A 54,029-nucleotide genomic window follows, 5' to 3' on the forward strand; every position below is an offset into this window, starting at 1 on the left:
TGAAGCTGAGGCAAACTATTACCGGCATCTCGCCAATCAGGTGGCAACCGCTGCCTGACTTAAACCAACAAGCCTCCACGAAACGCGGGGCGGTTCAAAGAGCCCTTCCTCATCTCTTGAACCAAGCGGTCTACGACGCTTTGCACCAGCTTGCGGTTTTTGGGCGAATCTTCGAGCGCAGTCTGCTCGCGACACCGAATCCCTTTGTAGGTGAAGTCAATCACGAGCTTCCCCGTCTCTTTTCGAGTGACGACTTTAGCCATGGACGATTGCTCCATTCGCCATGGGGATGGCCGACATTCCGACAGGCGAGTGGAACGATGGAAGCATCATGTCCCGCTCGATGGCCTCCCAGAGGAAAAGGATCTTGCGTCCGCCGAAGGGCCGGAAGTAGTGAACCCCTTCAATCAGCACGCTGTCCTTAAGTCGCTCCCTGATGGTCCGCACGTCGTACTTGATGCGGCCGGAGAGTTCATCTGTCGTGAGGTAAGTCTGTTGCGTCAAGAGGTACTCCTGTAAAATTAAGGGATCAAGTGATAAAAATATTCATCGCTTGATGCCAATCTTACGCAACTGCGCTCACTTTTCAGGTCTTTTGATAAAAATTATTATCACCTGACGCCAAAAAACATCATGATCAGGTTCAAGCTCGGAGAAATGATCGAGAAGAAGCAGTTCTCTGAAGGGCGACGGATCACGATCAACGAGGTCGCGGCGGCAACTGGGCTGAACCGTATGACGCTTTCGAAGATTCTGAATCTGAAGGGCTACGGAACCGGAACTGAGACCATCGACAAGCTGTGCAGCTATTTCGGATGTCGAGTGGAAGATCTGATGGTGCACATGGACGACGTTGACGAACCTCCGGTATAGGACTGACATCGTTCGCACCGGTCTCACAGATGCCGGCCTTCAAACCAAGTCTTGATAGTGCCTGCAAAGCAAAACGTGAGCTGCACCTGTTGAGTTCCACTGATCTCTGACCCGAGATTTCCATCGAATGCTGACCCACCCGCTTGTGTGAGCAAAGCAGCTCACGTTGTGGATAAGTGCTTCGTTTTCTCCTTTTCAGACCTGGGTGTGTGGAGCTGCAGCAAAGTGCGCCGCTGTTTCCGCGACTTTGTTGCCTCAATCAAAAGCCAGGTTGAAAGCTTGTCAGCGTATGGATCGAGCTTGCTGGTGCTCGCGCGCTTGGCATAGCGGGGCTCTTCGTCGCCCGCCCGCAGGTACTTCTTAACGGTATTGCGAGCCAGGCCAGTGCGCCTGGAGATCTCGCGGATGGACATCTGCTCACGCAATGCCCAGCGTCTTATGACACTTAAAGTCGCCACGTCTATCACTCCTGAAATCTCCTGCTACTAAAAGCAGCAGGATAGGGTTCTTACGTGGGTCAGCTTTAAATGGAAATTGCCGCTCTAAGTGGGTCAGTTTTCAACGGAAGCCAACACTGCACCCGAATATTGGCAACAGTCGAACGTTGCGCTGTGCTCCGATGACAGCTCCGCCGCGAGGCTGTGTGAAAACCATCTCCCAGCCCGCATATGAACTCGGTAGAGTTCACAGACATGTTGGACACGGGGGTCAATATGTCGAGATACATCGAAGGTCAGGACAGGCAGCAAGTCACGTTGCTGCCGGAGTGTCTGGACGACTTCATTGCAGAAGACAACACCGTTCGGATCGTGGACGTCTTCATCGGTGAGTTGGACTTGGTCAGTTTGGGTTTCGATGGCGCGAAGCCGGCTGCAACCGGCCGACCCTCGTATCACCCCTCGGTGCTGTTGAAGCTTTACCTGTACGGTTACCTCAACCGCATCCAGTCAAGCCGCAGGCTGGAGCGCGAATGCCAGCGCAACGTGGAACTGATGTGGCTGACTGGCCGGCTCGCCCCTGACTTCAAGACCATCGCGGACTTCCGCCGCGACAACGGCAAAGGCATCCGCAATGTCTGCCGTCGCTTCGTGATGCTGTGCCGCGAATTGAAGCTGTTCACCGACGCCGTCGTGGCCATCGATGGCAGCAAGCTCAAGGCCGTCAACAACCGCGAGCGCAACTTCACGCCTGGCAAGATCGAGCGCCGCGAACGTGAGTTGGAGAAGAGCATCCAGCGCTACCTTGATGCCTTGGAGACTGCAGATCGAACCCAGCCAGTTGAGATGCAGGCAAAGACCGAGCGCCTGCAGGGCGAGATTCAAAAGATGCGCCAGCGCCTGCAAGACCTTCAAGTCGTCAAGGCGCAACTGGAGGTGGTGCCAGATCGGCAGATCTCCCAGACGGACCCTGACGCACGCGCCATGACCACCCACAGCGCCAAGGGCACGGCCATGGTGAGCTACAACGTGCAGACAGCCGTCGACACGACGAACCATCTGATCGTCGCCCATGAGGTCACCAACAACGGCAGCGACCGTTCACAACTCAGTGCAATCGCTTTGGCCGCGCGCGATGCAATGGGCAAGCGCAGATTGATGGCCATCGCTGACCGCGGCTACTACAACGGCATGCAGCTCAAGGCATGTGACGACAGCGGGATTGCAGCGCTTGTGCCCAAGCCCATGACCTCCAATGCGAGGGCCGAAGGCCGGTTCGACAAGACCGATTTCATCTACATCGCTCTCGAAGATGAGTACCAATGCCTTGCGGGCCAGCGGCCGATCCGCCGCTTCAGTCGCGAAGAGGCTGGACTGCAGATCAGCATTTATTGGTCAAGTGCCTGCCCTGGCTGTGCCATGAGGGCGCAATGCACTACGAGCAATTACCGACGCATCAGGCGATGGGAGCATGAGGAAGTCATGGACAAGGCCCAGCAACGGCTGGACCAGATGCCCAACGCGATGACGGTGCGCAAGAGCACCGTAGAACATGTGTTCGGAACGCTCAAGCACTGGATGGGCTGGACGCACTTCCTGACCCGTGGCATCAAGAACGTGGCAACCGAGATGAGCCTGGCCGTGTTGGCGTACAACTTCAAACGCGTCCTCAGCATCCTGGGCTTTGAGGGGACCAAGAAGGCGATGCGGTTGTTGGGCGCATAGGCGCCCTTTACGGTCGCTGCAGGCCCCAAATACGGCCCCGAGATGGCTCCAGCATCGCCTTGGCGCCACTCAGACGGCGTCAATTCGCGGAAACAGACAAATCAGCAATCGACGCGTGACTCGCTCGGGCTGCCAAGGAGTTATCACACGGCCTCGCTGCACACCGGACAAGCAAGTCGACAAATTGCCCAACGGTCACTACGACCCGCATCGATTTCTGTGACGACACAGACCTCGTCACAAACCTCGACACAAACAAAAAAGCCCTCGTTTCCGAGGGCTTCAGTGACAAGCAAGTGCTTGATTTGGTTGGTTGCGCGGGCAAGATTTGAACTTGCGACCTTTGGGTTATGAGCCCAACGAGCTACCAGGCTGCTCCACCGCGCGTCAAGCCTTAAATTCTATCACGCTTTGTCGGCTTCGGCGTCCGGTGCAGCATCTTCTGCACGATCGACCAGCTCGACGAGCGCCATGGGAGCGTTGTCACCCACGCGGTATCCCATCTTCAGAATACGGGTGTAGCCGCCGGGACGGGCTGCGAAGCGCGGGCCCAGTTCGTTGAACAGCTTCACGACCACATCGCGGTCGCGCAGGCGGTCAAATGCCAGGCGGCGATTGGCCACAGTGGCGACTTTGGCCAGCGTGATCATGGGTTCGACGACGCGACGCAGTTCTTTGGCCTTGGGCACCGTGGTCTTGATGACTTCGTGCGTCAGCAGCGAGTTCATCATGTTGCGAAGCATCGCGAGGCGGTGTTCGCTCGTGCGGTTGAGTTTTCTAAGTCCGTGTCCGTGACGCATTTTTCATCCTTTCAGTTGTTTTGCCCGCAGCCGTATCAGGTACTGCGAGTTCGTCCGTCGCCAGCTTCATGCCGGCTTGCGGAATTTCAGTGCTTGTCCAGGCCGGCTGGTGGCCAGTTTTCAAGCTTCATGCCCAAGGTCAAGCCGCGCGAAGCGAGCACTTCCTTGATCTCGTTGAGCGACTTGCGACCCAAGTTGGGGGTCTTGAGCAGCTCATTCTCGGTGCGCTGAATCAGATCACCGATGTAATAAATGTTCTCCGCCTTGAGGCAGTTGGCCGAACGCACGGTGAGCTCAAGCTCATCCACAGGGCGCAACAAGATCGGATCGAACTGCTGCGAGCTGCGCTGTGCAGGGGCTTCAAAATTGAGTTCGGCACCTTCGAGCTGCGCAAACACAGCCAGTTGCTCCACCAGGATCTTGGCCGAAGCGCGGACCGCTTCTTCAGGACCGATGGAACCATTGGTTTCGATCTCGAGCACCAGTTTGTCCAAGTCGGTACGTTGCTCGACGCGAGCGCTCTCAACGGTGTAGCTCACGCGCTTGACGGGCGAGAACGACGCGTCCAGAACGATGCGGCCGATGGAACGGGCCTGATCGTCATTGCGGCGCAGGCTACCGGGAACGTAACCGCGACCTTTTTCAACCTTGATCTGCATGTCCAGCTTGGCGCCGGCAGACAAGGTGGCGATGACATGACCGGGGTTCACGATTTCAACGTCATGCGGGGTCTGAATGTCAGCGGCCGTGACGAGGCCTTCGCCATCCTTGCGCAGGCTCAGCGTGACTTCGTCGCGGTTGTGGAGCTTGAACACCACGCCCTTGAGGTTCAGAAGCATGTTGACCACGTCCTCCTGGACGCCGTCGATCGACGAATACTCATGCACGACACCGGCAATGGTGACTTCGGTCGGCGCATGGCCGGTCATGGAAGACAGCAAAACCCGGCGCAGGGCATTGCCCAGCGTATGGCCGTAACCACGCTCGAAAGGCTCGAGCGTGACCTTGGCGCGGTTGGTCGAGGTTTGCTCGACATTGATGGTTTTGGGCTTCAGCAGATTGTTCAGCATTCAAACTTCCTTCAGTACCCTCGGCTCGTTACACCGATAAGGCAGATGGAGCATGGCCCGGCCGCACCCGCAAAGGTGCATGCCGGGAACGAAATTAACGGGAATACAGTTCGACGATCAACGATTCGTTGACGTCGGAGGCGAACTCGTCGCGGTCAGGCGATTTCTTGAACACGCCTTCGACCTTTTCAACCGACACGTCCACCCACGCAGGGAAGCCGATCTGCTTTGCCAGTTCCATGGCCTCAAGCACGCGACCCTGCTTCTTCGACTTCTCGCGGACGGCGATCACATCTCCAGCCTTCACGGAATACGACGGGATGTTGACCGACTTGCCATTCACCAGGATCGCCTTGTGAGAGACGATCTGGCGGGCTTCGGCGCGGGTCGAGGCAAAGCCCATGCGAAACACGACGTTGTCCAGGCGTGCTTCCAGCAGGAACAGCAGGTTGGCGCCGGTGTTGCCGCGGCGACGGTCGGCTTCTGCGAAGTAGCGGCGGAACTGGCGCTCGAGCACGCCATACGTGCGCTTCACTTTCTGCTTCTCGCGCAGCTGCACGCCGAAATCGGAGGTGCGCTGACCCGAGGTACGGCCGTGCTGGCCGGGCTTGGAGTCAAATTTGGCCTTGTCGCTGATCGAGCGGCGGGCGCTCTTGAGCAACAGGTCGGAGCCTTCACGGCGGGAGAGTTTGGCCTTGGGGCCGAGGTAACGTGCCACGTTGATGTCCTTGTGTTTCTGCCGCAACCGACATCAACCGATGTCATTGCGGGAGCCACTCCTCGAATGAAGTGGCGGTGGGCTTAGCAAAAAATGCCACCGCAGGCGACTGCGGTGGCGCTCGAAAAAGCCTTCTATTATACCGCGTGCTGCGGTACCGCCTCAAATGCGGCGGCGTTTCTGCGGACGGCAACCGTTGTGCGGCACGGGCGTCACGTCAGAGATGGAATTGATGCGGATGCCCAGGGCGCCCAGGGCGCGCACCGAGGATTCGCGACCAGGGCCCGGGCCCTTGATCTCGACATCCAGGTTCTTGATGCCTTGCTCAATGGCGGCGCGACCAGCCACTTCCGACGCCACCTGGGCAGCGAACGGTGTGGATTTGCGCGAGCCTTTGAAGCCCTGGCCACCGGACGAGGCCCAGGACAACGCATTGCCTTGGCGATCGGTGATCGTGATGATGGTGTTGTTGAACGAGGCGTGCACGTGAGCAATACCGTCGGCAATGTTCTTGCGGACTTTCTTGCGAACGCGAGCGGATGCGCTGGTGGAGGGTGACTTGGCCATGGGAATCCTTCGAACCGATTACTTCTTCAGCGACTGGGCTGCCTTGCGGGGACCTTTGCGCGTGCGCGCATTGGTCTTCGTGCGCTGACCACGCAGCGGCAGGCCACGGCGGTGACGGAAACCGCGGTAGCAACCGATGTCCATCAATCGCTTGATGTTCATGGTCGTTTCACGGCGGAGGTCGCCTTCGATCGTGAACGTGCCGACCTGATCGCGAACTTTTTCGAGTTCCGCGTCGCTCAGGTCCTTGATCTTCTTCGTGTAGTCGATACCACAGGCTTCGCAGATCTTGCGAGCGCGGGTGCGACCAATACCGAAGATTGCCGTCAAGCCGATTTCAGCGTGCTTGTGCGGCGGAATGTTGATGCCTGCAATACGAGCCATGATGGTCCTCTAAACTTCAATCAGCCTTGACGCTGCTTATGACGCGGATCGGTGCAAATGACTCGCACAACACCGTGCCGCTTGATGATCTTGCAGTTGCGGCACATTTTCTTGACCGAAGCCGAAACTCTCATAGTCTTCTCCTAGATATTCCAAAAATATTCAACAACCAACCACTCACTTCGAGCGAAAAACGATTCGCGCCCTGGTGAGGTCGTAGGGCGTGAGCTCTACCTTGACCTTGTCGCCAGGCAGGATGCGGATGTAATGCATCCTCATCTTGCCGCTGATGTGCCCCAGGACCACATGACCATTTTCGAGTTTGACCCTGAAGGTCGCGTTGGGGAGGTTTTCAACTACCTCGCCTTGCATCTCGATCACGTCGTCCTTGGACATACAAAAACTCAACTACCGGGTGACGTCTTGAAGTTGGCCTTCTTGAGCAGTGATTCGTACTGCTGCGACATCATGTAGTTCTGAACCTGCGCCATGAAATCCATGGTGACCACAACAATGATCAACAAAGAGGTGCCGCCAAAATAGAACGGCACGTTGTACTTCAGAATCAGGAACTCAGGCAGCAGACAGACCGCGGTGATGTAGACAGCACCGGCCAACGTGAGACGAAGCAGGATTTTGTCGATGTAGCGCGCAGTCTGGTCGCCAGGGCGAATACCGGGAATGAATGCACCACTCTTCTTCAGGTTGTCCGCGGTCTCGCGGCTGTTGAACACCAACGCCGTGTAAAAGAAGCAGAAGAAGATGATGGCAGCCGCGTACAAGGCCACGTAGATCGGCTGACCTGGCGACAGAGCAGAAGCGATGTCGCGCAGCCAACGTGTGGAGTCACCGGTGCTAACCCAACTCACCACGGTGGTGGGCAGCAGGATGATCGACGACGCAAAGATGGGCGGAATCACGCCGGCCATGTTCAGCTTCAACGGCAGGTGCGACGACTGGCCACCGTAGACCTTGTTGCCCACTTGACGGCGCGCATAGTTCACCAGAATCTTGCGCTGACCGCGCTCCACAAACACCACGAAGTAGGTCACCAGAACCACCAGCGCGATGATGAAGATGGCGATCAGGATGTTCATGGCGCCGGTGCGAACCAGTTCCAGCAAACCACCCACCGCACTGGGCAAGCCCGCGGCGATGCCGGCGAAGATCAGGATGGAGATACCGTTGCCCAGTCCACGCTCGGTGATCTGCTCGCCAAGCCACATGAGGAACATGGTGCCTGCCACCAGACTGACCACGGCCGTCAGACGAAAACCCATACCGGGATCGATCACCAAGCCCGCAGAGCCCTCCAACGCGAGCGCAATGCCCATCGACTGGAAAATCGCCAAGCCCAATGTGCCGTAACGGGTGTACTGCGTGATCTTGCGACGACCGGCCTCGCCCTCTTTTTTCAGCTGCTCGAACGTGGGAACCACGTAAGTCATGAGCTGCATGATGATCGATGCCGAGATGTACGGCATGATGCCCAACGCGAACACGGTGAAGCGCGACAGCGCTCCGCCCGAGAACATGTTGAAGAGGCTGAGAATGCCGCCCGCCTGCCCTTTGAACAGCTGCTCAAGTTGCGCAGGGTCGATGCCAGGCACCGGGATGTGCGCACCAATGCGGTACACCACCAAGGCGAGCAGCAAGAAAACCAGCCGGCGACGCAGGTCGCCGAACTTGCCGGTTTTGGCCAGGGACGTGGATCCAGTTGCCACAGCTCAGTTCCGTCGGGTTCCGGTCAGGCGATCGAGCCGCCAGCGGCTTCGATCACGGCTTTGGCGCCCGCAGTGACCGACACGTCCTTGAAGGACACGGCACGCGTGAGTTCACCGGTCTTGATGACCTTGACGCGCTTGGCCAAGTGAGGCACCAGGCCAGCCTGCTTGAGCACGAGCATGTCCACATCGGCGACGTTGAGCGCGTTGATGTCGGTCAACGTGACTTCGGCGTTGAACTGCAGTTGGGTTGACTTGAAGCCACGCTTGGGCAAGCGGCGCTGCAGAGGCATTTGACCGCCTTCGAAGCCCACCTTGTGGTAGCCGCCCGAACGGGACTTTTGACCTTTGTGGCCACGACCCGCGGTCTTGCCCAGGCCGGAGCCGATGCCGCGACCCACGCGACGCTTGGCGTGCTTGGAGCCTTCAGAGGGCTTGATGGTGTTGAGTTGCATGTCCGTGACCCCGATCAGAGTACTTTGACCAGATAGCTGATCTTGTTGATCATGCCGCGAACGGCAGGCGTGTCCTGCAGCTCGCTGGTACTGTTGAGTTTGCGCAAACCCAGGCCACGCACGGTGTCGCGGTGGGATTGCTTGGTTCCGATGGGGCTGCGCACCAACTGAACCTTGACGGTGTTTTGAGTGGTCATGATCGCTCCAATCAACCCAGGATGTCTTCGACGGACTTGCCACGCTTGGCAGCCACGTCGGACGGGGTGGTTGAATTCTTCAGTGCGTCCAGCGTGGCACGCACCAGGTTGTAGGGATTGCTCGAGCCATGGCTCTTGGCCACGACGTCGGTGATGCCGAGCACTTCAAACACGGCGCGCATCGGGCCGCCGGCGATGATGCCGGTGCCTTTGGAGGCGGGCAGCATCATGACGTTGGAAGCGCCGTGTTCACCGTGCACGCTGTGGTGCAACGAACCGTTCTTGAGCGAAACCTTGATCATGTTGCGACGGGCCGCTTCCATGGCCTTCTGCACGGCCACCGGCACTTCACGCGCCTTGCCCTTGCCCATGCCCACGCGGCCATCGCCGTCGCCGACAACTGTCAGTGCTGCGAAACCGAGGATGCGACCGCCCTTGACCACCTTGGTCACGCGGTTGATCGCGATCATCTTCTCGCGCAAACCGTCTTCGTTCGCTTCGTTCTTGATGTTTGCCGTAAATTTAGCCATTTTGTGGTTTCCGTTTGATCAGAACTGCAGGCCGGCTTCGCGGGCGGCGTCTGCCAGGGCTTTCACCCGACCGTGGTAGGCAAAACCGGAACGGTCGAACGCCACCTTTTCAATGCCGGCGGCCTTGGCCTTCTCGGCGATGCGCTTGCCGATCAGGGCTGCAGCAGAGGCGTTGCCGCCTTTGCCGGCGCCACCGATCTGGGCACGCACTTCGGCTTCGGCCGTAGAGGCTGAGGCCAGCACTTTGGCACCGTCGTCTGAGATGACGCTGGCGTAGATGTGCAGATTGGTGCGGTTCACGGTCAGGCGGACGGCGCCCTGCTGCGCAATGCGGATGCGCGTTTGGCGGGCGCGGCGCAGACGTTGCTCTTTTTTGGTCAACATGATCCTGATCCTTATTTCTTCTTGGTTTCCTTGATCACGACCTTTTCATCCGCATAGCGGATGCCCTTGCCCTTGTAGGGCTCGGGGGGGCGCACGGCCCGCACTTCGGAAGCGATCTGACCAACACGCTGACGATCCGAACCCTTGATCAGGATTTCGGTCGGCGTCGGCGTTTCCACCTTGATACCGGCAGGCATGTCCATCACCACCGGGTGGGAGTAACCCACCGTCAGGTTGAGCTTGGTGCCTTGTGCCTGGGCCTTGTAGCCCACGCCCAGCAGCGTGAGCTTCTTCTCGAAGCCCTTGCTGACGCCGTTGACCATGTTGTTGACCAGCTGACGCATGGTGCCCGACATGGCGTTGGCTTCGCGGGACTCGTTCACAGGAACGAAGGTCAGCGCGCCGTTGTTGCTTTCAACCTTCACCAGCGCGTTTTGCGCAAGCGCCAAGGCACCGAGCGTACCCTTGACGTTGATCAGATCGTCTTTGACGGCGATCTCGACCCCGGCAGGGATGGAGACCGGCAGTTTTCCAATACGTGACATTAATTGCTCCTCAATGCCCGCATCAGGCGACGTAACACAGGACTTCGCCGCCGACACCGGTGGCGCGAGCCTTGCGATCGGTCATCACACCCTGGGGCGTGGTGACGATGGCCACACCCAGACCGTTCTGGACCTGGGGGATGGCGTTGCGACCGCGGTAGACGCGCAGGCCGGGACGGCTCACACGTTCGATGCGTTCGATCACGGGACGGCCAGCGTAGTACTTCAAGGCGATTTCGAGTTCGCTCTTGCCGTCGTTGTTCTTGACCTGGAATCCGTCGATATAACCCTCGTCCTTCAGGACCTGGGCAATCGCGGCTTTGACCTTGGAGGCCGGCATCGACACGGTGGACTTCTCGACCATCTGCGCGTTGCGGATGCGGGTCAACATGTCGGCGATAGGATCACTCATGCTCATTTGTGGTTCTCCTAGGGCTTACCAGCTGGCTTTGGTGATGCCGGGGATTTCTCCGGCAAACGCCATTTCACGGACCTTGGCGCGAGCCAGGCCGAAGTGAGCGAAAGTGCCGCGCGGACGACCGGTGATCTCGCAGCGGTTGCGCTGGCGGGTCGGGTTCGAATTGCGGGGCAACTTCTGCAGACCCAGGCGGGCCGCATCGCGCTCTTCGTCGGACTTCTTGACGTCGTTGGCGACGGCTTTGAATTCGTTGTATTTCTTGGCGAACTTGGCGGCGAGTTTCTCGCGCTTGAGTTCACGTTGCAGTAGTGCTTGTTTAGCCACGCGCCACCTCAGTTCTTGAACGGGAAACGGAAACCAGCCAGAAGAGCCTTGCACTCTTCGTCGTTCTTGGCGGTCGTCGTGATGCTGATGTTGAGACCGCGCAAGGCGTCAACCTTGTCGTACTCGATCTCAGGAAAAATGATCTGTTCCTTGACGCCGACGTTGTAGTTGCCGCGACCGTCAAACGAACGACCGGAGATACCACGGAAGTCGCGCACACGGGGCAGAGCCACGGTGACGAAACGGTCCAGGAATTCATACATCTTGGCGCCGCGAAGCGTCACCATGCAACCGATGGCCTGCTGCTCGCGGATCTTGAAACCGGCGATGGCCTTGCGGGCCTTGGTCACCACAGGCCGCTGGCCGGCGATCTTGGTCAGGTCACCCACAGCGTTGTCCATGACCTTCTTGTCGGCAACGGCTTCGCTCACGCCCATGTTCAGCGTGATCTTGGTGATGCGGGGCACCTCCATGATCGACTTGTAGCCGAACTTCTCCACCAGGCTGGGCGCGATGGTGTCGCGGAAAATGTCTTGCAAACGTGCCATGGTCATGCCGCCTTGATTTCTTCGCCGCTGGACTTGAAGACGCGCACTTTCTTGCCGTCAGCCAGGAGCTTGATGCCCACGCGATCTGCCTTGCCCGTGGCACCATTGAAGATGGCGATGTTGGACTGGTGGATGGGCATGGTTTTTTCGATGATGCCGCCGGTCACACCCTTCATGGGGTTCGGCTTGGCGTGCTTCTTGACGATGTTCACGCCTTCGACGAGCACCTTGCTGTCGTCGGCACGGAGCACGACCTTGCCGCGCTTGCCCTTGTCGCGACCTGCGATCACGATGACTTCGTCACCACTGCGAATCTTGTTCATGATGATTCCTCAGAGAACCTCGGGCGCCAGCGACACGATCTTCATGAACTTTTCGGTGCGCAGCTCGCGCGTCACCGGTCCGAAGATGCGGGTGCCGATGGGCTCCAGCTTGGCGTTGAGCAACACTGCTGCGTTGCCGTCGAATTTGATGAGAGCGCCGTCTTGACGACGGATGCCCTTGGCGGTGCGAACCACCACAGCGTTGTAAACCTCGCCTTTTTTGACGCGGCCACGGGGCGCTGCTTCTTTGATGGTGACCTTGATGACGTCGCCCACGCTGGCGTAACGCCGCTTGGAGCCGCCGAGCACCTTGATGCACATCACGGACTTGGCACCCGTGTTGTCGGCAACATCGAGTCGAGATTGCGTTTGGATCATTTGATTTAAGTCCCAACTTGAATCCCCCCAGCCACCACGGCCGGGAGTGATCAGTCTTGGGCCCGTCGTCGAGAACCGGAAGTGGCCTAAAGCCAAATCCAATCCCTTCCGAGTGGGCAGATTGCCTCGCTTTTTTGGAGCGAAGCCGCGCAGTATCACATGGTTTCAGCAGGCTGTCAACGCACTGGCCAGTGAAATACCTCTAAATCCCGTTGGACGCCGGCAGATATCGGGCGCACAGGCTCAAAAAGGCTTGCAGTTCCGGGTCCGAGCCCAGCTCCTGCTGGAGGATGTCGGCCACGGCGGGCGCCAGTCGGGCGGCCTCGGCAGCGTCCAGGAACAGGATGCGCGAGCGCCGGGCGAGCACGTCCTCCACCGTCTGTGCGTGCTCGAACCGCGCGGCGTAGCGAACCATGGCCTCGGTCAAGCCCACCCCCAGCACATTGTGCGTCCCGGGGCAGTCGTTCACCAGCGCCCCTTCGGATCCATACAGGTGCAGGCCGGGCGCCGCGTGCAGGGGCGTCGCAGGGTCGGCCACGGCGGCGCCTTTCAGCACATGAGAGGCGCTCTGCCCGCCTGCACGTCGGGGCAAGAGCTGGCTGGCGAAGCAGCGCTCCAGCACATCTTCGGCCATCGCGCGGTAGGTGGTCCACTTGCCCCCGGTCACGGTGACCAGGCCGTTGGCATCGACCACGATGGTGTGTTCGCGCGACAGCACCTTGGTGCCGCCCTCGGCCGCCGCGGGCGCGGCCACCAGTGGGCGCAGACCCACCCAGAGACTTTTGATGTCCTCGCGGCGCACGGGGCGACTGAGCGCCTGACTGGCCTCGTTGAGGATGAATTCGAGTTCTTCGGCGAAGGCATCGGGCTCGCGCGGCAGGTCGCGGCGGGGGGTGTCGGTGGTGCCCAGCACCAGCTTGCCGAGCCACGGCACGGCGAACAGCACGCGCCCGTCGCGCGTCTTGGGCACCAGCAACGCATGGCCGCCGGGCATGAAATCGCGGTCCACCACCACGTGCACACCCTGGCTGGGGCTGACCATGCGCGAGGGCGAGCCCTGGGTGGCCGCCGGCTGGGTGTGGTCTCGCAGAGCATCCACCCAGACACCGGTGGCGTTGACCACGCAGCGCGCCTGCAGTTGACATGTGCCGCCGCCGCGCCGGTCGCTCACGTCCAGCGAAGACAGCGGGGCATCGCCCCCGGCGAGCTGGCGCACCGCCGTCACTTCGGCGTAGTTCAAGACATGGGCTCCGGCGGCCTCGGCGCTGCGGGCAAGCGCCAGCGCCAGGCGCGCGTCGTCGAACTGACCGTCCCAGTACTTGACGCCACCGCGCAGCCCGTCGGGATTCACCCCCGGCAAGGCCTGCAGGGTTTGCGCGCGGCTGAGGAATTCGGTGCGTCCGAGTCCCGCGGCGCCTGCCAACAGGTCGTACAACTTGAGGCCGATGCCGTAAAACGGGGTCTGCCACCAGTGGTAGGACGGCATGACGAAGGGCAAGGGCTGCGCGAGATGCGGCGCGATGCGCAGCACCGTGGCGCGCTCGGCCAGCGCCTCGCGCACCAGGGCCAGATTGCCCTGCGCAAGGTAGCGCACGCCGCCATGCAGCAGCTTGGTGGAACGCGATGACGTGCCGCCGGCGAAATCGTGCGACTCCAGCAGAACGACGGAGAAACCGCGCAGAGCAGCATCGAGCGCCACCCCGAGGCCGGTGGCCCCGCCACCGACGACCGCCAGGTCGTATACACCGTGGCGGGGCAGCGATTCAAACAGTTCTGCGCGTTTCATGGAAAGAGGGGTGACCCTCTGCACCGGGGTGGTGCAGAGGGTAGGTTGCTACAAAAATCGATGCATCAGATCAACGGGCCTTGCCATTCTTCCATGCGTTGAGCAACTGGTCGTAGGCGATGGTCTCTCCCTTGGGCTTCTCGTTGGCCAGCTTCTTCCAGGGCGCTGCCGTGTCGCTCAGGTACTTGTTGGGGTCGCCTTTGGGGTTGAGCTTGGGCGCGCAGCGTTCCATGCCGGCGCGCTCCAGGCGGCCCATGACCTGGTCCATCTGCTCGGCCAGGTTGTCCATCGCGGCCTGCGGCGTCTTCTCGCCGGTCACGGCCTGGGCCACGTTCTGCCACCAGAGCTGGGCCAGCTTGGGGTAGTCGGGCACGTTGGTGCCGGTGGGCGTCCAGGCCACGCGCGCCGGGCTGCGGTAGAACTCGACCAGACCGCCGAGCTTGGGCGCCATGTCGGTCATGGCCTTGCTCTGGATGTCGCTCTCGCGGATCGGGGTCAGGCCGACGATGGTCTTCTTGAGCGACGTGGTCTTGGCGGTCACGAACTGCGCGTACAGCCAGGCTGCGGCGGTCTTGTTCTCGTCGTGCTTCTCGAAGAAGGTCCACGAGCCCACGTCCTGGTAGCCGTTCTGCATGCCCTGCTTCCAGTACGGGCCGTTGGGACCGGGCGCCATGCGCCACTTCGGCGTGCCGTCGGCATTGACCACCGGCAGGCCGGGCTTGGTCATGTCGGCGGTGAAGGCGGTGTACCAGAAGATCTGCTGCGCGATCTGGCCCTGGGCGGGCACCGGGCCGGCTTCACCAAAGGTCATGCCGGTGGCTTCCTTGGGCGCGTACTTCTTCATCCAGTCCACGTACTTGGTGAGCGCGTACACGGCGGCGGGCGAGTTGGTGGCACCCCCGCGCGAGACGCTGGCGCCCAGTGGCGTGCAGCCGTCGGCCGAGGCGCGGATGCCCCACTCGTCCACCGGCTTGCCGTTGGGGATGCCGACGTCGGCTGTGCCAGCCATCGAGAGCCATGCATCGGTGAAGCGCCAGCCCAGGGATGGGTCCTTCTTGCCGTAGTCCATGTGGCCATAGATCGGCTTGCCGTCGATGGTCTTGACGTCTTCGCTGAAGAAGGCGGCAATGTCCTCGTAAGCGCTCCAGTTCAGCGGCACACCCAGGTCGTAGCCGTACTTGGCCTTGAACTTGTCCTTCAGGTCCTGGCGCGCGAACAGGTCGGCGCGGAACCAGTAGAGGTTGGCGAACTGCTGGTCGGGCAGTTGGTAGAGCTTCTTGTCGGGGCCGGTCGTGAAGCTGGTGCCGATGAAATCCTTGATGTCCAGGCCCGGGTTGGTGTACTCCTTGCCTTTGCCGGCCATGTAATCGGTCAGGTTCATGATCTTGCCATAGCGGTAGTGTGTGCCGATCAGGTCGGAGTCGCTGATCCAGCCGTCGTAGATCGACTTGCCCGACTGCATCGAGGTCTGCAGCTTCTCGACCACGTCACCTTCCTGGATCAGGTCGTGCTTGACGGTGATGCCGGTGATTTCGGTGAAGGCCTTGGCCAGCGTCTTGCTCTCGTACTCGTGCGTGGTGATGGTCTCGGAAACCACCGAAATCTCTTTCACGCCCTTGGCCTTGAGCTTGGCTGCGGCGTCGATGAACCACTTCATCTCGGCGGCCTGCTGGGCCTTGCTCAGGGTGGAGGGCTGGAACTCGCTGTCGATCCACTTCTTCGCTGCGGCCTCGTCGGCCCAGGCGGGCAAGGAGCCCATGGCGAGCAACGCTGCCAGGGCCAGAGGGGTGTGTCGCAATCTCATGTTGTCTCCTCGATCGGTGTGCTTCCCCGGTGTGTGACAGGTCTCGGCCCCGGGGAAGCAATGGGCCGAATACCGAAGACCATGGAGCGATCAGCCCTTGCGCAGTGCCAGCACCAGCCAGGCCATGGACGCGACGAAGGAGATCCAGATGCTGGGCTCCTGCTCCAGCGAAAGCCATTGCGTGAACCAGCCCGCCAGGCCGATGAAGGCCAGGTTGATGTAGGCCGCACCGAGCAGGCCGATGAAGAGGCGGTCACCACGTGTGGTGACCATGGGCAGGAAGCCCTTGCGCTCGACCGTGGGCGACTTGATTTCCCACACGGTCATGCCGATGAGCATGAGTGCAATGCAGGTAAAGAAGACAGCGACCGGTGTGGTCCAGACCATCCAGGTAAACATGTCAGACCCTCCCCATCGCAAAGCCTTTGGCGATGTAATGCCGCACAAACCAGATCACGATCGCGCCCGGCACGATGGTGAGCACGCCGGCCGCGGCCAGCGTCGCCCAGTCCATGCCGCTCGCGCTCACGGTGCGCGTCATGGTCGCGACGATGGGTTTGGCGTTGACGCTGGTGAGCGTGCGCGCCAGCAGCAATTCGACCCACGAGAACATGAAGCAGAAGAACGCCGCCACGCCCACACCGGCCTTGATGAGCGGCAGGAAGATGGTGAAGAAGAAGCGCGGGAAGCTGTAGCCGTCGATGTACGCGGTCTCGTCGATCTCGCGCGGGATGCCGCTCATGAAGCCTTCCAGGATCCACACCGCCAGCGGCACGTTGAACAGCAGGTGCGCCATGGCCACGGCGATGTGCGTGTCCATCAGGCCCAGCGTGGTGTAGAGCTGGAAGAACGGCAGCAGGAACACCGCCGGCGGCGTCATGCGGTTGGTGAGCAGCCAGAAGAACACGTGCTTGTCGCCCAGGAAGCGGTAGCGCGAGAACGCGTAGGCCGCCGGCAGCGCCACGGTGAGCGAGATCACCGTGTTGATGCCGACGTAGATCAGGCTGTTGATGTAGCCCGAATACCAGGACGGGTCGGTGAAGATGGTCCGGTAGTTGGCCCAGGTGAACTCGGCCGGCCACAGGGTGAACGAGGACAGGATTTCCTGGTTCGTCTTGAAGCTCATGTTGACCATCCAGTAGATGGGCAACAGCGCGAAAACCAGATACGCAAGCAGAAAGAACGTCCGCTTCTTGAATCTGCGGTCATTCATGACCAGGCTCCTTCTGAGATGTGCCCAGGCTCTGCATCCAGTTGTAGAGCACGAAGCAGAACAGCAGGATGATGAGGAAGTAGATGAGGGAGAACGCCGCCGCCGGGCCGAGGTCGAACTGGCCGACCGCCTTGGTGGTGAGGTACTGCGAGAGGAAGGTGGTGGCGTTGCCGGGGCCGCCGCCGGTGAGCACGAAGGGCTCGGTGTAGATCATGAAGCTGTCCATGAAGCGCAGCAGCACCGCGATCATCAGCACGCCGCGCATCTTGGGCAGCTGGATGTAGCGGAACACCGCCCACTTGCTGGCGCCGTCGATGCTGGCGGCCTGGTAGTAGGCGTCGGGAATGCTGCGCAGGCCCGCAAAAGCCAGCAACGCCACCAGCGGCGTCCAGTGCCACACATCCATGGCCAGCACCGTCCACCAGGCGTGGGTGGAGTTGCCGGTGTAGCTGTACTCCATGCCGACCCACTGCAGGAAGTAGCCGAGCAGGCCGATGTCGGCGCGGCCGAAGATCTGCCAGATCGTGCCGACCACGTTCCACGGGATCAGCAGCGACAACGCCACCAGCACCAACACCGCCGACGACTTCCAGCCTTGCGCCGGCATGGAGAGCGCCAGCGCGATGCCCAGCGGGATCTCCACCAGCAGCACCGCCAGCGAAAACTGGATCTGCCGCCACAGCGCGAGGTGCAGCTCTTCGTCGCGCATCACGGCGGCGAACCACTCTGTGCCGACGAACACGCGCCGCTCGGGCGAGAAGATGTCCTGCACCGAGTAGTTCACCACCGTCATCAGCGGCAGGATGGCCGAGAAGGCAACACAGACGATGACCGGCAGCACGAGGAACCAGGCTTTCTGGTTCACGGGTTTGGTCGTATTGCTCATTCAAAAACCTCCGTGCTGCGCACTGCGGTGCGAGCTTGCTTGGGGCGGCCCGGCGCGGCGCTCATGAAACGAGTGCCTCGTCTTGATAGAAGCAGGTGTGTTCACCCAACACCCGCAGATGCACCATCTCGCCCGCCACCGGCGCGGCGGCCTCGGGTGCCAGGCGGCACTTGAGCCGGTGTTCACCGGCTTCCAGGGTGACCATCACGTAAGTGCCGATGTCCTGCACGCGCGTCACCGTCGCGGGCACGGTGTTGGGCTCGCCGGCCTGGCCAAGCGCGAGGTATTCGGGGCGGATGCCGAGCTTGAGCGGTCCCTCGGGCAGGGTCCGACCGTTGGTGAGCGCCAGAGGCTTGTCCAGCACCACCAGGCCGCCGCGCACGCTGGACGCTGGCAGGAAGTTCATGCCCGGAGATCCGATGAAGTGGCCCACGAAGGTGTGGGCCGGCCGCTCGAACAGCGCCTCGGCCGCACCCACCTGCACCGCGCGCCCGCGCGTCATCACCACCACCTCGTCGGCGAAGGTCAGCGCCTCCACCTGGTCGTGCGTCACGTAGATCAGCGTGAGCTTGAGCTCGTGGTGGATCTGCTTGAGCTTGCGCCGCAGCTGCCATTTCAGGTGCGGGTCGATCACGGTCAGGGGCTCGTCGAACAGCACGGCCGACACGTCCGAACGCACCAGGCCGCGGCCCAGAGAAATCTTCTGCTTCTGGTCGGCGCTGAGTCCCGCGGCGCGCATGTCGAGCTGGTGGCTCATCTCCAGCATCTCGGCAATGCGCCCCACCTGCAGCTTGATTTCCGCCTCGGGCACCTTGCGGTTCTTCAGTGGAAACGCGAGGTTCTGCGCCACGGTCATGGTGTCGTAGATCACCGGGAACTGGAACACCTGCGCGATGTTGCGCTGCTGCGGGCTGTGACGCGTCACATCCTGGCCATCGAAGCGCACCGTGCCTTGCGAGGGCACGAGCAAGCCCGAGATGATGTTGAGCATGGTGGTCTTGCCGCAGCCCGAGGGGCCGAGCAGCGCATACGCACCGCCGTCCTCGAACGTCATCTTCAGCGGCAGCAGCGCGTAGTCCTCGTCCGCCTTCGGATGCGGCTTGTAGGCGTGCGCCAGGTCGAGTTCGATGCGTGCCATCAGCGGGCCTTTCCAGGACGCGCCGGCGAGCGCACCAGCGGGCCGTCGGCATCAAAGACAAACAGGCTGTCGGGCTGCAGGTAGAGCGTGATCGGGTCACCCAGCGGGCAGACGTGCACACCGGTGAGCTGGGCCACCAGCTCACCCACGAGGGTGTGCACGTGCACGAAGGTGTCGGAGCCCGCAATCTCGGCCAGTTCCACGCGCCCGGGCAAGGCCACGTCGCCTGTCCTGGCGACCACGCGCAGGCCACCGGCGCGCAAGCCCAGCGTGAGGCGCGTGGGTGCGTCGGCCGGCAACTGCAAGGGCCAGACCTCGCCGCCCTGCACCCGCACACCACCGGCCACCGCCTCGGCGGTCAACAGGTTCATGGGCGGGTCGCTGAAGGCGCGCGCCACGCGGATGCTCTGCGGCTGGTGGAACACCTCGGCGGTCGGGCCGTACTGCAGCAGCTCCCCCGCATCCATCACCGCGGTGTAGCCGCCCAGCAGCAGCGCCTCGCCCGGCTCGGTGGTGGCGTAGACCACGGTGGAGTCGCCGGTGGCAAACAGGTGGGTGAGTTCCTCGCGCAGCTCTTCGCGCAGCTTGTAGTCCAGGTTCACCAGCGGCTCGTCGAACAGCATCAGCGGCGCCTGCTTGGCCAGCGCGCGCGCCAGCGCCACGCGCTGCTGCTGGCCGCCCGAGAGCTCCGCCGGCAGGCGGTCCAGGAACATGTCGATGTGCAGGCGCGCAGCGATGTCGCGCACCTTCTGGTCCACGTCGCGCTCGCCGCGCAGGCGCATCGGCGATGCGATGTTCTGCGCCACCGTCATCGAGGGGTAGTTGACGAACTGCTGGTAGACCATGGCCACGTTGCGCTGGCGCACCGACATGCGCGTCACGTCCACACCGTCGACCAGCACCCGGCCGGAGCTTGCCACGTCCAGCCCGGCCATGACGCGCATCAGGCTGGTCTTGCCGGCCTGCGTGGCACCCAGCAACACCGTCACGGCGCCAGGGGCCAGGCTCAGGCTTTGGGGGTAGAGGTGGACGGCAGGCCCGACGGTCTTGCCCACATGCTCCAGAGAAAGCTGCATTCGATTCCCAGCGTGAAAAACCGCACACCCATGATCGGGTGGCATTTCGTTTGCCGGATTCTATTGTTCGTTTATGTTCCTTTTTATTCGGTACTTACCCTGACCGGGGTGAAAAAAATTTCCGTTATGTTCGGATGGCCTGCCTGCCCACCTCACAACCGATGAACCTCAACCCCCGCCACACCCAGCTGCTCGACGAAGTGCGCGCCCACGGCCCACAGACCATCGAAGCCATGGCCGAGCGTTTCGGCGTCACTTTGCAAACGGTGCGCCGCGACGTGCAGCGCCTGGCCGAGGCCGGCTTGCTCTCGCGCTTTCACGGTGGCGTGCGCCTGCCCGGCTCGACCACCGAGAACATCGCCTACCGCCAGCGCCAGGCCATGCAGTCCGACGCCAAGGCGCGCATCGCGCGCACCGTGGCCCGCCGCGTGCCCAACGGCTGCTCGCTGATCATGAACATCGGCACCACCATCGAGGCGGTGGCGCGCGAGCTGCAGCACCACCGCGGCCTGCGCGTGATCACCAACAACCTGCACATCGCCTCGCTCATGAGCACCAACCCGGACTGCGAGGTGATCGTCGCCGGCGGCCTGGTGCGCGGCGCCGACCAGGGCATCGTGGGCGAAGCCACGGTGGACTTCATGCGCCAGTTCAAGGTCGACATCGGTCTGATCGGCATCAGCGGCATCGAGGCCGACGGCACGCTGCGCGACTTCGACTACCGCGAGGTGAAGGTCGCGCGCGCCATCGTCGAGCAGTCGCGCGAGGTCTGGCTCGCGGCCGATCACAGCAAGTTCAATCGGCCCGCCATGGTCGAGCTCGCGCGGCTGGACGACCTCGACGTGGTCTTCACCGACCTGCCACCGCCGCCGCCCTTCCACGACCTGCTGGCCGCGGGCAACGTCGAATGCGTGATCGCCGGTGCGGGCACCCCGAACGACACGGCCATCGCCTGACCCCGCTTCCCGGAAGACACCATGACCTACCTGCTTGCCCTGGACCAGGGCACCTCCAGTTCGCGCAGCATCGTGTTCGACCGCGCTGGCCGCGTCGTCACCATGGCGCAGCGCGAGTTCCGCCAGATCTACCCGCAACCCGGCTGGGTCGAGCACGACCCGCGCGACCTGTGGCAAACGCAACTGGAGACCGCGCGCGAAGCCTTGAAACAGGCGAACCTGCGAGCCGACCAGATCGCGGCCGTGGGCATCACGAACCAGCGCGAAACCACGCTGGTGTGGAACCGCAAGACCGGCGAGCCCGTGTACAACGCGATCGTCTGGCAGGACCGTCGCGCCGAGGCCACCTGTGCCGAACTGCGCGAACGCGGCTCCAGCGACACCGTGCTTCAAAAAACCGGCTTGCGCATCGACGCCTATTTCTCCGGCACCAAGCTCAAGTGGATCCTGGACAACGTGCCCGGCGCGCGCGCGCAGGCGGAGCGCGGCGAACTCGCCTTCGGCACGGTGGACAGCTGGTTGATCTGGCAGCTCACCGGCGGCGAGCGGCATGTGACCGACGTGAGCAACGCGTCGCGCACCATGCTGTTCAACGTGCACAGCCGCGAATGGGAAGACGAGCTGCTGGCCCTGCTCGACATCCCGAAGAGCCTGATGCCCGAGGCGCTGCCGTCGAGCTCGCACTTCGGCGAGATGAAGGCCGAATGGCTGGGCGCGCCGCTGGAGATCGGCGGCGTGGCGGGCGACCAGCAAAGCGCCCTCTTCGGCCAGGCCTGCTTCACCGCCGGCATGGCCAAGAACACCTACGGCACCGGCTGCTTCATGCTCATGCACACCGGCGAACGCTTCCAGGTCAGCCAGAACGGGCTCATCACCACCGCCACCGCGCAGCCGCCGGGGCCTCAGCAATACGCGCTCGAAGGCAGCGTGTTCATCGGTGGCGCGGTGGTGCAGTGGCTGCGCGACGGCCTGCGCGCGATCCAGTCCAGCAGCGAGGTGCAGGCACTCGCCGAGAGCGTGCCCGACGCCGGCGGCGTGGTGCTGGTGCCGGCCTTCACCGGCCTGGGTGCGCCCTACTGGCAGCCCGACACGCGCGGCAGCATCACCGGCCTCACGCGCGGCACCACCATCGCGCACATCGCGCGCGCCGCGCTGGAGAGCATCGCCTTCCAGAGCGCGGCCCTGCTTGACGCGATGAGCCGCGACGCGGTGGCCGCCGGCGGCGTGCCCGTGAGCGAACTGCGGGTGGACGGCGGCGCCTGCGTCAATGACCTGCTGATGCAGATCCAGGCCGACCTGCTGGGCATCCCGGTGGTGCGGCCGGCGGTGATCGAGACCACCGCGCTCGGTGCGGCGTATCTCGCCGGTCTGCACACCGGCTTGTATGGCGGGCTGGACGAACTCTCTAAGCAGTGGCGCGCCGAGCGCACCTTCCACCCGACGCTTTCGCGCGAACGCGCGGCCGAGAAGATGGCGCAGTGGGAACACGCAGTCCGTCAAACCGTGGCGCCCTGAAGCCCCGGGTGGCGGCGCGCGACAATGGCGCGATGAACACCCTCACCCACCCCACCATCACCTTCATCGGCGGCGGCAACATGGCCAGCGCCATCGTCGGCGGCCTGCTTCGCCAGGGTCACCCGGCCAGCGCCTTGCAGATCGTCGAACCTTGGGACGAACAACGTGCAAAGCTCGCGCAGCAGTTTCCCGGCGTTTCACTGCTCACCGCTGCCAGCGCTGAGCTGCGCCCCTCGGACCTCGTGGTCTGGGCCGTGAAGCCGCAAACCTTCAAAGACGCCGCACTCGCCAGCCAGCCCCATTTGGGCAGCGCGCTGCACCTGAGCGTGGCCGCCGGCATCACCAGCGAGAGCATGGCCGGCTGGCTGCAGACGCAGCGCATCGTGCGCGCCATGCCCAACACGCCAGCGCTCGTCGGCCTGGGCATGACGGGCCTGTTCGCTCGCGCTGGCGCCAGCAGCGCCGACCGTGCGCTGGTCGAAGCCGTGGTGAAGACCACCGGCGAACTGGTGTGGGTGGATGCCGAACAACAGCTGGACGCGGTGACCGCCATCTCCGGCTCAGGCCCGGCCTACGTGTTCTATTTCCTCGAAGCCATGCGCGACGCGGGCACCCGCATGGGCCTGCCGCCCGAGGTGGCGTACCAGCTCGCGGTGGGCACCTTCGTGGGCGCGGCCACGCTGGCGCAGCGTTCGGACGATCCGCCACAGACGCTGCGCGAGCGTGTCACCTCCAAGGGCGGTACGACCTACGCGGCGCTCACCTCGATGGAAGCGGCGGGTGTGAAGGCCAAGTTTGAAGAGGCACTTTTCGCTGCGCAGAAGCGGGCAGAAGAACTCGGCCGCGAATTCGGCAAGTGACCCTCGCGCTGCTCGCGGACGCAGTGCGCTCTGCTCCGCGGCTGTCCCCCGGCGGCTGGAGCCGCCTCCTCCTTGATGCCGCTGCGCAGAGCACACCGCATCCGCGAGCGGGGGTGGCGGGCGAGGACCGGAAGGGCCCCAAGCAGACGTGTTGACAGCCGGCATGTGACATCGGCACCCGCCCGTCACACGCTGCTGGTCATCTAGGTTCAATGCGCACGGTCCGAACCGAAGCACCTTTGCTGGAATGTGGACCCGCGTAGGCTGTCAAAGTGACTGGCGGGAGAGCCTCGGCCTGCTGAATTTCACGAATTCGACCAGCAACGGCATCCACGACCTGGGCGCTAGGGATGCCGTAAAGATTCACAAAGGGTCCTGTTGCCGGCCAGAACAAAACTGCGGCGCGACCGCCTTCCCATTTGGCGAACTCGCCCTGAACGCAAGCCCGTTTGTCATTACAAACCCTTTGCTCGACCAACGCCTCGTGAACAACTTCCGTGTAGCGCATGGCCGCATCCCGATGCATCTCGCCGCATGCGCTGAAGAGCCCAACCGCAGCGAAGCTAAAAAGACAAACAAGTGTGCGTCGCATAAAGGATCGATGTCCGCTTCTACCGATAGCCGCGATCGTACAGCGCCAAAACCGATGGGACGCGCGCCCACTCGCCCGTTTGCCCACGGACGCGGTGTGCCCTGCGCAGCGGCATAAAGGAGGAGGCGGCACCAGCCGCCGGGGGACAGCCGCGGAGCAGGGCACGCTGCATCCGTGGGCCAGCGAAGCACCACGACCGAAACGCAGCGCACGTCAAACCAAGCCGAGCACCACGCCCACGAACACGGTGAAACCCAGCCAGTGGTTGAGCCGAAAGGCCTTGAAGCAGCCGTCGCGGCTGCGGCCCTTGATGAGCTGGAAGTGCCAAACCACCTGGGCCAGCGCCACCACCAGCATGGCGCCCCACACCCAAGGGTTCACCACGCTCCACAGCGCAGCCGTCCAGACCACCAGGAACACCAGATAGAACGCGGTAACGGCAGGCACGTCGGCCTTGCCCAGCGTGATCGCCGAGGTCTTCATGCCGATGCGCAGGTCGTCGTCGCGGTCCACCATGGCGTATTCGGTGTCGTAGGCCAGCACCCAGAACAGGTTGCCCAGCAACAGCACCCAGGCCTGCAGCGGCACCTGCGACTGCACCGCGGCAAACGCCATGGGCACGCCGAAGCTGAAGGCCACGCCCAGCACCGCCTGCGGCATGGACACAAAGCGCTTGGCGTACGGATACGCCAGCGTGATGGCCAGCGCCGCGAACGACCACAGCACCGTGGGCGTGTTGGTGGTGAGCACCAGCCCGAAGGCAGCCAGCGCCAGCACCGCGCCCAGCGTCAGCGCTTCGCGCACCGACACCTTGCCCGAGGTCACGGGCCGTTGCGCGGTGCGTTTCACATGCTTGTCGAATTCACGGTCGGCCACGTCGTTCACGCAGCAGCCGGCGCTGCGCATGAGGATGGTGCCGAGCACGAACACGGCCAGGAGATGCCAACCAGGAAACCCGCCGGCCGCCACCCACAACGCGGACAACGACGGCCAGAGCAGCAGCAACCAGCCCGCCGGGCGGTTCCAGCGGATCAAGTCGAGGTACAGCGAGAGGCGCGAAGGCGCCGGAGACGTCGCAGCGACCATGGTCAGAAGATCACTCCTCAAGAATCGAGCGCAGCATCCACGCGGTCTGCTCGTGCACCGTCAAGCGCTGCGTCAGCAAGTCTGCGGTGGGCTCGTCACCGGCTTTGTCGACCACGGGAAACAGCTCACGCGCCGTGCGCGCCACCGCTTCGTGGCCCTGCACGAGGATGCGCACCATCTCCATGGCCTTGGGCGGCGTGGCTGGCACGTCGGGCACCGAGCTGAGCTTGCCGAACTGCGCATAGCTGCCCGGCGCCGCATGGCCCAGCGAGCGGATGCGCTCGGCCACCGGATCCACCGCCGTCCACAGCTCGGTGTACTGCGTCATGAACAAGGTGTGTAGCGAGGTGAACATCGGCCCGGTCACGTTCCAGTGGAAGTTGTGCGTGGTCAGGTACAGCGTGTAGGTGTCGGCCAGCAGCTTGGACAGGCCCTTCGCAATCGCGGCGCGGTCTTTGTCGTTGATGCCGATGTTGATGGTGGGCGCGGTGACTTTGCTGGCGGTTTTGGCCATGGAGAGCTCCTGAGGGATGGTTGAAAAAACAAAAAATCAAGAGAGGCGTTTGACGCCCGGCAGTTCGCAGGCGTAGATGGCGTTGCGCAGCTCGGCAATCGCCTCGTAACGCGTGAAGCTGCGCCGCCAAGCCAGCACCACGCGACGCGTGGGCGGCTCGCCTTCGAACGGCAGGTAGCGCACGTAAGACGAGTCGCCGAAGTCCTGTCCCGGCGTGGCCGAGCCTTCAAGCGCCGACGAGGGCACCGACAGACGCGGCACCAGCGTCACGCCCATGCCGGCGGCCACCATGTGTTTGATGGTCTCCAGCGACGAGCCTTCGAAGCTCTTGCGGATGCCTTCTGCATCGTTGGAGAAACGCGCGAACTCCGGGCAGACCTCCAACACGTGGTCGCGGAAGCAGTGGCCCGTGCCCAGCAGCAGCATGGTCTCGCGCTTGAGTTCTTCGTTGGTGATGAGGTCTTGTTTGGCGAGTGGATGCGTGTGCGGCACGGCGGCCAGAAAGGGCTCGTCGTACAGCGGTGCAATGGCCAGATTGGTGTCGGGGAAGGGCTCGGCCAGGATGGCGCAGTCGATCTCGCCCAGGCGCAACTGCTCCAGCAGCTTCACCGTGAAGTTCTCCTGCAGCATCAGCGGCATTTGCGGCGTGCGGTCGATCACGTGGCGCACCAGGTCGGGCAGCAGGTAGGGGCCGATGGTGTAGATCACGCCCAGCTTGAGCGGGCCGGCCAGTGGGTCCTTGCCGCGTTTGGCGATTTCCTTGATGGCCGCGGCCTGCTCCAGCACGGTCTGCGCCTGGCGCACGATCTCTTCGCCCAGCGGCGTCACGCTGATCTCGTTCGCATTGCGCTCGAAGATCTTGAGCTCCAGCTCTTCTTCAAGCTTCTTGATGGCCACCGAGAGCGTGGGCTGCGAAACGAAACAGGCTTCGGCCGCTTTGCCAAAGTGCTTTTCGCGCGCCACGGCCACGATGTATTTGAGTTCGGTCAGGGTCATGGAGGTATTTTGCGCCCGTCATGGAAACCTCCGGCTGACGGGTCCAAAGATTCAAGCCTTGAGGAACTCGGCCTTCCCGCCCAGCCAGCGGGCGATGTGTTTTTCGGCCAGGTCCGGGTACTCGGTCAGCATCACCGGCGCGGCAGCGCGCGCCCATTCGAGCAGGTGGGTGTCGGTGGCGAGGTCGGCAAACCGCAGCAGCGGCGCGCCCGACTGGCGCGCACCGAGGAATTCGCCCGGGCCGCGGATCTCCAGGTCGCGGCGAGCGATCTCGAAGCCGTCGCTGGTGTCGGCCATGGCCTTCAGGCGTTCGCGCGCGGTCTCGCCCAGGCGCCCGCCATCGGGTGGCGTGTACATGAGCACGCAGGCCGAGGCCGCGGCGCCGCGGCCCACGCGCCCACGCAACTGGTGCAGTTGCGAAAGGCCGAAGCGCTCGGCGTGTTCGATCACCATGAGCGAGGCGTTGGGCACATCCACGCCGACCTCGATCACGGTGGTGGAGACCAGCACGCCCATTTGTCCGCCGGTGAACAGCGACATGACTGCCTTCTTCTCGGCCACCGGCATGCGTGAATGCAGCAGGCCCACGGTAACAGTAGCCCCCCCCTGCGCCGCTGACGCGGCTTCCCCCCTCTCTGGCGCGCCTTCGGCGCGGGGGGGGACGCGCCCTTGGGCCGGCAAAGCCGGACCCTCGGGTGCCTTGGACAGGGACACCTCTCCCCGGAAAGGCACTGCAGGGCTGTTGAGCGCCGCGCTGAGTTCGGCGTGCGTGGCGGTGGCATTCGAAAGATCGATCGCCTCGCTCTCCTCGATCAGCGGGCAGACCCAGTACACCTGCCGGCCCTGCGCGAGCTGACCGCGGATGCGCTCGACCACCTCGGCACGGCGGCTGTCGGCCACCACCTTGGTGACGATGGGCGTGCGGCCGGGCGGCAGCTCGTCGATGGTGGAGACGTCGAGGTCGGCGTAGTAGCTCATGGCGAGCGTTCTTGGAATGGGGGTGGCCGTCATCATCAGCAGGTGGGGCTCCTGGGCGAGGGCTTCGACAGGCTCAGCCCGAACGGAAGCGCGTTCAGCCCGAACGGATTCGGACTCCGATCGTCCTGAGCCTGTCGAAGGGCCTGAGCTTGTCGAAGGGCTCGCCAACCCGGCGCCCATCTTCCCTCGCAGCGCCAGCCGCTGCGCCACGCCGAAGCGGTGCTGTTCGTCGATGATGGCCAGCGCGAGGTTCTTGAACACCACCTGGTCCTGGATGACAGCGTGCGTGCCCACCACCAGCGCGGCCTCGCCGCTGGCGATCAGCGCGAGCATCTCGCCGCGCTGCTTTTTCTTCTGGCTGCCGGTGAGCCAGGCCACGCGCTTGCCCAGCGGCGCGAGCAGCGGTTCCAGCCAGCCGATGAGCTTGGCGAAGTGCTGCTCGGCGAGGATCTCGGTCGGCGCCATCAGCGCGCACTGCCAGCCGGCATCGATGGCGATGGCGGCGGCGAGCGCGGCCACCACCGTCTTGCCCGATCCCACGTCGCCCTGCAGCAGACGGTGCATGGGCACCTGGCGCATCATGTCACGCGCAATCTCTTCGCCCACGCGGCGCTGCGCGGTGGTGAGCGCAAACGGCAGCACGCCGAGCAACTGTTCGTGCAGGCCACCGTGCGTGGCGCGCAAGGCCGGCGCGCGCAGGGCCGCGCGCTCCTGCTTGGCAGTGAACTGCGAGAGCTGCTGCGCCAGCAGTTCCTCGGCCTTGAGGCGCTGCCAGGCCGGGTGGCTGCGGTCTTCGAGTGCATCCAGCGACACGTCCGGCCCCGGGTGGTGCAGGTAACGCAGCGCGTCGCGCAGCGTCCAGGTGCCGCGCACCACGGCGTGCAGACCGCCCAGCAGCGCGGGCGGCAGCGTCTCGCCGAGGTCGGCGCGGTTCAGGCCGCTGGCCACCGCCTTGCGCAGGTAGGCCTGGGGCAGCAGCGCGCTGGTGGGATACACCGGCGTGAGCGCATCGGGCAGTTCGCCGCCGGCCGCGTGGAACGCGGGGTGCACCATGGTCCAGCCCAGAAAGCCGCCGCGCAGCTCACCACGCACCCGCACCCGCGCGCCCACGGCGAGCGTCTTCTGGTGCGCGGGATAGAAGTTGAAGAAGCGCAGCGTGCAGGTGTCGGTGCCGTCGTCCAGCGTCACCAGCAGCTGGCGGCGCGGGCGCTGCGTGATCTCGCTGTGCGTGACCGTGCCCTCGATCTGCGCCAGTTGTCCGTCGCGCGCCTCGCGCAGCGTGATGATGCGGGTTTCGTCCTCGTAGCGCAGGGGCAGGTGCAGCGCCAGGTCGATGTCGCGCACCAGCCCGAGCTTGCGCAAGGCCTTCTGCGGGGCAGACAAGGGCTTGGTGGCGGGGGTGGCTTCGGGCATGGGACAATTCTGCCCGCTTCCCTTCACCCTCCCTTTTCACTTGGCACGGGCTTCGTCCAGCCCTCAAGCAGCATGACGCACACCCCTCCCCCCGCGGACTTCCCCGCGCGCGCATTCACCGTCGCGGATTTTGATTTCCACCTCCCCACCGAGCTGATCGCCCAGCACCCCACGCCCGAGCGCAGCGCCTCGCGCCTGCTCGACGGCACCGCTGGCGCGCCGGTGGACCGCATCTTTCGCGAGCTGCCCGGGTTGCTGAACGAAGGCGATCTGCTGGTGTTCAACGACACGCAGGTGGTCAAGGCTCGCCTCTTCGGCCAGAAGGCCAGCGGGGGCCAGCTGGAGATGCTGATCGAGCGCGTGCTGCTGCCGCATGAAGCCAGCGACGGCTCGGCACATGAGGTGGTGGCCCATCTGCGCGTGAGCAAGAAGCCGCAGATCGGCGGCCGGCTGCACATGGCGGGCGGCCTGCGCGGCGGTGGGTTCGACGCGGTCTTCCTCGGCCGCTGGCCAGATGAACAAGGCCAGCTGTTCCGCTTTCGGCTGCACGGCCCGGCGGGAGAAACCCCTTACGAGCTGATGGCGCGCCACGGTCATGTGCCGTTGCCGCCTTACATCACCCACGCCGACGAAGCCGACGACGAACGCCGTTACCAGACCGTGTTCGCGCGCGTGCCCGGCGCGGTGGCCGCGCCCACCGCCGCGCTGCATTTCGACGAGGCCGTGCTGGCCGCGCTCGACATGCGCGGCGTGCGGCGCGCCAGCGTCACGCTGCACGTGGGCGCGGGCACCTTCGCGCCCATGAAGGCCGGCCGCATCGAAGACCACGTGATGCACCACGAGCGCTATGCGATACCGCCCGCCACGCTGCAGGCGATCGCCGACTGCCGCGCGCGCGGCGGCCGCGTGGTGGCCGTGGGCACCACCACCGTGCGCACGCTGGAGAGCTGGGCACGTTCCGGTGAAACCGAAGGCGACACCAACATCTTCATTACGCCGGGCTTTGCTTTCCAGGTGGTGGATCTGATGGTCACCAACTTCCACCTCCCCCAGTCCACGCTGATGATGCTGGTCAGTGCCTTCGCCGGCTTCGATCACATCCGCGCGCTGTACGCCCACGCGATCGAACACCGCTACCGCTTCTTCAGCTATGGCGACGCCATGCTGCTGCAACGGTCACCCACTCAAGGGGTCTGAATGCGGCTGAGGTATTCGAGCAGGACGAGGATGCGGGCACGCACCAGACCGGCCGAGTCGTAGTGGCCGCGCGCTTCGCGCATCTGCTGTGCGTTGTCGATCTGGTATTCGCGGCCCCACACCGGCATGTCGCGCGAACCATGGCTGGGCACGCCTGCGCCATCGATCACGGCATACAGGCGGTTGATCGGCAACACACCCTGATTCTTCTTCGCCAGCTGCGTCAGGTCGGGCGGGCTCTTGCGCAGCAGTTCGCCCAACGGCCCGTTGCCTTTGCCGTCCATGCCGTGGCAACTGGCGCAGTTGTCGGCAAATTCCTGCTTGCCCGGATCGAACACGGCGGGCTGAGCCCACGCTGCGGCCCCACTGCAAGCGATGACAAGCGCGAGGAATCCTCTCTGCAAGGTTTTCATGGTTTGGCTCCTGAATGGGTAGGTTGGCGAGGTTCGCGGCCCCCACGGAGTGATCCCGTGCAAGCCGTGTTTCATGCTAGGTCGCCACCAGGTCGCGCCAATTGAGGTTACTCAATGGCAAGCAACCCCCTTCGTACAATGCCGCCTTCCCTGGAACACCCCCATGCTGCAATTCGACCTGCTCACCACCGACCCCACGAGCCACGCGCGCCGCGGCCAACTCACGCTCAACCACGGCGTGGTGCAGACCCCCATCTTCATGCCGGTGGGCACCTATGGCACCGTCAAGGGCGTGATGCCGCAAAGCCTGCACGACATGGGCGCGCAGATCATCCTGGGCAACACCTTCCACCTCTGGATGCGCCCGGGCCGCGAGGTGATGAACAGCTTTGGCGGCCTGCACGCCTTCGAGCAGTGGCACAAGCCCATCCTCACCGACTCGGGCGGCTTTCAGGTCTGGTCGCTCGGCGCCATGCGCAAGATCACCGAAGAAGGCGTGACCTTCGCCAGCCCCGTCAACGGCGACAAACTCTTCATGTCGCCCGAGGTCAGCATGGACATCCAGACCGGGCTCAACAGCGACATCGTGATGCAGCTCGACGAGTGCACGCCGTATGAAACCAACGGCCACCTCACCACCGAGGCCGAGGCGCGCAAGAGCATGGAAATGAGTTTGAGGTGGGCCAAGCGTTCGCAGGACGAGTTTGCGCGGCTGGAGAACCCCAACGCGCTGTTCGGCATCGTGCAGGGCGGCATGTTCGAGCACCTGCGCCAGGAGTCGCTGGACGCGCTGGTGGACATGAACTTTCCCGGCTACGCCATCGGCGGCGTGAGCGTGGGCGAGCCGAAAGAGCAGATGCTGCAGATCATGGCGCACACGCCGCACCGCCTGCCCGCGCACAAGCCGCGTTACCTGATGGGCGTGGGCACACCCGAGGACCTGGTGCAGGGCGTGGCCGACGGCGTGGACATGTTCGACTGCGTCATGCCCACGCGCAACGCGCGCAACGGCACGCTGTTCACCCGCTTTGGCGATCTGAAGATCCGCAACGCGCGTCACAAGACCGACCACCAGCCGCTGGACACCACCTGCACCTGCCACGCCTGCGCTGGCAAAAGTGGCGTCAGCTGGGACAACGGCGGGCGCAACGGCTTCAGCCGCGCCTACCTGCACCACCTGGACCGCTGCGGTGAAATGCTCGGCCCGATGCTGGCGACCATCCACAACCTGCACTACTACCTGAACCTCATGCGCGAGGTGCGCGAGGCGCTGGACGCGGGAACATTCAACGCGTTCCGGGCGCAGTTCAAGGCGGATCGGGCGCGCGGCGTCTAGGGACAGCCTCTAGACAACCGACACCGAGGCGCCGTCGTTGGGCACGTGGGCGAAGGCGTCGTCCGGCGGCGCGGTCACGATGGAGTGCAGCGGCGGATGGGCCGCCTGCAAGGTGGCGGTATCGGGGCGCGGGCGGCGCAGCATGGCATTGCCGCCAAAGGCCTGCTCCATCGCGCGCGCCGCGGCGAGCACACGCCGATCGCCCCGGAACGGCCCCACCACCTGCAGCCCGAACGGCATGCCCTTCGCATCGGTGCCACAGGGCAGCGAGATCGCCGGGTGCGTGGTGAGCGTGACCACGTAGGTCAGTGCGAGCCAGCGGTAGTAGTTCTCCTGCTGACGACCGTCGATCACGTCGACATGGGATTGGGTCCATGGGAACGGCGAGACGGGTGTGGTCGGCGAGAGCACCAGGTCGTAGCCGGCAAAGACCGGCTGGAAGCGGCCCACGATGCGGGTCTGCTCGAACTGCGCCCAGGCGCAATCGAGCAGGCTCATGCGGGTGCCCATCTCGTAGTTGGCGCGCGGGTTGGGCCCCAGGCTGCCGGGGTCGCGCTCGTAGGTGGCGCGCATGCCGGCCACGAAGGCCTCGGCGCGCAGCACATCAAAACACCGGTGCACGTCCCCGAGATCGAAGCTCACCTCGTCGCAGGCGGCAAACAGGTGCCGCATGGCCGCGATCTTTTCGCGGAACGCGGCGCGGATGGCCGGGTCCACGTCGCAGGCGCCGAAGTCTTCGGTGTAGGCCACACGCAGGCGCGAAAGGTCGCAAGCGCCCGGATCGAGGAACGACAGCGGGTCCAGCGGATGGCTCAGCGGGTCGCCCGGGTGCATGCCGGCGGAGGCCGCCATCTGCAGGCAGGCGTCGTCCACGCTGCGCCCCATCGGCCCCACCACCGAAATCGGCGACCAGCCCAGCGTCTTTCGCACACTGGGAATCACCCCCGGCGAGGGCCGGAACCCCACGACCCCGCAACAGGCGGCGGGAATGCGCAGCGAGCCCCCGGTGTCCGAGCCGGTGCAGATCGGCAGCATGTCCAGCGCCAGCGCTGCCGCGGAGCCGCCCGAGGACCCGCCCGCATTCAGATCGGGGTTGAACGGGTTGCCGGTGGCGCCCCAGACGGGGTTGCGGCTGTTCGCGCCGGCGCCCATCTCGGGCACGTTGGTCTTGCCCACCACGATGGCGCCTGCGCGGCGCAGGCGCGCCACCAGCTCGATGTCTCTGGACGGCACATGGTTGCGAAGCGGCGGAGAACCCGAGGTCGACAGCAGGCCGGCGGTGGGCTCAAGATCCTTCACCCCCAGCGGCAGGCCGTGCAACAGGCCCAGGGCATCGCCTCGCATGACCGCCTGCTCGGCGCCCCGGGCTTCCTCGCGCGCCCGCTCGAAGCAGGTGGCCGTGACCGCGTTGACGAACGGGTTGACGGCTTCGATGCGCGCGATGCAGGCATCGAGCAGCTCGACCGGCGAGAGTTGCCGGGCGCCGATCAGGCGCCGCAAGCCGACGGCCGAGGTTTCCAGCAAGGAAGAGGAGGACGCGTAAGAGGACATGCGGATCGATGGTGGTCGGGTGGGTTCAGTCGGCCTGGATGTTGGCGCGGCGGGCCACGGCGCGCATCAGCGGCAGTTCCTTCTCGATCTGCCCGATCGCGGCCGCGCGGTTCGCCACGGTCGGCTCCGCGCCCTGCTCTTGCAGCGACTTCTGGAACGCCGGTTCGCTGCTCACGGCGGCGAGCACTTTTTCCAGTTGGGCCAGCACGGCGGGCGGCATGCCCTTGGGACCGACCACCATGATCCAGGTGTCGGCGTTGACGTCCTTGTAGCCGGCTTCGGCAAAGGTGGGCACGTCCGGGAGCTGCGACGAGCGCGTGGCCGTGGTGACGGCGATCGCCTTGACCTTGCCGGCCTTGATCTGCGGGATGGCGGCCGTGACCGTGTCCACCGAGAACGGCACCTGGCCGCCCATGAGATCCGTCATGGCCGGCGCGCTGCCCTTGTAGGGCACGTGCATCAGACGCGCACCGATGGCCTGCAGGATGATCTCGGCGGTGAAGTGCGAGGTCGTGCCGGCACCGAAGGACGCGTAGGAATACTTGTCGGGCGCGGCCTTCGCGGCGGCCACGAACTCCTTCACGTTGTTGACGGGCACGTCCTTGTTGGCCAACAGGATGAGTGGGATGCGGCCCACGATGCCGATCGGATCAAAACTCTTGACCGGGTCGTAGGGCAGGTTCGGGCGAATGGCCGGGTTCACGGTGAAGGTGGAGCCCGAACTCAGCAGCAGCGTGTAGCCATCGGCCGGCGCCTTGGCCACCAGTCCAGCGCCCACGACGGTGCCCGCGCCGGCGCGGTTGTCGATGACCACGGGCTGCCCGAGCTTGTCCGACAGGCGCTTGCTGACCAGGCGGCCGATCGTGTCGGCGCTGCCGCCCGGCGGGAACGGAATCACCAGCGTGATCGGGCGGCTGGGGTAGACATCTTGTGCCACCGCAGGCTTGGCGCCCAGCGTGGCGGCCAGGGCAGCGGTCGCCATCAACAGGACGGCGGCGCGGCGATGGCCTGATGAAGCGGTGCGGGGCGTGTGGATCATGGTGGGCTCCGGTGGTGGTGAGGTCATCGTAGAAAAAGCGTCGCTGTGCAGCAATAGCAATGTGCAGAACTTTCCTTTGCGATAAACGCAACGCTGAAGTAGGCTGTTGCGATGAGCACCCGCCCGTCCCCGACCCTCTCAACCACCAACCGCAAGGCCACCCGCAAGCCCGTCAACCAGCGCGTGCTGCAGGAGGTGGCGCTGCGCTACTTCGTGGAGGTGGTCCGCGCGGGCTCGGTGACCGAGGCGGCCAGCCGTCTCGACGTGGCGCCGTCGGCCGTGAGCCGGCAGATCGGCCGCCTGGAACGGGAGCTCGACACACTGCTCTTCGAGCGCAAGGCGCGCGGCATGACGCCCAACGCCGCAGGTGAACTGCTCGCCGCCCATGCGCGCCGGGCCTGGCTGGACGTCGAGCGCGTGACCGAAGAAATCCTCGCGCTGCGCGGGCTGCGCACCGGCGAGGTCCGCATCGCGGCAACCGAAGGCTTCGCCTACGAGTTCCTGCCCTCGATGGTCCTCAAGTTCCAGAAGGCATGGCCAGGCATCCATTTCGCGCTCGACATGGTCGCGCAGGCCGAGGTGGCCCGCCGCGTGCGGGACGGCGAGGTGGACATCGGCGTCACCGTCAGCCTGTCGTCCGAACGCGGCCTGACCGTGGAGCACCGCCACCCCTCGCCCATCATGGCCGTGATGGCCATCGACCACCCGATGGCCGCGCGGCGCCTGCTCTCACTCGCTCAAGTGACCGCCTACCCGCTGGCGCTGCCATCCAAGACCTCGACGTTGCGACAACTGCTGGACATCAGTTGCAGCCGCCAGGGACTGCAGTGCGACGCGGTGATCACCAGCAACCACCTCTACCCCCTCATCAACTACGTGTCGGAGTGCCATGCCATCACCTTCTGTGGCGAGGCAGCCTTGCGCAGGCGGCTGGTGGAAGGTCGCATCACGGCGGTGCCCCTGCGCGACCGCGAGATGAACGAGCGGCATTTTGAAGTGCAGACTGCGGCCGGTCGGCATCTGCCCGAGGCGGTTCGCACCTTCGTGACCTTCCTGCGCGAACAGATCGTCGAAGAAGAACGGCTGGAGCACACGATCGGGGCGCGTTGATGATTGTGAATCCCCGCTTCAACGACGCCCAGCGCCGTTCGCACGACCGTGTGCAACCGTCATCCCACGGTGCGCTGAGCTGCGGTCAGGCCGGCACGGATCCCGCGGCAGCTTCTGGCGTGGCCCGCGCCGGCTCGCCACAGGAATAGCAGTACCGCGCGAACGCGCTCTTGCGCGCCTGGCAGGCGCCGCAGCGGTTGTGCAGACCCATGCCACAGTGCGGGCAGAAGTCGTTCTTCGGGTCTTTGAGGTCCACGGCGCGCTCGCAGCCCGGGCACACGCCCTTGGCCAGGCGGGTCTGCGCGAGGTCGTAATCCAGCTCCTGGCGGCGTTGCCGGTCGGGCAAGGCCTCGGCCTGCTGCTGGCGCTCCAGGTAGCGCTGCAGCGCCTGGATGGCATAGCGCCCGCCGATCACCGTGAGCACGATGCCCACGATGTAGCGCACGTAGCCACCGTAGCTCGGCAGGTAGGGCACCAGCTCCACGAAGAACGCGAACAGGGCGAAGAAGATGAAGCCCCACACGAAGGGCCAGTACGTGCTCTTGCGCTGCTTGGCAAACAGCCAGCCCGCCACCACCAGCAAAGGCAGTGTGAGCGCCAGGCGGTAGAGGAACACGCGCAATTCCTGCGCGCGCTGGGCCGATTCGTAGGACTGGCGCGCGGCCTCCTGCATCTCCTGCAGTTCGGCCTGGGCACGTTGCTGCGCCTGCCGTGCGTTGAGCGCCGCCTGCTGCTGCGCTTCCACCGCTGCGAGCGCATCGCGCTCGTTCTGGCGGTAGCCATCGAGCTGGCGGGTGCGTTCGATCAATTCCGGGTCCTGCTCGGGCCGCTGCGTGGCATTGCGCGTGTTCAGCCAGTTGCCGAAGGTGTCGCGCGCCGCGCGGTGATTGGCCTGCGCGGCCTGGTGCCGCAGTTGCGCCTGGTCGAGGGTGTCCTGCGCTTCACGCGCCGCGCGCTGTGCGAACTCGATCGTCTGCCGGACTTGCGGTGCGCGCTGCGGGTCCAGGAAATCGTCGAGCGTGCGTTGCTGCTCCACCTGCGGCAGGTCGCCCACGACGGTGCTGCCCAACCCCACCAGGAACCAGGCGAACACGAAGGCCACCAGCCACAGCCCGCGGTGGAACCACTTCTCCGACCAACGCAATGCCTTGCCCATTTTTCTTCCCTCTGCATGACGATCAGGTGGCCTGTGGTCACGCGGATCACGGACCCATGGCCCGCGCATTCTGCCGTACAGTGCGAGCGAACCCCATCCCGATGACGCACGCCATACCCCGCCACATCCTGCCCATCCTGGTGCTGGCCCAGTTCCTGGGCACATCGCTGTGGTTCGCGGTCAATGCCGTCATGCCCGACCTGCAGCGCGAACTGGGCTGGCCCACGAGCGCGGTGGGCACGCTCACGTCGGCACTGCAGTTCGGCTTCATCGCCGGCACGCTGGTGTTCGCGCTGCTGGCCATTGCCGACCGCTTTGCGCCGCGCCGCGTGTTCCTGGTGTGCGCGCTGGCCGGCGCGGCCTGCACCGTGGGCGCCTGGTGGATGGTGCGCGACTACACCGCCCTGCTGGGTTGGCGTTTTGCCACCGGCTTCTTTCTCGCGGGCATCTATCCCGTGGGCATGAAGATCGCCGCGCAGTGGTACACGCGCGGCCTCGGTGGCGCGCTCGGCTTGCTCATTGGTGCGCTGGTGCTGGGCTCGGCCAGCGCGCACGCGCTGCGCGCGCTCGGCGGCGCCCTGCCCTGGCCCACGCTCATGCTGGGTGTGGCCGCGCTGGCTGCGGCCGGTGGCCTGCTGCTGTTCTTCGGCACCAACGACCCACCGGGCGCTCAAGCCCGCGTGACGGTGCTGCAGTGGCGCGCGCTGGCCACGCTGTGGACCGATGCGCGCGTGCGCAGCTCGGTGCTGGGTTACTTCGGCCACATGTGGGAGCTCTACACCATGTGGGTGATGGTGCCGCTGGTGCTGGCCACGCGGCTGCAGGGCACCGCGCTGTCGTGGGCAGCGTTCTTCGTGCTGGGTGCTGGCGTGATCGGCTGCGCCGGGGGCGGCTGGGTGGCGCAGCGCTGGGGCAGCGCGCGCGTGGCGGGCAGCCAGCTCGCCACCAGTGGCCTGTGTTGCCTGGCCGCGCCATGGATGATCGGCGCGCCCAACGCGCTGTTCTTTGCGTGGCTGGTGCTCTGGGGCATCACCGTCTCGGGCGACTCGCCGCAGTTCTCCACGCTGACAGCGCGCAACGCGCCGCCCCAAGCCGTGGGCAGCGTGCTCACGCTGACCAACAGCATCGGCTTTGCGATCTCCATCGTGAGCATTCTGCTGTTCGTCTCGCTGGCTGAGCATGTGGCGCTGGGCGCGTTGCTTCCCTGGCTGGCGATCGGGCCGGCGCTGGGGCTGTGGGCCTTGCGGCCGCTGCTGCGCGAAGAACGCAGCTAGGGCAGCCGCTGCAGCGGGCCAGCCAGGTCGGCACGCTCCAGCCACGCAAAAGCCGAGTCCACCGTCACCGTCTCGATGCGGTCGGCAAACCGTTTCTCGTTGGGGTGGTCGTCGAATGCGATGTGGGCCGAGCTCACGCGGGCGCCCAGCCGGGTGAGCGCACCCAGTTGCAGCGTGGTGGGCTGGTAGCCCTTGAAGCGCAACCAGGCCTGTGCCTGCTCGCGGGTGCCAACACCCGGTTCGGCAGCCGACCCCAGCATTTCCAGTGCCCACTGGTTGGACTGCTGGTAGCGCGTGGCCCACGGGTAACTCAGCATGTTGTAGGCCCGGGTGTGCAGGGCGGTGCTGCGCACCGGGTCGGTGAGCAGGGCGTGCAGTGGGGCCTGTAGCGTGGGCGCGGGCACCATCCAGGCGGCTTCGTGTCGCCAGAGATCGTCCAGAAAGAACTCGCCCAGGCCCTGGCGGTACAGCGCGCCCTCGGCCGAGCCGCAGCTGTTGAGCTTGTGCAGCACGCGCCAGGGGCCCTCGGCGGTCTTGTAGGCCCAGCCCAGGTGCGAATAGCGCAACCGGTATTTGCTCAGATCCTGCCCGGCGCGGGCCAGCACCACCACCCTCGCGCCGCTGCGCGCGTGTTCAGCGTCCAGCGCCTGCGAGGTGCGCAGCGCCAGGTCCATGCCCAGCTCGATGGAGCGCGCCGTCAGGGGTTTGGCCTCGCAGGAGCGGCCGGCGTGCGCGGCGGGTGTTGTGATCAAGGCCAGGGCGGTGGCGAGCCCCGCCAGCCAGCGCCAGGCAAAAGAATGCGTCATGGTGGTTCCTCAGTGGGTGATGCGTTCGTTGTGCAGCAGGGCACGACCCAGCTCGTTCGGGATGAAAGCCAGCACCTCGCCAGCGGCCGAGAGCAGCACGCCGGTGCCGATCACGCTGACCACCACCGCCGTGCCCACACCCGTGGAAACCGCCGAGACCGCGCGGCCCGAGACCTCGACGCTCGCGCGCGCGCCGTCCGACACCCGCTCCAGCACATACACGGTGCCGCTGGCCGTGACTTCCACCGCCTTGACCACCAGCGTGGCACCGGCCACCGAGAACGCCACCGGCACAACGCTCACCGCCGCCGCGCCGACCGAGGCCGCGCCCACCACCGAAGCCACCGGCAAGGCCGACAGCGCCCCCGACACCTCGCTCTGCGCACGGGCCGGACTCACCGACAGGGCGAAGGCCATCGCGGCCATTGCAGCGATCGAGCGCCAGGAAAAATGCACTGGGTTCATGTTCAAGCTCCTCAAAAAAAGTTGTGACAGTGATTCATTCGCCGACGGAGGCGCGCTCGCCCAGCGCCTGCTGGCGACCAGCCATCTCGCCGCGCACACGGGCTTCGGTCAGGTCGGCCTCGTGGCGGTCGCGCAGCGTCTTGGCCAGCGTGAAGGCCGAGGTCACGAGGTACAGCCAGCTCACGCCCAGATAGGCGCGGTAGGTGTCGTTGATCTCCATGCGCAAGAGGCCCCAACCGGTCAGACCCATGGCCACCGCAAAGCCGCCCCACACCACCAGGCGCCACATCGGCGTCTCGGCCTCGCCGGCTTGTGCGGCTTGCTGGCTGTCGCGCACCGCCTTGGACAGCACGAACACGGTGGACAGACAGAACACATAACCCATCACCATGAACGCCCGATCCAGCGCCTGACCCGGCAAATACGCCAGACCGGTGGCGCAGAGGAACACCGCCACGCCGAACGAAACCCAGACCTGGAGCTGCCAGGCCCGGGTGTCGCGCATCACGATGAGGGGGGATCGGTTCGAAGCCATGAAAAAACCTTTGCGGTTGTTGAAGGTGGCGCGATGGTGGTGTGAGGTCTCTCAAAAGGACGCAGTATCCTGATCCGGTAGACAAAACTCTGCCAATCAGCATCGAATACCGATACTTTTCAACCCTTGTGAAGTTGCTCCCAGCTTTGGTCTACTCACCAGACACAACTTTGCCGTCCGCCGCGCATCTCACTCCCCTATGAAAAACATCCTGCTCTGCGTCATCTGGCTGCTGGTCTGCGCGGGCGCATCGGCGCAGGCGCTGTGGCAAGGCGTGCCCGCGGGCGCCACGTCGGCCGAGGTGCAGGCCTTGATGCCCGGGGCACGGGTCGCGCCAGGCGATCCGCTGTCCAAAGATGAGAGCGTGCGGCTGGAGATCCCGGTCCACGAGCTCGCTGGCGCTCGCTTCAAGGTCTCGTTCGTGTTCAAGGCCGATCAGCTGCAACGCATCACGCTGCTGGCCGACGCAGGTTCTGCGGACGAAGCACGCGCGCTGGGCCAGCGCCTTACCACCTCGCTGCGCGCGCGCTACGGTCTCGAGATGAGCACTCGAAGCCGCGGCGCCACCTCGTCGCCGACCATCGACCGCCAGTGGTCCTTCCGGCGCACCAGCGTGCATCTGCAAGTGGTTGATGAGACCTTCGTCCGCCTGGACTACAGCGGCCAGGCACCGCCCCGCACCAACCGACTGTGAGTCCGCACGGATGTCGCGGGCATGTAACCGGTTTCACAGATAATTGAAACCAAATTACACCCAGGCACATTCAAGCCCGGCCATTCACCGACAGGAGACACCCCCAATGCCCATGCGCGCCACCAAGATCGTTGCCACCCTCGGCCCTGCTTCCAGCGACCCGGCTTTGCTCGAAGCCATGATCCGCGCGGGCGTGAACGTGGTTCGCCTCAACTTCTCGCACGGCACCGCGCAGGACCACATCGACCGCGCCACGCTGGTGCGCGCAGCGGCCCAGCGCGCCGGGCGCGAGGTCGGCATCATGGCCGACCTGCAGGGCCCCAAGATCCGCGTGGGCAAGTTTGCCGAGGGCAAGGTGATGCTGGTGCCGGGTGAAAAATTCGTGCTCGATGCCTCGCGCACCGAGCTGGGCAATCTCGAAGGCGTGGGCCTGGACTACAAGGAGCTCCCCCGCGACGTGAAGGCCGGCGACACGCTGCTGCTCAATGACGGCCTGATCGTGCTGATCATCGACAAGGTGGTGGGTCCAGCGGTGCACACCACGGTGTATCTCGGCGGCGAGTTGTCGAACAACAAGGGCATCAACAAGCAGGGCGGCGGCCTGACCGCGCCGGCGCTCACCGCCAAGGACATGGACGATATCAAGACCGCCATGGGCCTGAAGGCCGACTACGTGGCGGTGAGCTTTCCCAAGAATGCGACCGACATGGAGCTGGCGCGCCAGCTGTGCAATGTGGCCGGTGCGGCCGAGGGCCACAAACCGGCCTTGATTGCGAAGATCGAGCGCGCCGAGGCGATCCCCGAGCTGGTCAACATCCTGAAGGTGTCCGACGGCATCATGGTCGCGCGCGGCGATCTGGCGGTGGAGGTGGGGAACGCAGCCGTGCCCGGCCTGCAGAAACACATGATCCGCCTGGCGCGCGAGATGGACAAGGTCGTGATCACCGCCACGCAGATGATGGAGTCGATGATCGTCAACCCGGTGCCCACACGTGCCGAGGTGAGCGACGTGGCCAACGCTGTGCTCGACGGCACCGACGCCGTGATGCTGAGTGCCGAAACGGCGGCCGGCCGGTACCCGCTGGAGACCGTGAAGGAAATGGCCAACATCTGCTCGGAGGCCGAGAAGGCCGAGTACAGCGAGCTCTCGGCCGACTTCAAGGGCAAGACTTTCAAGCGCATCGACCAGTCGATCGCCATGGGTGCGCTGTTCACCGCGCACCACCTGGGCGCCAAGGCCATCGTGGCACTGACCGACTCGGGTTCGACCGCCCTGTGGATGAGCCGGCACAACGTGCGCATGCCGATCTACGCCATGACGCCCAACCTCTCGACCCAGCGCCGCATGACGCTCTACCGCAACGTGCGTCCGCTGCTGATGGACAACAGCGCCGACCGCGACGCCGCATTGGCCGACGCCGAGGCGCACCTGAAGAAGCGCGGCATCGTGCAGACCGGCGACGTGTACGCCATCACCGTGGGCGAGCCCATGGGCCAGGCCGGCGGCACCAACACGCTGAAGATCTGCCGGGCTGGATAGGGACACCCCCCTGCGCCGCTGCGCGGCTTCCCCCCTCTCTTGCGCGCCTTCGGCGCTTGGAGGGGGGACGGCATCTTGGGCCGGCGCAGCCGGACCCTCGATGCCCCCTGGATGGGAACCTCTCGCGCCGGAAGGCGATCCGGCGCCGGGCCGACCCCCGGGGGGGGGCAGCTACCCGCGCAGCGGCGGAGCGTGGGGGCCCGGAGACTGCCGCCGGGCCGCCCCAAGGCAGGCTCAGCCCCCTCGGGGGGCAGCGGACCTCGCGCAGCGGGGGAGCGTGGGGGCATGAAGACCCGGCGCCGGGCCGCCCCAAGCCGGATCAGCCCCCTCGGGGGGCAGCGGACCTCGCGCAGCGGGGGAGCGTGGGGGCCCGTCAATCAAACCGCATCGACACCCCCGTCACGAACGTCGCGTCGCCCTTTTCCAGGCTGGTTCCCGGGTCGCTGTCATACCGGTAGCTCAGGCCTGCCGACAGGTTGATCGTTGACGTCATCGCGACGGTGAGTCCCGTCTCCAGTGCCGCGCGGTACTTGCCTGAATCACGAAGGTTCGGATACAGCGTGAACTTCTGGCGCAGGCTGGTGGTGGCGGTCAACCGGTGGCTGGACTCCTCCGCCAGCACCAATTCGACGCGGCCATATTTGTCTCGCATCTCGCCCGCGATGTCGGTGGGAGCGACGAAGCGGTCGTGCGAATAGCCCACACCGGCGGACAGGTCGAAAAACCCACCGTCTTCGCGCCACATGTGGCGCCCGACGCCGCTGGCCACCGAATACCGGGCCGCGATGTTGGCCAGCTTGTCGCGCAGCGTCTCGCCCGAGCCGAAGCCGAACCAGTCGGGCGAGATGTCGCGGTTGTATTGGGTGCGCAGGCCGTAGCGATCGGTGGTGGCCACGCCGGCGCTGCGCGCGTGGTCGGCCTTGGCGCTCCAGGTCCATTTGTCGTAGGGGGTCTGTTGCGCGCCCTCGACCGCCAGATTCAGCGAGCCGGCGTCGTTGTTGCCCGACGAGACGTTGGCGCCGGCCGTCAGCAGGTAGCGCCACTGGCCGTCTGGCTTGAGTGTCACCTGCGCCTGCGAGAGCGCTGGCGCGAACAAGGCAGCGGCGGAGGTCAGCGTCACGATCAGGGAGCGACAAGGCATGGCAGTTCCATTCTTTTTTTCAGGTCAGGAGGTGTCTTCACCCCGGGTGAGCTTTTGCAAAGCGTCCTTGAAGGGTGCCATGTTGCAGCGCCACAGTTCCCCGGGGTTGTGTGACGATTGGTATCCGGACGTGCATTCCGACGCCCGTCATTTCCCACCCACCGGAATCCAGCGGCCGATGGCCCGCGTACCCATGGCATGAATTCACCGCACCCCATTCCCCCGACAACGCCCGCCCGACGCCGCTGGCTCACCCTGCTGGGCCTGGCGCCGCTGCTGCAGGCCTGCACACCCTTCCGGCTGATCAACGCCACCGTGCCGTCGAACACCCACACGGTGCTGCGCGGTGAGGCGTACGGCAGCGCCGAGCGCCAGCGCATGGATGTGTACCTGCCGGTGGACAAGACGCCCGACGCGCCGATCGCCGTGTTCTTCTACGGGGGCAGCTGGAGCAGCGGCGAGCGCGCCGACTACAAGTTCGTGGGCGAGGCGCTGGCCTCGCGCGGCATCGTCACCCTGGTGGCCGACTACCGCCTGAGCCCCGACGTGCGCTACCCGGTGTTTCTGCAGGATTGCGCGCAAGCCGTGCGCTGGGCGCGCGACAACGCCGAGCGCCTGGGCGCATCCCCCTCGCGCCTGTTCGTCACCGGCCACAGCGCGGGCGCCTACAACGCGGCCATGCTCGCGCTCGACGCGCGCTGGCTGGCGGAGGTGAACATGCGGGCGGCCGATCTGGCGGGCTGGGCTGGACTGGCCGGCCCTTACGACTTCCTGCCGATCGCCATTCCCGAGGTGCAGCTGGCCTTCAACTGGCCCGACACGCCCGCCAGTTCACAGCCGCTCTTTCACGCACCGGCCGGCGTTGGCTTGAAACACCGCGTGCTGCTGCTGGCGGCCAGAAGCGACACGGCGGTGAACCCCCAGCGCAACACGCTGGCGATGGCACAGGCCCTGCAGCGGCGCGGCACGCCGGTGGAAGTGGAACTGTTCGACCGCGTCAACCACGCCACGCTGATCGGCGCCATGGCCCCGCCGCTGCGCGGCCTGGCTCCCGTGCTGGACCGCTTCAGCGCATTCCTGCGGCAGCGCCCGACCTGATGCCTTTGCACCTGGCCCGGCACGCGCCGTAAAATCGCGGGTTACCGACCGGTTACCAACAGACTTAGGGGATTCTCATGGCGCTCGTTTCCATGCGCGAACTGCTCGACCACGCGGCCATCCACGGCTACGGCATTCCAGCGTTCAACGTCAACAACCTCGAACAGGTGCAGGCTGTGATGGCCGCGGCCCACGAAGCCGGCGCACCGGTGATCCTGCAGGCCAGCGCGGGTGCGCGCAAATACGCCGGCGAGCCCTTCATCAAGCACCTGATCCAGGCCGCGGTGGAGTCCTACCCGCACATCCCGCTGGTGATGCACCAGGACCACGGACAGAACCCGGACGTGTGCCGCGGCGCGATCGACCTGGGCTTCAGCTCGGTGATGATGGACGGCAGCCTGGAAGGCGACGGCAAGACGATCGCCAGCTACGAATACAACGTGGACGTCACCCGCAAGGTGGTGGACATGGCCCACAAGCTGGGTGTGACCGTTGAAGGTGAACTGGGCTGCCTGGGCAGCCTGGAGACCATGCAGGGCGACAAGGAAGACGGCCACGGCACCGAGGCCGTGATGACGCGCGAACAGCTGCTGACCGACCCAGAGCAGGCCGCCGATTTTGTCAAGCGCACCCAGCTCGACGCGCTGGCCATTGCCATCGGCACCAGCCACGGCGCCTACAAGTTCACGCGCAAGCCCACCGGCGACATCCTGGCGATCGACCGCATCCAGGAAATCAACCGCCGCCTGCCCAACACCCACCTGGTGATGCACGGCTCCAGCTCCGTGCCGCAAGACCTGCTGGCCGTGATCAACCAGTACGGCGGCAAGATCAAGGAAACCTATGGCGTGCCGGTCGAGGAAATCCAGAAGGCCATCAAATTCGGCGTGCGCAAGATCAATATCGACACCGACATCCGACTGGCCATGACGGCCGCGGTGCGCAAGTTCCTGGCCGAGAACCCCGAGAAGTTCGATGCCCGCGAATGGCTCAAGCCTGCGCGCGAAGCCGCCAAAGCGATCTGCAAGCAGCGCTACATCGAGTTCGGCTGCGAAGGCCAGGCCAGCAAGATCAAGGGTGACACGCTCCAGGTGGTGGCAGCCAGGTACGCCAAGGGCGAACTCGCCCAGGTTGTGCACTGACCGGCCTCCGGCTCAAACGCCCTTCAAAACGCCACCCTCGCGGTGGCGTTTTTTCATTCAGTCCGGCCAACCCGCTGCCTGAATCGCTGCCACGATCTCGCGGCCGGTTTTCACCAGCGCCGGGCCAAAGTCCTCGTGCAGCAAGGCGCCTTGCAGCCGCGAGGCCGGACCGCCCACGGTGAGCGCCAGCGGCTCGCGACCATCGCCCAGCTCCAGCCCCACGCCGATGGCGGCTATCTCGCTTTCCCACTCGGACTCGGACACCGCGTAGCCGCGCTCGGCGCAATCGACTTCGGCGCGGCGCAAAACCGCTTCACGTGCCGGCCACAGTGCGGGGTCTTGCGCCTGCAGCCGCCGCGCCACCAAGGCCTGCATGCCGACCGATGCGGAGCCCCAGATCGCGCGGCCCATGGCCGTTTCAGCGAACGGCAGGCGCGTGCCCACGTCCAGCCCGAGGATGAGGCGCGCCGTGCTGCGGCAGTGCGCCACATACACCACCGAGGTGTCGTGCCGCACCCCGAGTGAAATGGCGGCCTGGGTGTGCTCGGCCAGCGTTTCCATGAAGGGCCGCGCGATGCGCCCGACCTGGAAGTTGGACAACACGCTGAAGCCCAGCGACAGCACCGCAGGACTCAGCGCGTACTCGCCGGTGGCCGCGCGGTGGCGCAGGTAGCCCAGGCTGGCGAGCGTGAACGTGAGGCGCGAGACGGTGGCTTGCGGCAGGCCGGTGCGGCGCGCCAGTTCCTGGTGCGCCAGCCAGCGGTCGGCCGGGGTGAAGCAGCGCAGCACGGTGAGGCCACGCGCCAGCGCGGTGACGAAACGGCGGTCGTGGGCCGGGTCCGCTTCGGCGAGCGGCGTGGGTGGCGTGTGGCGATGACGGCCCATGGTCGGCCTCCTTTTTTCTGCAGATCGGAATATGCGACGCATGCACGCCGCTCGTATTCCGCAGAACGGAATTTTGCGGCGTTTTGAAACCCCTCACCATGCTCGCTTTCCCTGATCAGCGTTTACTAGACCTTTGCAGCGCCGTATATTGATCGCGCCAAGTCGTTTTCCGCTCAGCGGAATTCTGACACTCCACCCCCCACACCGCCCGCATGACGCCCCCCACCCCGGCCCACTGGCCACCCGGCCTGCCGCAGCACCTCACGCTGCCGCAGACGCACGTCTTCTACAACCTGGAAGTGTCGGCCCGGCGCTACCCCGACAAGCCCTTCATCGTGTTCTACGACTCGGTGCTGACCTACGCCCAGTTCCTGCGCGAGACCGAGCACCTCGCCGGCCACCTGCAGCAGGTTTGCGGCGTGCGGCCCGGCGACCGCGTGCTGCTGTGCATGCAGAACAGCCCGCAGTGGGCGCTGGCTTTCTACGGCATCTTGCGGGCGGGCGCGGTGGTGGTGCCGGTGAACCCGATGAACCGCGTGGAAGAGCTGCGCCACTGCCTCACCGACAGCGGCGCGCAGGTCGCCTTCGTGGCGCAGGACCTGTTGCCGCAGGTGCGCCCGCTGCTCGCGCCAGATGGCGCCGGACTGCGCCACGTGGTCGTGGCCACCTACAGCGACCACCTGCGCGTACCCACCGACCTGCGGGTACCCGACTTCGTGGCCGCCCCGCGCGAGCCACTGGTCGAGCCAGGGCTCGTGGCCTGGGCCGACGTGGTGGCCAGCGCTTGGGCGCCCGGGCCACTGACCACCGGCCCCGACGACCTGTGCGCCATGCCCTACACCTCGGGCACCACCGGCCTGCCCAAGGGCTGCATGCACACCCACCGCGGCGTGATGAGCACGCTGGTGGGCGGTGTGCGCTGGTTCGGCACTTCGCAAGAAGCGGTCTGTCTCTCGGTGCTGCCCTTCTTTCACGTCACCGGCCTCACGGGCAGCCTGAACGGGCCGCTCTACATGGGCGCAACCATCGTGGTGCTCGCGCGCTGGGACCGCGAAGTCGCCGCGGTCTGCATGCAGCGCTACCGCGTCACCATGTGGCAAGCCATCTCCACCATGGTGATCGACTTCCTCGCGCACCCGCAGCTCGACCGCTTCGACCTCTCCAGCCTGAGCTGCGTGCGCGGCGGCGGCGCAGCCATGCCCGAGGCCCTGGCCGCGCGCCTCAAGGCTCTCACCGGGCAGGACTACATCGAAGGCTACGGCATGTCCGAAACCATGGCCGCCACCCACATCAACCCCACGCACCGGCCCAAGCGCCAGTGCCTGGGTCTGCCGGTGTTCGACGTGGACGCGCGCGTGGTCGACCCCGACACCCTGGCCCGGCTGCCCCTTGGCGAGACGGGCGAAATCGTGGTGCACGGGCCGCAGGTCATGCAGGGCTATTGGCGCAACCCGCAAGCCACGCAGGAGGCCTTCGTCGACATCGACGGCCGGCGCTTCCTGCGCACCGGCGACCTCGGCCACGTGGACGAGGACGGCTACTTCTTCATGACCGACCGCTTGAAACGCATGATCAATGCGAGCGGCTTCAAGGTCTGGCCGGCCGAGGTGGAAGCGCTGATGTACCACCACCCCGCCATCCAGGAAGCCTGCGTCATCGGCGTGCGCGACGCCAAACGCGGCGAGTCGGTCAAGGCCCTCGTGGTGCTGCGGCCCGAACACCGCGGACAGGTGACCGAACAAGACGTGATCGACTGGGCGCACGGCCACATGGCCGCCTACAAAAGCCCGCGCACTGTGGAATTCGTGGAGGCGCTGCCCCGCTCGGGCAGCGGCAAGGTCATGTGGCGCGAACTGCAGGAACAGCAGGCCGCGCGCGACGCCACCGCCCCTCCCCCTTGAGCACCCGCGCGGCGCAAAGCGCGCCGCAACCACCGCCAGACCGGCACTTCCCCAGAAGGAGACAAGCATGAAGAACACACCCCCGTCGCAGCGCCGCCGCGCGCTGCTGCTGGCCGTCGCCACGGCCACCGCCGGCGTGGCCCCCTGGAGCGTGGCCCAGGCGCAAACCCAGGCATACCCGAGCCGCCCGGTCACACTCATCATTCCGTGGCCCGCTGGTGGTTCGACCGACCGGCACCTGCGCACCCTGGCCGAGATTGCCAGCAAGCACCTGGGCCAGCCCATCGTGATCGAAAACCGCCCGGGCGCCGGCGGTACCCTGGGCCCCAGCACCATGGCGCAGATGGCCAAGCCCGACGGCTACACCATCTCGCAATTCCCGCTGGGCATGTTGCGCCTGCCGCACATGCAGAAGAGCAACTGGAATCCGCTGACCGACTTCAGCTACATCATTGGCGTATCGGGCTACACCTTCGGCCTGACCGTCAAGGCCGACTCGCCCTACAAGAGCTTCAAGGACTACATCGAAGCCGCGCGCAAGCAACCCAAGCAGATCAACTACGGCTCCACCGGCACCGGCAGCAGCCCGCACCTGATCATGGAAGAGTTGGCCGGCAACGCCAAGGTGGAGCTCACGCACGTGCCGTTCAAGGGCAATGCCGACCTGGTGTCGGCCCTGCTCGGTGGCCACGTGATGGCGCAGAGCGACGCCAGCGGTTGGGACAAGTTCGTCGACAGCGGCCAGATGCGCCTGCTGGTGACCTTCGGCGAACAGCGCACCAAGCGTTGGCCCGACGTGCCCACCGCGCAGGAACTGGGCTATGGCGTGGTGTCGAGCTCGCCCTACGGTCTGGCCGGCCCCAAGGGCATGGACCCGGCCATCATGAAAACGCTGCACGACGCCTTCAAGAAGGCCATGGACGACCCCAAGCACATCGAGGTGCTGGCCCAGCTCAACCAGGACATGTGGTACCGCAGCGGTGACGATTACCGCCAGTGGGCGGCCGAGACTTACGCCAAGGACAAGGCCCTGATCGAGCGCCTGGGCCTGGCCGCGAAATAAGGGGGTGGCCCGGGGGCTCGCCAACTTGCGATAATCGCCCGGAATGGTTCAAAGCCCGTTGGCTGTTCAACGGGCTTTTTTCTTGTCCCGCTTTTCCCCGATCCGAACATGACCTCTGCCCTGCACACCTCGGCCCTCACCTCCCTGCCCCTGCTGGCGCGTGGCAAGGTGCGCGACAACTACGCCGTGGGCGACGACCGCATCCTGATGGTGGCCAGCGACCGCATCAGCGCCTTTGACGTGATCATGGGCGAGCCGATTCCCGGCAAAGGTGAGCTGCTCACCAGGCTTTCGCTGTTCTGGTTCGACAAGCTCGGCCCCAACGGCCTGAACATCTGCCCCATCCACCTCACCGGCGATGCGCCCGAGAGCGTGGTCTCCGCGGCCGAGGCGCCGCAGGTCACCGGTCGCTCGATGCTGGTCCAGCGCTTGAAGCCGATCCCGGTGGAAGCCGTGGTGCGCGGCTACCTGGCCGGCAGTGGCTGGAAGGAATACCAGGACAACCAGGCCGTGTGCGGCGTGAAGCTGCCCGCCGGCCTGCAGAACGCCTCCAAGCTGCCCGAGCCGATCTACACGCCCGCGGCCAAGGCCGAGATGGGCGAGCACGACGAGAACATCACCTTCGAACAGACCGTGACCATGATCGGCCCCGAACTCGCCGCGCAGATCCGCGACGTGTCGATCGCGCTGTACAAGGCCGCGGCCGAGATGGCGCTTCAGAAGGGCATCATCATTGCCGACACCAAGTTCGAGTTCGGCCTGGACAAGGCCGGCAAGCTGGTGCTCATGGACGAGGTGCTCACGCCCGACAGCTCACGCTACTGGCCAGCCGAAAGTTACGTGGTGGGCCAGAACCCGCCCAGCTACGACAAGCAGTTCCTGCGCGACTGGCTGGAGACGGCGCAGGTGGGCGGCAAGCCTTGGGACAAGACCCCGCCGGCGCCACGTTTGCCCAAAGAAGTGATTGAAAAAACCGCTGCGAAATACCAGGAAGCGCTGACGCGCCTCATGGGCTGAACGCCACCCCTTCGGGCCGAGCGCGATCGTTCGGGCTGAACCCACTCCCGTTCGGGCTGAGCCTGCCGAAGCCTTTCCACACCAACGTTCGGGTGAACCCTTCGACAAGCTCAGGGCGAACGGGGTTTTCTCGGCTCAGGTCAAGCGGGAATCAACTCAGCACAACACTCGACAAACGACGCCGGTAGGTCGCCACCGTCGGGTCTTCCGGCGGTACCTGGCCTTCGGCCACCTTGGGCTTGGGCGGCTCGATGATGTCAAGGATGGCGATGAACGTCTTGCGCGCGAGGTCTTCGCTCCAGGCCTTGTCGCGCATCAAAATTTCCAGCAACTCGTCCATCGCAGGCACCCACTGGCTGTGTGCCATGAGCAACTGGGCGAGTGCAAAGCGCGAGGCAAAGTCGCGTTTGTTGGTGGCAATCGCCGCCTGCAACTCGGCAGCGCGGGCTTCCGGGTCGGTCACGGCGGCCTGCGCATCGCGCGCAGCCATCCAGCGCTGCAGCGAATCGAGCCGGCGCACACCGGCGGCCTTGGCGATCACGGGCGCAAACGCCACCTTGGCGTCGTCGTCCAGGCCCAACTCCAGCAGCAGCTTCACCAGATCAAAGCGCGCGTCGTCGTTGTTCGGATCGGTCTTCACGGCCTCCTGCAGCTTCTCCAGCGCGCCTTCCAGGTCGCCTTCGGCGATCGCTTCCTGGGCTTCTTCTTCCTCGGCCCGGGCTTCGAGCTCGTTGGCCGCAGGCAGGTGCTTGTCGAGGAATTCCTTGATCTGGCCTTCGGGCAGCGCGCCCATGAAGCCGTCGACTGGCTGGCCGTTCATGAGCAGCACGCAGGTGGGAATGCTGCGGATACCGAAGGCCGCGGCGAGTTGCTGCTCCTGGTCGGAGTCGATCTTGACCAGCTTGAAGCGCCCGGCATAGGCGGTCTCGACCTTTTCCAGCAGCGGGCCGATCACCTTGCACGGGCCGCACCACGGGGCCCAGAAGTCGACCAGCACGGGCGTGTGGTGCGAAGCCTCGATGACCTCGGCTTCAAAATTGGCGATGGTGACGTTGATCATGGGGGAGACCTGAAGAGGGAGCAGAGCAGGACGGCCGACGCCGAGGGGGCGAACCGTAAAATCGACACTTTACCGGAGAGCGCCATGCCTGTTCATGCGCCACCGGGCTCCGCCCCCGCCGGGGGCGCATCGGCCAGAGGCAACACATGAACCCCATCCAAGTGGGCGTGGTCATGGGCTCCAGCAGCGACTGGGACACCATGCAGCACGCCGTGCAGATCCTGCAGGATTTCGGCATTTCGTTCGACGCCCGCGTGGTCTCGGCGCACCGCATGCCCGACGACATGTTCACCTACGCCGAGAGCGCGGCCGGGTCGGGCATGAAATGCATCATCGCGGGCGCAGGGGGCGCGGCCCACCTGCCGGGCATGCTGGCGGCCAAAACGGTGGTGCCGGTGCTCGGCGTGCCGGTGGCCAGCAAGCACCTCAGCGGTGTGGATTCGCTGCACAGCATCGTCCAGATGCCCAAGGGTGTGCCGGTGGCCACCTTCGCCATCGGCGCCGCGGGTGCAGCCAACGCGGCGCTGTTCGCCGTGGCCATGCTGGCCAACGAAGACCCTTCCCTGCGCGAGAGGCTCGAGGCCTTCCGCGCACAACAGACCGCCGCCGCGCGCGGCATGACCCTTCCCCTGTGACACCACCCCCATGAGCCTCAAGACCATCCTCCCTGGCAGCACCTCGCCCACCGGCCAGCAGATGACGCTCGGCGTCATGGGCGGCGGCCAGCTCGGGCGCATGTTCGTTCAGGCGGCGCAGGCCATGGGCTATTTCACGGCGGTGCTGGATCCCGATCCGGCCAGCCCCGCCGGCCTGATCAGCCATTTCCACATCCAGACGCCGTTTGATGACGAGCAAGGCCTGGCTCAGCTGATGCAGCGCTGCGAAGCCATCACCACCGAATTCGAGAACGTGCCGGCGCCGGCGCTGGTCACACTCGGCGCCCACCGCCCGGTGGCGCCCTCGGCGAGTTGCGTGGCGGTGGCGCAGGACCGCATCAAGGAGAAAGCGCACTTCGTGCAGTGCGCCCCGGTCAGCGGCGTGTTCCCCGCGCCCTATGCGGCCATCACCACCGACGCGCTGCTGGCCGCCGTGCCGGCGGATCTGCTGCCCGGCATCCTGAAGACCGCGCGCCTGGGTTACGACGGCAAGGGCCAGGTGCGCGTGAGCACGCGTGAAGAACTGGCCTCTGCGTGGGAAGAACTGAACAAGGTGCCCTGCGTGCTGGAGAAGCTCATGCCGCTGCGCGGCGAGTGCTCGGTGATCGTGGCGCGCGGCGCCGATGGCCAGACGGTGAGCTTCCCGGTGCAGAAGAACACGCACCACGACGGCATTCTCGCCATCACCGAGGTGTTCGAGGGCGCGCTGGACCCGACCCTGGCCGCGCGCGCGCAGGCCAGCACGGTGGCATTGGCCCAGCACCTCAACTACGTGGGCGTGCTGTGCGTGGAGTACTTCCTGGTCGATACGGCCGACGGCGGCGTGGACCTGATCGTCAACGAGATGGCACCCCGCCCGCACAACAGCGGCCACTACACACAGAACGCCTGCGACATTTCGCAGTTTGAAGCGCAGGTGCGCGCGCTGGCCGGCCTGCCCCTGACCACGCCGCGCCAGCACAGCCCAGCCATCATGGTCAACCTGCTGGGCGACCTCTGGTTCGCGCCCAATGCCGTGCGCGAAAAGGCGAGCGAGCGGGGTGTGTCACCGCCCTGGGCCCAGGTGCTCGCGCTGCCGGGCACCCACCTGCACCTCTACGGCAAGCTGAGCGCACGCCCGGGTCGCAAGATGGGTCACCTCAACATCACCGCGCCCACGGTGGCGCAGGTGCGCGAGACCACGGCTCAGGTGCTCGCACTGCTGGGCCTGCCTCCGCTCGACGCCTGATCACCCCATGCCGCTGCTGCTGAACGCCGCCGATGCGTCTGCCGTGGAGCAGGCAGCGCAGCGATTGGCCGCGGGTTCGCTGGTCGGCATGCCGACCGAAACGGTGTATGGCCTGGCCGCCGACGCCGACAACGCCACAGCGGTGCACCGCATCTTCGCGGCCAAGGGCCGACCGGCCGACCATCCGTTGATCGTGCACCTGGCCCCAGGCGCTGGTGCGCAGGGTTGGCGCGGCGGGGTCGACCACTACGCGCGTGACGTGCCGGCCTTTGCCACCGAGCTCATGAATGCCTTCTGGCCCGGCCCGCTCACACTCATCCTGCCCCGCCGCGAAGGCGTGGCGGCGGTGGCGGCGGGCGGGCAGGACTCGGTGGGCCTGCGCTGCCCGGCCCATCCGGTGGCGCAAGCGCTGCTCACGGCGGCCGCCGCGCACGGCGTGAGCGGCGTGGCCGCGCCCAGCGCCAACCGCTTCGGCCGCGTGAGCCCGACCACCGCCGCCCATGTGGCCG

The 54,029-nt window shown here is 65.3% G+C and carries 61 protein-coding genes, 1 tRNA gene and 1 pseudogene (1 of these 63 running past the window's edge); 19 read left to right on the forward strand and 44 right to left on the reverse strand.

The genetic code is table 11. The features are described 5' to 3' along the window. Positions 1-59 precede the first annotated feature (59 nt). The gene (locus ASE11_RS07830) at positions 60-278 is read right to left on the reverse strand and encodes an Arm DNA-binding domain-containing protein (RefSeq protein WP_321166260.1); all 219 of its coding nucleotides are present in this window, start codon (positions 276-278) and stop codon (positions 60-62) included. Next, positions 256-504, reverse strand: coding sequence for a hypothetical protein (locus tag ASE11_RS07835; protein ID WP_056268962.1), 249 nt, complete (start codon positions 502-504; stop codon positions 256-258). Before ASE11_RS07835 ends, ASE11_RS07830 begins: the two co-directional genes overlap by 23 nt. A gap of 129 nt (positions 505-633) precedes the next feature. Between ASE11_RS07835 and ASE11_RS07840 the strand changes: the two genes are divergently transcribed. Beyond that, positions 634-873: a helix-turn-helix domain-containing protein gene (locus tag ASE11_RS07840; protein ID WP_082585610.1), complete on the forward strand. Its 240-nt coding sequence runs from the start codon at positions 634-636 to the stop codon at positions 871-873. Positions 874-1,082: 209 nt separating this feature from the next. Here the strand turns inward: ASE11_RS07840 and ASE11_RS07845 are convergent. Continuing rightward, positions 1,083-1,340: pseudogene (locus ASE11_RS07845) on the reverse strand (IS21 family transposase); the annotation flags it as partial. 246 nt (positions 1,341-1,586) lie between these two features. On the opposite strand from ASE11_RS07845, the gene ASE11_RS07850 reads away from it, so the two are divergent. Beyond that, positions 1,587-3,035 (forward strand): IS1182 family transposase, encoded by a 1,449-nt coding sequence (locus ASE11_RS07850; RefSeq protein ID WP_056268966.1) that lies wholly within the window; start codon positions 1,587-1,589, stop codon positions 3,033-3,035. A 310-nt stretch (positions 3,036-3,345) separates the two neighbouring features. Here the strand turns inward: ASE11_RS07850 and ASE11_RS07855 are convergent. The 26 genes from ASE11_RS07855 to ASE11_RS07975 form a co-directional block, all read right to left on the reverse strand. Further along, positions 3,346-3,422 (reverse strand) — tRNA-Met (locus ASE11_RS07855). 17 nt (positions 3,423-3,439) lie between these two features. After that, positions 3,440-3,835 carry a 50S ribosomal protein L17 gene (gene rplQ, locus ASE11_RS07860; RefSeq protein ID WP_056268968.1) on the reverse strand — a complete coding sequence of 132 codons (396 nt, stop codon included), beginning with the start codon at positions 3,833-3,835 and terminating at the stop codon, positions 3,440-3,442. An 86-nt stretch (positions 3,836-3,921) separates the two neighbouring features. Further along, a complete protein-coding gene (locus ASE11_RS07865) occupies positions 3,922-4,905 on the reverse strand; it encodes a DNA-directed RNA polymerase subunit alpha (RefSeq protein ID WP_056268971.1) in 984 nt (327 codons plus the stop codon). 94 nt (positions 4,906-4,999) lie between these two features. Then, positions 5,000-5,623, reverse strand: coding sequence for a 30S ribosomal protein S4 (gene rpsD, locus ASE11_RS07870; protein ID WP_056269099.1), 624 nt, complete (start codon positions 5,621-5,623; stop codon positions 5,000-5,002). A gap of 162 nt (positions 5,624-5,785) precedes the next feature. Next, complete coding sequence (rpsK, locus tag ASE11_RS07875; RefSeq protein ID WP_056268973.1) at positions 5,786-6,190, reverse strand: 30S ribosomal protein S11; 405 nt, start codon at positions 6,188-6,190, stop codon at positions 5,786-5,788. A gap of 18 nt (positions 6,191-6,208) precedes the next feature. Continuing rightward, entirely contained in the window at positions 6,209-6,574 is a 366-nt protein-coding gene (gene rpsM, locus ASE11_RS07880) for a 30S ribosomal protein S13 (protein ID WP_056268975.1), read from the reverse strand. Positions 6,575-6,594: 20 nt separating this feature from the next. Beyond that, positions 6,595-6,708 carry a 50S ribosomal protein L36 gene (gene rpmJ, locus ASE11_RS25265; RefSeq protein ID WP_009514917.1) on the reverse strand — a complete coding sequence of 38 codons (114 nt, stop codon included), beginning with the start codon at positions 6,706-6,708 and terminating at the stop codon, positions 6,595-6,597. A gap of 43 nt (positions 6,709-6,751) precedes the next feature. Continuing rightward, complete coding sequence (gene infA, locus ASE11_RS07885) at positions 6,752-6,970, reverse strand: translation initiation factor IF-1 (RefSeq protein ID WP_029461331.1); 219 nt, start codon at positions 6,968-6,970, stop codon at positions 6,752-6,754. A gap of 8 nt (positions 6,971-6,978) precedes the next feature. Further along, positions 6,979-8,298 carry a preprotein translocase subunit SecY gene (secY, locus tag ASE11_RS07890; RefSeq protein WP_056268977.1) on the reverse strand — a complete coding sequence of 440 codons (1,320 nt, stop codon included), beginning with the start codon at positions 8,296-8,298 and terminating at the stop codon, positions 6,979-6,981. Between the two features lie 23 nt (positions 8,299-8,321). Continuing rightward, positions 8,322-8,753 (reverse strand): 50S ribosomal protein L15, encoded by a 432-nt coding sequence (gene rplO / locus ASE11_RS07895; RefSeq protein WP_056268979.1) that lies wholly within the window; start codon positions 8,751-8,753, stop codon positions 8,322-8,324. 14 nt (positions 8,754-8,767) lie between these two features. After that, a complete protein-coding gene (gene rpmD / locus ASE11_RS07900; protein WP_056268982.1) occupies positions 8,768-8,950 on the reverse strand; it encodes a 50S ribosomal protein L30 in 183 nt (60 codons plus the stop codon). 11 nt (positions 8,951-8,961) lie between these two features. Then, the gene (gene rpsE, locus ASE11_RS07905; RefSeq protein WP_056268984.1) at positions 8,962-9,480 is read right to left on the reverse strand and encodes a 30S ribosomal protein S5; all 519 of its coding nucleotides are present in this window, start codon (positions 9,478-9,480) and stop codon (positions 8,962-8,964) included. Positions 9,481-9,498: 18 nt separating this feature from the next. Further along, on the reverse strand, positions 9,499-9,864 hold the full coding sequence (gene rplR / locus ASE11_RS07910) for a 50S ribosomal protein L18 (RefSeq protein ID WP_056268986.1): 366 nt from the start codon (positions 9,862-9,864) through the stop codon (positions 9,499-9,501). Between the two features lie 11 nt (positions 9,865-9,875). Continuing rightward, on the reverse strand, positions 9,876-10,409 hold the full coding sequence (gene rplF / locus ASE11_RS07915; RefSeq protein WP_056268989.1) for a 50S ribosomal protein L6: 534 nt from the start codon (positions 10,407-10,409) through the stop codon (positions 9,876-9,878). Positions 10,410-10,431: 22 nt separating this feature from the next. After that, positions 10,432-10,827 carry a 30S ribosomal protein S8 gene (gene rpsH / locus ASE11_RS07920; RefSeq protein ID WP_056268992.1) on the reverse strand — a complete coding sequence of 132 codons (396 nt, stop codon included), beginning with the start codon at positions 10,825-10,827 and terminating at the stop codon, positions 10,432-10,434. 18 nt (positions 10,828-10,845) lie between these two features. Further along, positions 10,846-11,151 carry a 30S ribosomal protein S14 gene (gene rpsN, locus ASE11_RS07925; RefSeq protein WP_056268994.1) on the reverse strand — a complete coding sequence of 102 codons (306 nt, stop codon included), beginning with the start codon at positions 11,149-11,151 and terminating at the stop codon, positions 10,846-10,848. 8 nt (positions 11,152-11,159) lie between these two features. Next, positions 11,160-11,699 (reverse strand): 50S ribosomal protein L5, encoded by a 540-nt coding sequence (rplE, locus tag ASE11_RS07930; protein WP_056269101.1) that lies wholly within the window; start codon positions 11,697-11,699, stop codon positions 11,160-11,162. A gap of 2 nt (positions 11,700-11,701) precedes the next feature. Beyond that, positions 11,702-12,022: a 50S ribosomal protein L24 gene (rplX, locus tag ASE11_RS07935; RefSeq protein WP_056268996.1), complete on the reverse strand. Its 321-nt coding sequence runs from the start codon at positions 12,020-12,022 to the stop codon at positions 11,702-11,704. Positions 12,023-12,031: 9 nt separating this feature from the next. Next, on the reverse strand, positions 12,032-12,400 hold the full coding sequence (rplN, locus tag ASE11_RS07940; RefSeq protein ID WP_056268999.1) for a 50S ribosomal protein L14: 369 nt from the start codon (positions 12,398-12,400) through the stop codon (positions 12,032-12,034). Positions 12,401-12,602: 202 nt separating this feature from the next. Further along, entirely contained in the window at positions 12,603-14,186 is a 1,584-nt protein-coding gene (locus tag ASE11_RS07945) for a glycerol-3-phosphate dehydrogenase/oxidase (RefSeq protein ID WP_056269001.1), read from the reverse strand. 70 nt (positions 14,187-14,256) lie between these two features. Then, positions 14,257-15,990, reverse strand: a complete 1,734-nt coding sequence (locus ASE11_RS07950) for an ABC transporter substrate-binding protein (RefSeq protein WP_056269004.1) — start codon at positions 15,988-15,990, stop codon at positions 14,257-14,259. A gap of 90 nt (positions 15,991-16,080) precedes the next feature. Next, positions 16,081-16,389 carry a DUF2160 domain-containing protein gene (locus tag ASE11_RS07955; protein WP_056269008.1) on the reverse strand — a complete coding sequence of 103 codons (309 nt, stop codon included), beginning with the start codon at positions 16,387-16,389 and terminating at the stop codon, positions 16,081-16,083. A gap of 1 nt (position 16,390) precedes the next feature. After that, positions 16,391-17,203 carry a carbohydrate ABC transporter permease gene (locus ASE11_RS07960; protein WP_056269011.1) on the reverse strand — a complete coding sequence of 271 codons (813 nt, stop codon included), beginning with the start codon at positions 17,201-17,203 and terminating at the stop codon, positions 16,391-16,393. Then, positions 17,196-18,089, reverse strand: coding sequence for a carbohydrate ABC transporter permease (locus ASE11_RS07965; RefSeq protein WP_056269014.1), 894 nt, complete (start codon positions 18,087-18,089; stop codon positions 17,196-17,198). Before ASE11_RS07965 ends, ASE11_RS07960 begins: the two co-directional genes overlap by 8 nt. Positions 18,090-18,150: 61 nt before the next feature. Beyond that, on the reverse strand, positions 18,151-19,227 hold the full coding sequence (locus ASE11_RS07970; protein WP_056269016.1) for an ABC transporter ATP-binding protein: 1,077 nt from the start codon (positions 19,225-19,227) through the stop codon (positions 18,151-18,153). Then, entirely contained in the window at positions 19,227-20,303 is a 1,077-nt protein-coding gene (locus ASE11_RS07975) for an ABC transporter ATP-binding protein (protein WP_056269018.1), read from the reverse strand. Before ASE11_RS07975 ends, ASE11_RS07970 begins: the two co-directional genes overlap by 1 nt. A gap of 161 nt (positions 20,304-20,464) precedes the next feature. On the opposite strand from ASE11_RS07975, the gene ASE11_RS07980 reads away from it, so the two are divergent. From ASE11_RS07980 to proC, 3 genes are read left to right on the forward strand one after another with little or no spacing between them, the layout of a single operon-like run. Then, positions 20,465-21,259, forward strand: coding sequence for a DeoR/GlpR family DNA-binding transcription regulator (locus ASE11_RS07980; protein WP_056269103.1), 795 nt, complete (start codon positions 20,465-20,467; stop codon positions 21,257-21,259). Between the two features lie 21 nt (positions 21,260-21,280). Next, positions 21,281-22,774 carry a glycerol kinase GlpK gene (gene glpK, locus ASE11_RS07985; RefSeq protein ID WP_056269020.1) on the forward strand — a complete coding sequence of 498 codons (1,494 nt, stop codon included), beginning with the start codon at positions 21,281-21,283 and terminating at the stop codon, positions 22,772-22,774. Between the two features lie 32 nt (positions 22,775-22,806). Further along, complete coding sequence (proC, locus tag ASE11_RS07990; RefSeq protein ID WP_056269105.1) at positions 22,807-23,634, forward strand: pyrroline-5-carboxylate reductase; 828 nt, start codon at positions 22,807-22,809, stop codon at positions 23,632-23,634. A 199-nt stretch (positions 23,635-23,833) separates the two neighbouring features. Here proC and ASE11_RS25755 read toward each other — a convergent pair whose 3' ends face one another. The 5 genes from ASE11_RS25755 to ASE11_RS08010 form a co-directional block, all read right to left on the reverse strand. Beyond that, complete coding sequence (locus tag ASE11_RS25755) at positions 23,834-24,142, reverse strand: hypothetical protein (protein ID WP_156406268.1); 309 nt, start codon at positions 24,140-24,142, stop codon at positions 23,834-23,836. A gap of 297 nt (positions 24,143-24,439) precedes the next feature. Further along, the gene (ubiA, locus tag ASE11_RS07995; RefSeq protein ID WP_056269023.1) at positions 24,440-25,312 is read right to left on the reverse strand and encodes a 4-hydroxybenzoate octaprenyltransferase; all 873 of its coding nucleotides are present in this window, start codon (positions 25,310-25,312) and stop codon (positions 24,440-24,442) included. Positions 25,313-25,322: 10 nt separating this feature from the next. After that, the gene (locus tag ASE11_RS08000; RefSeq protein ID WP_056269025.1) at positions 25,323-25,826 is read right to left on the reverse strand and encodes a Dps family protein; all 504 of its coding nucleotides are present in this window, start codon (positions 25,824-25,826) and stop codon (positions 25,323-25,325) included. A gap of 36 nt (positions 25,827-25,862) precedes the next feature. Further along, positions 25,863-26,822, reverse strand: a complete 960-nt coding sequence (locus ASE11_RS08005; protein WP_056269026.1) for a hydrogen peroxide-inducible genes activator — start codon at positions 26,820-26,822, stop codon at positions 25,863-25,865. Between the two features lie 51 nt (positions 26,823-26,873). Further along, a complete protein-coding gene (locus ASE11_RS08010; protein ID WP_056269028.1) occupies positions 26,874-29,213 on the reverse strand; it encodes an ATP-dependent DNA helicase RecG in 2,340 nt (779 codons plus the stop codon). A 72-nt stretch (positions 29,214-29,285) separates the two neighbouring features. Here ASE11_RS08010 and queA point away from each other — a divergent pair, with 72 nt between their 5' ends. Next, a complete protein-coding gene (gene queA, locus ASE11_RS08015; protein WP_056269031.1) occupies positions 29,286-30,410 on the forward strand; it encodes a tRNA preQ1(34) S-adenosylmethionine ribosyltransferase-isomerase QueA in 1,125 nt (374 codons plus the stop codon). Here queA and ASE11_RS08020 read toward each other — a convergent pair. Next, complete coding sequence (locus ASE11_RS08020; RefSeq protein ID WP_056269033.1) at positions 30,398-30,823, reverse strand: c-type cytochrome; 426 nt, start codon at positions 30,821-30,823, stop codon at positions 30,398-30,400. The two genes, queA and ASE11_RS08020, sit on opposite strands and share 13 nt — an antisense overlap. Before the next feature lie 163 nt (positions 30,824-30,986). On the opposite strand from ASE11_RS08020, the gene tgt reads away from it, so the two are divergent. Then, the gene (tgt, locus tag ASE11_RS08025; RefSeq protein ID WP_056269036.1) at positions 30,987-32,159 is read left to right on the forward strand and encodes a tRNA guanosine(34) transglycosylase Tgt; all 1,173 of its coding nucleotides are present in this window, start codon (positions 30,987-30,989) and stop codon (positions 32,157-32,159) included. 9 nt (positions 32,160-32,168) lie between these two features. Here the strand turns inward: tgt and ASE11_RS08030 are convergent, their stop codons facing one another. Both ASE11_RS08030 and ASE11_RS08035 read right to left on the reverse strand, forming a co-directional pair. Beyond that, positions 32,169-33,710: an amidase gene (locus ASE11_RS08030; protein WP_056269038.1), complete on the reverse strand. Its 1,542-nt coding sequence runs from the start codon at positions 33,708-33,710 to the stop codon at positions 32,169-32,171. 25 nt (positions 33,711-33,735) lie between these two features. Continuing rightward, on the reverse strand, positions 33,736-34,749 hold the full coding sequence (locus ASE11_RS08035) for a Bug family tripartite tricarboxylate transporter substrate binding protein (RefSeq protein ID WP_056269040.1): 1,014 nt from the start codon (positions 34,747-34,749) through the stop codon (positions 33,736-33,738). A gap of 111 nt (positions 34,750-34,860) precedes the next feature. Between ASE11_RS08035 and ASE11_RS08040 the strand changes: the two genes are divergently transcribed. Then, positions 34,861-35,859 carry a LysR family transcriptional regulator gene (locus ASE11_RS08040; RefSeq protein WP_056269043.1) on the forward strand — a complete coding sequence of 333 codons (999 nt, stop codon included), beginning with the start codon at positions 34,861-34,863 and terminating at the stop codon, positions 35,857-35,859. 85 nt (positions 35,860-35,944) lie between these two features. Here ASE11_RS08040 and ASE11_RS08045 read toward each other — a convergent pair whose 3' ends face one another. Beyond that, on the reverse strand, positions 35,945-37,015 hold the full coding sequence (locus ASE11_RS08045; protein WP_056269045.1) for a zinc ribbon domain-containing protein: 1,071 nt from the start codon (positions 37,013-37,015) through the stop codon (positions 35,945-35,947). Between the two features lie 101 nt (positions 37,016-37,116). On the opposite strand from ASE11_RS08045, the gene ASE11_RS08050 reads away from it, so the two are divergent. Then, entirely contained in the window at positions 37,117-38,289 is a 1,173-nt protein-coding gene (locus ASE11_RS08050) for an MFS transporter (protein WP_056269047.1), read from the forward strand. On the opposite strand, the gene ASE11_RS08055 is transcribed toward ASE11_RS08050, so the two are convergent. From ASE11_RS08055 to ASE11_RS08065, 3 genes are read right to left on the reverse strand one after another with little or no spacing between them, the layout of a single operon-like run. Then, the gene (locus ASE11_RS08055; protein WP_056269049.1) at positions 38,286-39,095 is read right to left on the reverse strand and encodes a DUF2145 domain-containing protein; all 810 of its coding nucleotides are present in this window, start codon (positions 39,093-39,095) and stop codon (positions 38,286-38,288) included. The genes ASE11_RS08050 and ASE11_RS08055 overlap by 4 nt on opposite strands. Before the next feature lie 9 nt (positions 39,096-39,104). Continuing rightward, entirely contained in the window at positions 39,105-39,560 is a 456-nt protein-coding gene (locus tag ASE11_RS08060) for a hypothetical protein (RefSeq protein ID WP_156406269.1), read from the reverse strand. A 34-nt stretch (positions 39,561-39,594) separates the two neighbouring features. Next, complete coding sequence (locus tag ASE11_RS08065) at positions 39,595-40,095, reverse strand: YiaA/YiaB family inner membrane protein (protein WP_056269052.1); 501 nt, start codon at positions 40,093-40,095, stop codon at positions 39,595-39,597. Between the two features lie 199 nt (positions 40,096-40,294). Here ASE11_RS08065 and ASE11_RS08070 point away from each other — a divergent pair, with 199 nt between their 5' ends. Together ASE11_RS08070 and pyk are read left to right on the forward strand one after the other, a co-directional pair. Beyond that, a complete protein-coding gene (locus tag ASE11_RS08070; RefSeq protein WP_056269054.1) occupies positions 40,295-40,789 on the forward strand; it encodes a hypothetical protein in 495 nt (164 codons plus the stop codon). 106 nt (positions 40,790-40,895) lie between these two features. Further along, positions 40,896-42,329 (forward strand): pyruvate kinase, encoded by a 1,434-nt coding sequence (gene pyk, locus ASE11_RS08075; RefSeq protein WP_056269055.1) that lies wholly within the window; start codon positions 40,896-40,898, stop codon positions 42,327-42,329. A 373-nt stretch (positions 42,330-42,702) separates the two neighbouring features. On the opposite strand, the gene ASE11_RS08080 is transcribed toward pyk, so the two are convergent. Then, complete coding sequence (locus ASE11_RS08080; RefSeq protein WP_056269057.1) at positions 42,703-43,470, reverse strand: YdiY family protein; 768 nt, start codon at positions 43,468-43,470, stop codon at positions 42,703-42,705. A gap of 198 nt (positions 43,471-43,668) precedes the next feature. Between ASE11_RS08080 and ASE11_RS08085 the strand changes: the two genes are divergently transcribed. Continuing rightward, the gene (locus ASE11_RS08085; protein WP_056269059.1) at positions 43,669-44,568 is read left to right on the forward strand and encodes an alpha/beta hydrolase; all 900 of its coding nucleotides are present in this window, start codon (positions 43,669-43,671) and stop codon (positions 44,566-44,568) included. 77 nt (positions 44,569-44,645) lie between these two features. Continuing rightward, complete coding sequence (fba, locus tag ASE11_RS08090) at positions 44,646-45,710, forward strand: class II fructose-bisphosphate aldolase (protein WP_056269061.1); 1,065 nt, start codon at positions 44,646-44,648, stop codon at positions 45,708-45,710. Positions 45,711-45,767: 57 nt separating this feature from the next. Here fba and ASE11_RS08095 read toward each other — a convergent pair whose 3' ends face one another. Beyond that, the gene (locus ASE11_RS08095) at positions 45,768-46,595 is read right to left on the reverse strand and encodes an IclR family transcriptional regulator (RefSeq protein WP_056269062.1); all 828 of its coding nucleotides are present in this window, start codon (positions 46,593-46,595) and stop codon (positions 45,768-45,770) included. A gap of 212 nt (positions 46,596-46,807) precedes the next feature. Here ASE11_RS08095 and ASE11_RS08100 point away from each other — a divergent pair, with 212 nt between their 5' ends. From ASE11_RS08100 to ASE11_RS08110, 3 genes are all read left to right on the forward strand, one after another. After that, positions 46,808-48,496: a long-chain fatty acid--CoA ligase gene (locus ASE11_RS08100; protein WP_056269064.1), complete on the forward strand. Its 1,689-nt coding sequence runs from the start codon at positions 46,808-46,810 to the stop codon at positions 48,494-48,496. A 67-nt stretch (positions 48,497-48,563) separates the two neighbouring features. After that, positions 48,564-49,559, forward strand: coding sequence for a tripartite tricarboxylate transporter substrate binding protein (locus tag ASE11_RS08105; RefSeq protein WP_082585613.1), 996 nt, complete (start codon positions 48,564-48,566; stop codon positions 49,557-49,559). Positions 49,560-49,667: 108 nt separating this feature from the next. Then, positions 49,668-50,576, forward strand: coding sequence for a phosphoribosylaminoimidazolesuccinocarboxamide synthase (locus tag ASE11_RS08110; RefSeq protein ID WP_056269066.1), 909 nt, complete (start codon positions 49,668-49,670; stop codon positions 50,574-50,576). Positions 50,577-50,727: 151 nt separating this feature from the next. Here ASE11_RS08110 and trxA read toward each other — a convergent pair whose 3' ends face one another. Then, positions 50,728-51,636 carry a thioredoxin gene (trxA, locus tag ASE11_RS08115; RefSeq protein ID WP_056269068.1) on the reverse strand — a complete coding sequence of 303 codons (909 nt, stop codon included), beginning with the start codon at positions 51,634-51,636 and terminating at the stop codon, positions 50,728-50,730. A 146-nt stretch (positions 51,637-51,782) separates the two neighbouring features. Between trxA and purE the strand changes: the two genes are divergently transcribed. The 3 genes in view from purE to ASE11_RS08130 are tightly spaced (at most 13 nt apart) and all read left to right on the forward strand, a layout consistent with a single transcriptional unit that may run on beyond the window. Further along, positions 51,783-52,271 carry a 5-(carboxyamino)imidazole ribonucleotide mutase gene (purE, locus tag ASE11_RS08120; protein WP_056269069.1) on the forward strand — a complete coding sequence of 163 codons (489 nt, stop codon included), beginning with the start codon at positions 51,783-51,785 and terminating at the stop codon, positions 52,269-52,271. 10 nt (positions 52,272-52,281) lie between these two features. Continuing rightward, complete coding sequence (locus ASE11_RS08125) at positions 52,282-53,520, forward strand: 5-(carboxyamino)imidazole ribonucleotide synthase (RefSeq protein WP_056269071.1); 1,239 nt, start codon at positions 52,282-52,284, stop codon at positions 53,518-53,520. 13 nt (positions 53,521-53,533) lie between these two features. Further along, on the forward strand, positions 53,534-54,029 hold the start of the coding sequence (locus ASE11_RS08130; protein WP_056269109.1) for an L-threonylcarbamoyladenylate synthase. 512 nt of this gene lie beyond the right edge of the window; only the first 496 of its 1,008 coding nucleotides appear in the window; its start codon is at positions 53,534-53,536; the stop codon falls past the right edge of the window.

The organism is Hydrogenophaga sp. Root209 (assembly GCF_001428625.1).
Taxonomy (GTDB): domain Bacteria; phylum Pseudomonadota; class Gammaproteobacteria; order Burkholderiales; family Burkholderiaceae_C; genus Hydrogenophaga.

Excerpts from the sequence above, each read along its gene's own strand:
- ASE11_RS07830 (WP_321166260.1), bottom strand. The coding sequence starts at position 278 with ATGGAGCAATCGTCCATGGCTAAAGTCGTCACTCGAAAAGAGACGGGG.
- ASE11_RS07840 (WP_082585610.1), top strand. The coding sequence starts at position 634 with ATGATCAGGTTCAAGCTCGGAGAAATGATCGAGAAGAAGCAGTTCTCT.
- ASE11_RS07850 (WP_056268966.1), top strand. The coding sequence starts at position 1,587 with ATGTCGAGATACATCGAAGGTCAGGACAGGCAGCAAGTCACGTTGCTG.
- rplQ (WP_056268968.1), bottom strand. The coding sequence starts at position 3,835 with ATGCGTCACGGACACGGACTTAGAAAACTCAACCGCACGAGCGAACAC.
- ASE11_RS07865 (WP_056268971.1), bottom strand. The coding sequence starts at position 4,905 with ATGCTGAACAATCTGCTGAAGCCCAAAACCATCAATGTCGAGCAAACC.
- rpsK (WP_056268973.1), bottom strand. The coding sequence starts at position 6,190 with ATGGCCAAGTCACCCTCCACCAGCGCATCCGCTCGCGTTCGCAAGAAA.
- rpsM (WP_056268975.1), bottom strand. The coding sequence starts at position 6,574 with ATGGCTCGTATTGCAGGCATCAACATTCCGCCGCACAAGCACGCTGAA.
- rpmJ (WP_009514917.1), bottom strand. The coding sequence starts at position 6,708 with ATGAGAGTTTCGGCTTCGGTCAAGAAAATGTGCCGCAACTGCAAGATC.
- infA (WP_029461331.1), bottom strand. The coding sequence starts at position 6,970 with ATGTCCAAGGACGACGTGATCGAGATGCAAGGCGAGGTAGTTGAAAAC.
- rplO (WP_056268979.1), bottom strand. The coding sequence starts at position 8,753 with ATGCAACTCAACACCATCAAGCCCTCTGAAGGCTCCAAGCACGCCAAG.
- rpmD (WP_056268982.1), bottom strand. The coding sequence starts at position 8,950 with ATGACCACTCAAAACACCGTCAAGGTTCAGTTGGTGCGCAGCCCCATC.
- rpsE (WP_056268984.1), bottom strand. The coding sequence starts at position 9,480 with ATGGCTAAATTTACGGCAAACATCAAGAACGAAGCGAACGAAGACGGT.
- rplR (WP_056268986.1), bottom strand. The coding sequence starts at position 9,864 with ATGTTGACCAAAAAAGAGCAACGTCTGCGCCGCGCCCGCCAAACGCGC.
- rplF (WP_056268989.1), bottom strand. The coding sequence starts at position 10,409 with ATGTCACGTATTGGAAAACTGCCGGTCTCCATCCCTGCCGGGGTCGAG.
- rpsH (WP_056268992.1), bottom strand. The coding sequence starts at position 10,827 with ATGAGCATGAGTGATCCTATCGCCGACATGTTGACCCGCATCCGCAAC.
- rplE (WP_056269101.1), bottom strand. The coding sequence starts at position 11,699 with ATGGCACGTTTGCAAGACATTTTCCGCGACACCATCGCGCCCAGCCTG.
- rplX (WP_056268996.1), bottom strand. The coding sequence starts at position 12,022 with ATGAACAAGATTCGCAGTGGTGACGAAGTCATCGTGATCGCAGGTCGC.
- rplN (WP_056268999.1), bottom strand. The coding sequence starts at position 12,400 with ATGATCCAAACGCAATCTCGACTCGATGTTGCCGACAACACGGGTGCC.
- ASE11_RS07945 (WP_056269001.1), bottom strand. The coding sequence starts at position 14,186 with ATGAAACGCGCAGAACTGTTTGAATCGCTGCCCCGCCACGGTGTATAC.
- ASE11_RS07950 (WP_056269004.1), bottom strand. The coding sequence starts at position 15,990 with ATGAGATTGCGACACACCCCTCTGGCCCTGGCAGCGTTGCTCGCCATG.
- ASE11_RS07955 (WP_056269008.1), bottom strand. The coding sequence starts at position 16,389 with ATGTTTACCTGGATGGTCTGGACCACACCGGTCGCTGTCTTCTTTACC.
- ASE11_RS07960 (WP_056269011.1), bottom strand. The coding sequence starts at position 17,203 with ATGAATGACCGCAGATTCAAGAAGCGGACGTTCTTTCTGCTTGCGTAT.
- ASE11_RS07965 (WP_056269014.1), bottom strand. The coding sequence starts at position 18,089 with ATGAGCAATACGACCAAACCCGTGAACCAGAAAGCCTGGTTCCTCGTG.
- ASE11_RS07970 (WP_056269016.1), bottom strand. The coding sequence starts at position 19,227 with ATGGCACGCATCGAACTCGACCTGGCGCACGCCTACAAGCCGCATCCG.
- ASE11_RS07975 (WP_056269018.1), bottom strand. The coding sequence starts at position 20,303 with ATGCAGCTTTCTCTGGAGCATGTGGGCAAGACCGTCGGGCCTGCCGTC.
- ASE11_RS07980 (WP_056269103.1), top strand. The coding sequence starts at position 20,465 with ATGAACCTCAACCCCCGCCACACCCAGCTGCTCGACGAAGTGCGCGCC.
- glpK (WP_056269020.1), top strand. The coding sequence starts at position 21,281 with ATGACCTACCTGCTTGCCCTGGACCAGGGCACCTCCAGTTCGCGCAGC.
- proC (WP_056269105.1), top strand. The coding sequence starts at position 22,807 with ATGAACACCCTCACCCACCCCACCATCACCTTCATCGGCGGCGGCAAC.
- ASE11_RS25755 (WP_156406268.1), bottom strand. The coding sequence starts at position 24,142 with ATGCGCTACACGGAAGTTGTTCACGAGGCGTTGGTCGAGCAAAGGGTT.
- ubiA (WP_056269023.1), bottom strand. The coding sequence starts at position 25,312 with ATGGTCGCTGCGACGTCTCCGGCGCCTTCGCGCCTCTCGCTGTACCTC.
- ASE11_RS08000 (WP_056269025.1), bottom strand. The coding sequence starts at position 25,826 with ATGGCCAAAACCGCCAGCAAAGTCACCGCGCCCACCATCAACATCGGC.
- ASE11_RS08005 (WP_056269026.1), bottom strand. The coding sequence starts at position 26,822 with ATGACCCTGACCGAACTCAAATACATCGTGGCCGTGGCGCGCGAAAAG.
- ASE11_RS08010 (WP_056269028.1), bottom strand. The coding sequence starts at position 29,213 with ATGCCCGAAGCCACCCCCGCCACCAAGCCCTTGTCTGCCCCGCAGAAG.
- queA (WP_056269031.1), top strand. The coding sequence starts at position 29,286 with ATGACGCACACCCCTCCCCCCGCGGACTTCCCCGCGCGCGCATTCACC.
- ASE11_RS08020 (WP_056269033.1), bottom strand. The coding sequence starts at position 30,823 with ATGAAAACCTTGCAGAGAGGATTCCTCGCGCTTGTCATCGCTTGCAGT.
- tgt (WP_056269036.1), top strand. The coding sequence starts at position 30,987 with ATGCTGCAATTCGACCTGCTCACCACCGACCCCACGAGCCACGCGCGC.
- ASE11_RS08030 (WP_056269038.1), bottom strand. The coding sequence starts at position 33,710 with ATGTCCTCTTACGCGTCCTCCTCTTCCTTGCTGGAAACCTCGGCCGTC.
- ASE11_RS08035 (WP_056269040.1), bottom strand. The coding sequence starts at position 34,749 with ATGATCCACACGCCCCGCACCGCTTCATCAGGCCATCGCCGCGCCGCC.
- ASE11_RS08040 (WP_056269043.1), top strand. The coding sequence starts at position 34,861 with ATGAGCACCCGCCCGTCCCCGACCCTCTCAACCACCAACCGCAAGGCC.
- ASE11_RS08045 (WP_056269045.1), bottom strand. The coding sequence starts at position 37,015 with ATGGGCAAGGCATTGCGTTGGTCGGAGAAGTGGTTCCACCGCGGGCTG.
- ASE11_RS08050 (WP_056269047.1), top strand. The coding sequence starts at position 37,117 with ATGACGCACGCCATACCCCGCCACATCCTGCCCATCCTGGTGCTGGCC.
- ASE11_RS08055 (WP_056269049.1), bottom strand. The coding sequence starts at position 39,095 with ATGACGCATTCTTTTGCCTGGCGCTGGCTGGCGGGGCTCGCCACCGCC.
- ASE11_RS08060 (WP_156406269.1), bottom strand. The coding sequence starts at position 39,560 with ATGAACCCAGTGCATTTTTCCTGGCGCTCGATCGCTGCAATGGCCGCG.
- ASE11_RS08065 (WP_056269052.1), bottom strand. The coding sequence starts at position 40,095 with ATGGCTTCGAACCGATCCCCCCTCATCGTGATGCGCGACACCCGGGCC.
- ASE11_RS08070 (WP_056269054.1), top strand. The coding sequence starts at position 40,295 with ATGAAAAACATCCTGCTCTGCGTCATCTGGCTGCTGGTCTGCGCGGGC.
- pyk (WP_056269055.1), top strand. The coding sequence starts at position 40,896 with ATGCCCATGCGCGCCACCAAGATCGTTGCCACCCTCGGCCCTGCTTCC.
- ASE11_RS08080 (WP_056269057.1), bottom strand. The coding sequence starts at position 43,470 with ATGCCTTGTCGCTCCCTGATCGTGACGCTGACCTCCGCCGCTGCCTTG.
- ASE11_RS08085 (WP_056269059.1), top strand. The coding sequence starts at position 43,669 with ATGAATTCACCGCACCCCATTCCCCCGACAACGCCCGCCCGACGCCGC.
- fba (WP_056269061.1), top strand. The coding sequence starts at position 44,646 with ATGGCGCTCGTTTCCATGCGCGAACTGCTCGACCACGCGGCCATCCAC.
- ASE11_RS08095 (WP_056269062.1), bottom strand. The coding sequence starts at position 46,595 with ATGGGCCGTCATCGCCACACGCCACCCACGCCGCTCGCCGAAGCGGAC.
- ASE11_RS08100 (WP_056269064.1), top strand. The coding sequence starts at position 46,808 with ATGACGCCCCCCACCCCGGCCCACTGGCCACCCGGCCTGCCGCAGCAC.
- ASE11_RS08105 (WP_082585613.1), top strand. The coding sequence starts at position 48,564 with ATGAAGAACACACCCCCGTCGCAGCGCCGCCGCGCGCTGCTGCTGGCC.
- ASE11_RS08110 (WP_056269066.1), top strand. The coding sequence starts at position 49,668 with ATGACCTCTGCCCTGCACACCTCGGCCCTCACCTCCCTGCCCCTGCTG.
- trxA (WP_056269068.1), bottom strand. The coding sequence starts at position 51,636 with ATGATCAACGTCACCATCGCCAATTTTGAAGCCGAGGTCATCGAGGCT.
- purE (WP_056269069.1), top strand. The coding sequence starts at position 51,783 with ATGAACCCCATCCAAGTGGGCGTGGTCATGGGCTCCAGCAGCGACTGG.
- ASE11_RS08125 (WP_056269071.1), top strand. The coding sequence starts at position 52,282 with ATGAGCCTCAAGACCATCCTCCCTGGCAGCACCTCGCCCACCGGCCAG.